At 72.0% G+C, this 55,214-nt stretch carries 54 protein-coding genes (1 of these 54 running past the window's edge); 33 read left to right on the forward strand and 21 right to left on the reverse strand.

Annotation, left to right across the window (positions count from 1 at the left end):
* From Ari01nite_RS23510 to Ari01nite_RS23520, 3 genes are all read right to left on the reverse strand, one after another.
* Positions 1 to 674 carry the 5' portion of an asparaginase gene (locus tag Ari01nite_RS23510; protein WP_438872221.1) on the reverse strand. Its footprint begins 301 nt before the window's first position, so the window shows 674 of its 975 coding nt (coding positions 1–674); it begins with the start codon at positions 672 to 674; the stop codon falls past the left edge of the window.
* Positions 675 to 912: 238 nt separating this feature from the next.
* Positions 913 to 1,371: a PNPOx family protein gene (locus Ari01nite_RS23515; RefSeq protein WP_239162949.1), complete on the reverse strand. Its 459-nt coding sequence runs from the start codon at positions 1,369 to 1,371 to the stop codon at positions 913 to 915.
* A 44-nt stretch (positions 1,372 to 1,415) separates the two neighbouring features.
* Entirely contained in the window at positions 1,416 to 2,360 is a 945-nt protein-coding gene (locus Ari01nite_RS23520; protein ID WP_203783999.1) for a class I SAM-dependent methyltransferase, read from the reverse strand.
* A 330-nt stretch (positions 2,361 to 2,690) separates the two neighbouring features.
* Between Ari01nite_RS23520 and Ari01nite_RS23525 the strand changes: the two genes are divergently transcribed.
* The 8 genes from Ari01nite_RS23525 to Ari01nite_RS23560 all read left to right on the forward strand — a co-directional run bounded on the left by Ari01nite_RS23525 (position 2,691) and on the right by Ari01nite_RS23560 (position 10,942).
* Positions 2,691 to 3,755 carry a LacI family DNA-binding transcriptional regulator gene (locus Ari01nite_RS23525; protein WP_239162950.1) on the forward strand — a complete coding sequence of 355 codons (1,065 nt, stop codon included), beginning with the start codon at positions 2,691 to 2,693 and terminating at the stop codon, positions 3,753 to 3,755.
* Positions 3,752 to 5,419 (forward strand): ribulokinase, encoded by a 1,668-nt coding sequence (gene araB / locus Ari01nite_RS23530; RefSeq protein ID WP_203784003.1) that lies wholly within the window; start codon positions 3,752 to 3,754, stop codon positions 5,417 to 5,419. The genes Ari01nite_RS23525 and araB overlap by 4 nt, the downstream gene beginning before the upstream one ends.
* Before the next feature lie 8 nt (positions 5,420 to 5,427).
* Positions 5,428 to 6,150 carry an L-ribulose-5-phosphate 4-epimerase AraD gene (gene araD / locus Ari01nite_RS23535; protein ID WP_239162951.1) on the forward strand — a complete coding sequence of 241 codons (723 nt, stop codon included), beginning with the start codon at positions 5,428 to 5,430 and terminating at the stop codon, positions 6,148 to 6,150.
* A gap of 2 nt (positions 6,151 to 6,152) precedes the next feature.
* Positions 6,153 to 7,661: an L-arabinose isomerase gene (araA, locus tag Ari01nite_RS23540; RefSeq protein WP_203784009.1), complete on the forward strand. Its 1,509-nt coding sequence runs from the start codon at positions 6,153 to 6,155 to the stop codon at positions 7,659 to 7,661.
* 66 nt (positions 7,662 to 7,727) lie between these two features.
* Positions 7,728 to 8,732, forward strand: coding sequence for a LacI family DNA-binding transcriptional regulator (locus Ari01nite_RS23545; protein ID WP_203784122.1), 1,005 nt, complete (start codon positions 7,728 to 7,730; stop codon positions 8,730 to 8,732).
* A 241-nt stretch (positions 8,733 to 8,973) separates the two neighbouring features.
* Positions 8,974 to 9,978, forward strand: a complete 1,005-nt coding sequence (locus tag Ari01nite_RS23550; RefSeq protein ID WP_203784011.1) for a 5'-3' exonuclease — start codon at positions 8,974 to 8,976, stop codon at positions 9,976 to 9,978.
* Position 9,979: 1 nt separating this feature from the next.
* On the forward strand, positions 9,980 to 10,459 hold the full coding sequence (locus Ari01nite_RS23555) for a GNAT family N-acetyltransferase (RefSeq protein ID WP_203784014.1): 480 nt from the start codon (positions 9,980 to 9,982) through the stop codon (positions 10,457 to 10,459).
* A gap of 66 nt (positions 10,460 to 10,525) precedes the next feature.
* Positions 10,526 to 10,942: a nuclear transport factor 2 family protein gene (locus Ari01nite_RS23560; protein ID WP_203784016.1), complete on the forward strand. Its 417-nt coding sequence runs from the start codon at positions 10,526 to 10,528 to the stop codon at positions 10,940 to 10,942.
* A gap of 30 nt (positions 10,943 to 10,972) precedes the next feature.
* Here the strand turns inward: Ari01nite_RS23560 and Ari01nite_RS23565 are convergent, their stop codons facing one another.
* The 3 genes from Ari01nite_RS23565 to Ari01nite_RS23575 all read right to left on the reverse strand — a co-directional run bounded on the left by Ari01nite_RS23565 (position 10,973) and on the right by Ari01nite_RS23575 (position 14,514).
* On the reverse strand, positions 10,973 to 11,662 hold the full coding sequence (locus tag Ari01nite_RS23565; RefSeq protein WP_239162952.1) for an MBL fold metallo-hydrolase: 690 nt from the start codon (positions 11,660 to 11,662) through the stop codon (positions 10,973 to 10,975).
* A 118-nt stretch (positions 11,663 to 11,780) separates the two neighbouring features.
* Positions 11,781 to 12,956, reverse strand: coding sequence for an acyl-CoA dehydrogenase family protein (locus tag Ari01nite_RS23570; RefSeq protein ID WP_203784019.1), 1,176 nt, complete (start codon positions 12,954 to 12,956; stop codon positions 11,781 to 11,783).
* Positions 12,957 to 12,993: 37 nt separating this feature from the next.
* Entirely contained in the window at positions 12,994 to 14,514 is a 1,521-nt protein-coding gene (locus Ari01nite_RS23575; RefSeq protein WP_203784020.1) for a methyl-accepting chemotaxis protein, read from the reverse strand.
* Between the two features lie 138 nt (positions 14,515 to 14,652).
* Here Ari01nite_RS23575 and Ari01nite_RS23580 point away from each other — a divergent pair, with 138 nt between their 5' ends.
* Positions 14,653 to 15,456, forward strand: coding sequence for a DUF72 domain-containing protein (locus Ari01nite_RS23580; protein WP_203784021.1), 804 nt, complete (start codon positions 14,653 to 14,655; stop codon positions 15,454 to 15,456).
* 10 nt (positions 15,457 to 15,466) lie between these two features.
* On the opposite strand, the gene Ari01nite_RS23585 is transcribed toward Ari01nite_RS23580, so the two are convergent.
* From Ari01nite_RS23585 to Ari01nite_RS23595, 3 genes are all read right to left on the reverse strand, one after another.
* Positions 15,467 to 16,336 (reverse strand): AraC family transcriptional regulator, encoded by an 870-nt coding sequence (locus Ari01nite_RS23585; protein WP_203784022.1) that lies wholly within the window; start codon positions 16,334 to 16,336, stop codon positions 15,467 to 15,469.
* 91 nt (positions 16,337 to 16,427) lie between these two features.
* Entirely contained in the window at positions 16,428 to 18,023 is a 1,596-nt protein-coding gene (locus Ari01nite_RS23590; RefSeq protein WP_239162953.1) for a purple acid phosphatase family protein, read from the reverse strand.
* A gap of 36 nt (positions 18,024 to 18,059) precedes the next feature.
* Positions 18,060 to 18,473, reverse strand: a complete 414-nt coding sequence (locus tag Ari01nite_RS23595) for a DUF1810 domain-containing protein (RefSeq protein WP_203784023.1) — start codon at positions 18,471 to 18,473, stop codon at positions 18,060 to 18,062.
* 91 nt (positions 18,474 to 18,564) lie between these two features.
* Between Ari01nite_RS23595 and Ari01nite_RS23600 the strand changes: the two genes are divergently transcribed.
* The 6 genes from Ari01nite_RS23600 to Ari01nite_RS23625 all read left to right on the forward strand — a co-directional run bounded on the left by Ari01nite_RS23600 (position 18,565) and on the right by Ari01nite_RS23625 (position 23,244).
* The gene (locus Ari01nite_RS23600) at positions 18,565 to 19,248 is read left to right on the forward strand and encodes a hypothetical protein (protein ID WP_203784025.1); all 684 of its coding nucleotides are present in this window, start codon (positions 18,565 to 18,567) and stop codon (positions 19,246 to 19,248) included.
* Between the two features lie 90 nt (positions 19,249 to 19,338).
* Complete coding sequence (locus Ari01nite_RS23605) at positions 19,339 to 19,962, forward strand: maleylpyruvate isomerase N-terminal domain-containing protein (protein WP_203784027.1); 624 nt, start codon at positions 19,339 to 19,341, stop codon at positions 19,960 to 19,962.
* Positions 19,963 to 20,052: 90 nt separating this feature from the next.
* Complete coding sequence (fliQ, locus tag Ari01nite_RS23610) at positions 20,053 to 20,322, forward strand: flagellar biosynthesis protein FliQ (RefSeq protein WP_203778449.1); 270 nt, start codon at positions 20,053 to 20,055, stop codon at positions 20,320 to 20,322.
* A 97-nt stretch (positions 20,323 to 20,419) separates the two neighbouring features.
* The gene (gene glgX / locus Ari01nite_RS23615) at positions 20,420 to 22,528 is read left to right on the forward strand and encodes a glycogen debranching protein GlgX (protein ID WP_203784030.1); all 2,109 of its coding nucleotides are present in this window, start codon (positions 20,420 to 20,422) and stop codon (positions 22,526 to 22,528) included.
* A gap of 3 nt (positions 22,529 to 22,531) precedes the next feature.
* Complete coding sequence (locus Ari01nite_RS23620; protein WP_203784031.1) at positions 22,532 to 23,041, forward strand: hypothetical protein; 510 nt, start codon at positions 22,532 to 22,534, stop codon at positions 23,039 to 23,041.
* Positions 23,038 to 23,244, forward strand: a complete 207-nt coding sequence (locus Ari01nite_RS23625) for a hypothetical protein (protein WP_203784033.1) — start codon at positions 23,038 to 23,040, stop codon at positions 23,242 to 23,244. The genes Ari01nite_RS23620 and Ari01nite_RS23625 overlap by 4 nt, the downstream gene beginning before the upstream one ends.
* Here Ari01nite_RS23625 and Ari01nite_RS23630 read toward each other — a convergent pair.
* The gene (locus tag Ari01nite_RS23630; RefSeq protein ID WP_203784035.1) at positions 23,241 to 23,663 is read right to left on the reverse strand and encodes an MmcQ/YjbR family DNA-binding protein; all 423 of its coding nucleotides are present in this window, start codon (positions 23,661 to 23,663) and stop codon (positions 23,241 to 23,243) included. The genes Ari01nite_RS23625 and Ari01nite_RS23630 overlap by 4 nt on opposite strands.
* 21 nt (positions 23,664 to 23,684) lie before the next feature.
* Between Ari01nite_RS23630 and Ari01nite_RS23635 the strand changes: the two genes are divergently transcribed.
* From Ari01nite_RS23635 to Ari01nite_RS23645, 3 genes are all read left to right on the forward strand, one after another.
* On the forward strand, positions 23,685 to 24,224 hold the full coding sequence (locus tag Ari01nite_RS23635; RefSeq protein WP_203784037.1) for a GNAT family N-acetyltransferase: 540 nt from the start codon (positions 23,685 to 23,687) through the stop codon (positions 24,222 to 24,224).
* 20 nt (positions 24,225 to 24,244) lie between these two features.
* Positions 24,245 to 25,624, forward strand: a complete 1,380-nt coding sequence (locus Ari01nite_RS23640) for an MFS transporter (protein WP_203784039.1) — start codon at positions 24,245 to 24,247, stop codon at positions 25,622 to 25,624.
* 221 nt (positions 25,625 to 25,845) lie between these two features.
* Entirely contained in the window at positions 25,846 to 26,934 is a 1,089-nt protein-coding gene (locus tag Ari01nite_RS23645) for an alpha/beta hydrolase (protein WP_203784041.1), read from the forward strand.
* A 115-nt stretch (positions 26,935 to 27,049) separates the two neighbouring features.
* Here Ari01nite_RS23645 and Ari01nite_RS23650 read toward each other — a convergent pair whose 3' ends face one another.
* The 3 genes from Ari01nite_RS23650 to Ari01nite_RS23660 form a co-directional block, all read right to left on the reverse strand.
* On the reverse strand, positions 27,050 to 27,508 hold the full coding sequence (locus Ari01nite_RS23650) for an SRPBCC domain-containing protein (protein ID WP_203784044.1): 459 nt from the start codon (positions 27,506 to 27,508) through the stop codon (positions 27,050 to 27,052).
* Entirely contained in the window at positions 27,505 to 27,831 is a 327-nt protein-coding gene (locus Ari01nite_RS23655; protein ID WP_203784046.1) for an ArsR/SmtB family transcription factor, read from the reverse strand. Before Ari01nite_RS23655 ends, Ari01nite_RS23650 begins: the two co-directional genes overlap by 4 nt.
* 241 nt (positions 27,832 to 28,072) lie before the next feature.
* Positions 28,073 to 29,641, reverse strand: coding sequence for a CocE/NonD family hydrolase (locus Ari01nite_RS23660; RefSeq protein ID WP_203784048.1), 1,569 nt, complete (start codon positions 29,639 to 29,641; stop codon positions 28,073 to 28,075).
* A gap of 152 nt (positions 29,642 to 29,793) precedes the next feature.
* On the opposite strand from Ari01nite_RS23660, the gene Ari01nite_RS23665 reads away from it, so the two are divergent.
* The 4 genes from Ari01nite_RS23665 (at position 29,794) to Ari01nite_RS23680 (ending at position 32,651) form a co-directional block, all read left to right on the forward strand.
* Complete coding sequence (locus Ari01nite_RS23665) at positions 29,794 to 30,360, forward strand: TetR/AcrR family transcriptional regulator (protein ID WP_203784049.1); 567 nt, start codon at positions 29,794 to 29,796, stop codon at positions 30,358 to 30,360.
* 83 nt (positions 30,361 to 30,443) lie between these two features.
* Entirely contained in the window at positions 30,444 to 30,887 is a 444-nt protein-coding gene (locus Ari01nite_RS23670; RefSeq protein ID WP_203784051.1) for a hypothetical protein, read from the forward strand.
* Positions 30,888 to 30,950: 63 nt separating this feature from the next.
* The gene (locus Ari01nite_RS23675) at positions 30,951 to 31,334 is read left to right on the forward strand and encodes a VOC family protein (protein WP_203784053.1); all 384 of its coding nucleotides are present in this window, start codon (positions 30,951 to 30,953) and stop codon (positions 31,332 to 31,334) included.
* Positions 31,335 to 31,736: 402 nt separating this feature from the next.
* Positions 31,737 to 32,651 (forward strand): RpnC/YadD family protein, encoded by a 915-nt coding sequence (locus Ari01nite_RS23680; protein WP_203784055.1) that lies wholly within the window; start codon positions 31,737 to 31,739, stop codon positions 32,649 to 32,651.
* A gap of 70 nt (positions 32,652 to 32,721) precedes the next feature.
* Here Ari01nite_RS23680 and Ari01nite_RS23685 read toward each other — a convergent pair whose 3' ends face one another.
* Positions 32,722 to 34,344 (reverse strand): alpha/beta fold hydrolase, encoded by a 1,623-nt coding sequence (locus Ari01nite_RS23685; protein ID WP_203784057.1) that lies wholly within the window; start codon positions 34,342 to 34,344, stop codon positions 32,722 to 32,724.
* 121 nt (positions 34,345 to 34,465) lie between these two features.
* Here Ari01nite_RS23685 and Ari01nite_RS23690 point away from each other — a divergent pair, with 121 nt between their 5' ends.
* The 4 genes from Ari01nite_RS23690 to Ari01nite_RS23705 all read left to right on the forward strand — a co-directional run bounded on the left by Ari01nite_RS23690 (position 34,466) and on the right by Ari01nite_RS23705 (position 37,337).
* A complete protein-coding gene (locus Ari01nite_RS23690; RefSeq protein ID WP_203784059.1) occupies positions 34,466 to 35,740 on the forward strand; it encodes a sensor histidine kinase in 1,275 nt (424 codons plus the stop codon).
* Positions 35,737 to 36,399, forward strand: coding sequence for a response regulator (locus tag Ari01nite_RS23695; protein WP_203784062.1), 663 nt, complete (start codon positions 35,737 to 35,739; stop codon positions 36,397 to 36,399). Before Ari01nite_RS23690 ends, Ari01nite_RS23695 begins: the two co-directional genes overlap by 4 nt.
* Before the next feature lie 30 nt (positions 36,400 to 36,429).
* Positions 36,430 to 36,933 (forward strand): toll/interleukin-1 receptor domain-containing protein, encoded by a 504-nt coding sequence (locus Ari01nite_RS23700; RefSeq protein ID WP_203784064.1) that lies wholly within the window; start codon positions 36,430 to 36,432, stop codon positions 36,931 to 36,933.
* Positions 36,934 to 37,103: 170 nt separating this feature from the next.
* Positions 37,104 to 37,337: a hypothetical protein gene (locus tag Ari01nite_RS23705; RefSeq protein WP_203784067.1), complete on the forward strand. Its 234-nt coding sequence runs from the start codon at positions 37,104 to 37,106 to the stop codon at positions 37,335 to 37,337.
* Positions 37,338 to 37,370: 33 nt separating this feature from the next.
* Here the strand turns inward: Ari01nite_RS23705 and Ari01nite_RS23710 are convergent, their stop codons facing one another.
* Entirely contained in the window at positions 37,371 to 37,793 is a 423-nt protein-coding gene (locus Ari01nite_RS23710; protein ID WP_203784069.1) for an NUDIX domain-containing protein, read from the reverse strand.
* A gap of 26 nt (positions 37,794 to 37,819) precedes the next feature.
* Between Ari01nite_RS23710 and Ari01nite_RS23715 the strand changes: the two genes are divergently transcribed.
* Positions 37,820 to 38,530, forward strand: a complete 711-nt coding sequence (locus tag Ari01nite_RS23715; protein WP_203784070.1) for a 3-keto-5-aminohexanoate cleavage protein — start codon at positions 37,820 to 37,822, stop codon at positions 38,528 to 38,530.
* Between the two features lie 36 nt (positions 38,531 to 38,566).
* On the opposite strand, the gene Ari01nite_RS23720 is transcribed toward Ari01nite_RS23715, so the two are convergent.
* From Ari01nite_RS23720 to Ari01nite_RS50950, 3 genes are all read right to left on the reverse strand, one after another.
* Entirely contained in the window at positions 38,567 to 40,411 is a 1,845-nt protein-coding gene (locus tag Ari01nite_RS23720) for a PP2C family protein-serine/threonine phosphatase (protein WP_239162954.1), read from the reverse strand.
* A gap of 136 nt (positions 40,412 to 40,547) precedes the next feature.
* Complete coding sequence (locus Ari01nite_RS23725) at positions 40,548 to 40,862, reverse strand: type II toxin-antitoxin system PemK/MazF family toxin (protein WP_203784072.1); 315 nt, start codon at positions 40,860 to 40,862, stop codon at positions 40,548 to 40,550.
* A 79-nt stretch (positions 40,863 to 40,941) separates the two neighbouring features.
* Positions 40,942 to 42,357 carry a GGDEF domain-containing protein gene (locus Ari01nite_RS50950; RefSeq protein ID WP_203784073.1) on the reverse strand — a complete coding sequence of 472 codons (1,416 nt, stop codon included), beginning with the start codon at positions 42,355 to 42,357 and terminating at the stop codon, positions 40,942 to 40,944.
* A 148-nt stretch (positions 42,358 to 42,505) separates the two neighbouring features.
* On the opposite strand from Ari01nite_RS50950, the gene gnd reads away from it, so the two are divergent.
* On the forward strand, positions 42,506 to 43,945 hold the full coding sequence (gene gnd / locus Ari01nite_RS23735; RefSeq protein ID WP_203784074.1) for an NADP-dependent phosphogluconate dehydrogenase: 1,440 nt from the start codon (positions 42,506 to 42,508) through the stop codon (positions 43,943 to 43,945).
* A gap of 95 nt (positions 43,946 to 44,040) precedes the next feature.
* Here gnd and Ari01nite_RS23740 read toward each other — a convergent pair whose 3' ends face one another.
* Both Ari01nite_RS23740 and pgm read right to left on the reverse strand, forming a co-directional pair.
* Positions 44,041 to 46,350, reverse strand: a complete 2,310-nt coding sequence (locus Ari01nite_RS23740) for a putative bifunctional diguanylate cyclase/phosphodiesterase (protein ID WP_203784076.1) — start codon at positions 46,348 to 46,350, stop codon at positions 44,041 to 44,043.
* A gap of 75 nt (positions 46,351 to 46,425) precedes the next feature.
* Complete coding sequence (gene pgm / locus Ari01nite_RS23745) at positions 46,426 to 48,069, reverse strand: phosphoglucomutase (alpha-D-glucose-1,6-bisphosphate-dependent) (RefSeq protein WP_203784078.1); 1,644 nt, start codon at positions 48,067 to 48,069, stop codon at positions 46,426 to 46,428.
* Positions 48,070 to 48,194: 125 nt separating this feature from the next.
* On the opposite strand from pgm, the gene Ari01nite_RS23750 reads away from it, so the two are divergent.
* From Ari01nite_RS23750 to yaaA, 3 genes are all read left to right on the forward strand, one after another.
* Positions 48,195 to 49,850 (forward strand): copper resistance CopC/CopD family protein, encoded by a 1,656-nt coding sequence (locus Ari01nite_RS23750; protein WP_239162955.1) that lies wholly within the window; start codon positions 48,195 to 48,197, stop codon positions 49,848 to 49,850.
* Between the two features lie 66 nt (positions 49,851 to 49,916).
* Positions 49,917 to 50,252, forward strand: coding sequence for an STAS domain-containing protein (locus Ari01nite_RS23755; protein WP_203784081.1), 336 nt, complete (start codon positions 49,917 to 49,919; stop codon positions 50,250 to 50,252).
* Positions 50,253 to 50,278: 26 nt separating this feature from the next.
* Positions 50,279 to 51,079, forward strand: coding sequence for a peroxide stress protein YaaA (yaaA, locus tag Ari01nite_RS23760; protein ID WP_203784082.1), 801 nt, complete (start codon positions 50,279 to 50,281; stop codon positions 51,077 to 51,079).
* Between the two features lie 29 nt (positions 51,080 to 51,108).
* Here the strand turns inward: yaaA and Ari01nite_RS23765 are convergent, their stop codons facing one another.
* On the reverse strand, positions 51,109 to 51,714 hold the full coding sequence (locus Ari01nite_RS23765) for an FKBP-type peptidyl-prolyl cis-trans isomerase (protein ID WP_203784083.1): 606 nt from the start codon (positions 51,712 to 51,714) through the stop codon (positions 51,109 to 51,111).
* Positions 51,715 to 51,948: 234 nt separating this feature from the next.
* Between Ari01nite_RS23765 and Ari01nite_RS23770 the strand changes: the two genes are divergently transcribed.
* Positions 51,949 to 52,878: a hypothetical protein gene (locus Ari01nite_RS23770; protein ID WP_239162956.1), complete on the forward strand. Its 930-nt coding sequence runs from the start codon at positions 51,949 to 51,951 to the stop codon at positions 52,876 to 52,878.
* A gap of 70 nt (positions 52,879 to 52,948) precedes the next feature.
* Positions 52,949 to 55,214, forward strand: a 2,266-nt coding sequence (locus tag Ari01nite_RS23775; protein ID WP_239162957.1) for an MMPL family transporter, incomplete at its 3' end; no start/stop codon positions are given.

Consider the following 55,214-nt stretch of genomic DNA (forward strand, 5'->3'; position numbering starts at 1 on the left):
AACACGGGCAGCGACGACCCGTCATCACCTAGAGTCGCCACAATCAGACCCACCCGAGGCGCCGTTCCACCCTCCGGAAGCCCCCGTCCCGCCTCCCGCCGCACCGGCCGCTGGACAATCCGGACCGTGCCCTCCGAGACATACCCGAGCGGCCCGCCATTAGCCGACGTGAACGCTCCGAGGCTGGTCGCGTGCGTCTTACGGACCCGGGCCGCGGCGTGGATCTCATCGGCCATGACAACGAGGCAGCCCAGATCCCGCGCTTGCGGACTGGCCGCTACCCGAACGGCCGCCAGGATGTTGGCCGGCCCGTCCGCCCCGGCAAGCGAGGCATTACGCATTGCACCGGTAACCACGACCGGTTGCGCTCCGTCATGCAACAGGTCGAGCAGATAGGCAGTCTCCTCGATCGTGTCCGTACCCTGCGTGACCACAACCCCGGTGACGCTGGCCGCCCGAATCAGCCGGACAAGTTCGGCAAGATCGTCAAACCCGAGCGAGGCCCCCGGCAGGTTGCGAAGGTCCCGAACATCCAGCTCGATCCCGGTCGCGTCCAGCCCAGGAACGGCACTCACCAACTGCTGTGCGGTGAGGCTGGGCATCCCGTCGGCCGCGGCGGTAGCGATCGTGCCACCCAGTCCAACCAGCAAAACTCGCGCGCTCATGGAGTCCAGTGTCTCGCCGTGTGCGGCATCCTAGGAACCTAGATCAGTGGGGTAACGCGAGTTGGCCGAGTTGACGCGACGCGACGGCGCCTGGACCTCGGGACCGGCCTGCCCCGGCGTGATGCTGAAGAGTTAGCGTCGCTGGCGGACAGCAGGCCCACAAGATCGGGGGCTCTCGCCGATTGCATATGCCGCTTTTGTAGGCGTTTGGGCAGCGGCGGTGTCACATTTTGGTGCGGTGTCCCGGTCAGCGGAGGGTCAGGCGGAATGCTCGCGCACCGTCTACCCACGCCTCGTGCAGGTCGTCGGGGTTGGGGGTGCCGTCCGGCTCGATGCTTATTTTGTTGAAGCCGGCGAAATTGTGGTTGTTGCGGGCTATCACGGCATACGCCTCGACCACCTCCGGCTCGGTGGTGAAGACCTGGACGTCGGCTACCCGGCGGGTGCCCCGGTAGCGGACCTCGACCGGCTCGCCGGAGCGGAGGTTCCGGGCCCAGCTGAACGGGGTGCCGAACAGCAGGCCGCCCTCGTGTTCGAGGTAGGCGACGGGCACCGGGTAGCGCCTTCCGGACTTGCGGCCCACCGCGTAGACCGTGATCAGGTGGCGGCCCACGGCGCGGGACAGGAGGGGTGTTCGCAACAGGGCTCGCACCACCCGGTTCACGGCGCCCTGGTAGGCCAGCGTCTGCACCCTGCGTTCTGCCATCCGCTGACGATCTCGCGGCAGCGGCAACGGGCGCAAGGTTCGCGTCACGGCCTCGACGGGGGTTTGCGCGCGCGGATCAGGAAGCGGTGGGCCAGGACCCGGAACTCGCCCCGGCGGCGGATTATCGCGTCAATGCGCCGCAGGCCCTCGTGGTAGCGGGTGACGGTGAAGTCCGGCACCTGCCACGGCACCGCGCGCAACTGGTAGACCAGCGCGCCGATGTCGCGGAACGCGAACCACGGCCACTCCTCCCGCACGTCGGTCACTGTGAAGCCGGCCGCCTTCAGTGCCTCGGCGGCCACGTCCGCGTTCCACGGGGTGCGGTAGGCGTCGGGGGCGCCCAGCAACTCGTTGACCGCGGCGCAGTCCTCGCTGCCCACCTGCTGGGTGAGCAGCCAGCCGGCGGGGCGCAGGACGCGGGCCGTTTCCGCGGCGTCGAGGCGGCCGTGCCGGTTGAGCACGACGCTGACCGATTCGTCCGCGATCGGCAGGGTGGCGTCGGGTGCGAAGACGACCTCGGCGCCCAGCGGGGACAGCCGGGCGCGGGCCACCTCCAGGTTGGGGCGCCAGCCCTCGACGGCGGTCGTCCCGGCCGGCAGCGGGGCCAACGAGGCCAGCAACTCGCCGCCGCCGGTGTCGACGTCGAGCAGACCGCCAGTGTCGACACCGAGCAGACCGCCAGTGTCAACACCGACCAGACCGCCAGTGTCGACGCCGAGCGGGCCGCCAGTGTCGACGCCGAGCGGGCCGCCAGTGTCAACACCGACCAGACCGCCAGTGTCGACGCCGAGCGGGCCACCGGTGTCGACGCCGAGCAGATCGCCGCGGTCGCGCAGCCGGCCGTAGCAGTCGCGCAGCAGGTCACGGGCCATGCCGGGATAGGACCAGGACGGCTCGGAGCCCGCCGCCCGGCCGGACTGCCAGCCGAAGTCCCAACCGGTGAGCGGCACGGCGGCTGCCTCGGCCACCAACTCCTCGAACCCGCGCATGAGCCAACATACAACGACAAGCGACGATCTCTTGCGTGCATACGAAACGGCTGAGATCGTTAACAACGCTTGCCGGTACGCCGCCTCGGTGCGCAGTGTGCGGGAAACGTCCCCGATACGCTCTGGACACCGGCGATCACCATACGAAATGCTGTCGCGGTGCGGTTTTGCCACGTCAACCCGAACGTGGACAAATGTCACGAACGGGTAACGGCGCGGTATCGGGGCCTTGACATATCGTGCACTCTCCGCGCATGTTTGCGTTCACAATTTTGCCCCGGCACGGTGACCGCGGAGGACGACCGACATGAAGGCACGAACGGCCGGCACATGAGCCCTGCCCTCCCGCCGCCGCAGCGCGGGCCGGTGATGTCCGACGTCGCCGCCCGGGCCGGTGTGTCGCATCAGACCGTCTCCCGGGTGCTCAACGGCCATCCGCACGTCTCGGCGACCACCCGCACCCGGGTGCTGGCCGCCATCGCCGAGCTCGGCTACCGGCGCAACCTGTCGGCCCGGGTGCTGGCGACCGGCCGGTCCAACGTGGTCGGCGTGGTGGCCCAGAACACGACGCTCTACGGGCCGTCGAGCATGGTGCAGGCGATCGGCGAGGCGGCGCTGGGCGCCGACCTGTCGCTCACCGTCGGTCACGTGGCGGGGTACGACGCGACCGCCGCCTCCCGGCGGATCGTCGAGCGGCTGGTCCAGCAGGGCGCCGCCGGCCTGGTCTTCATCGCGCCGGTGGACGCCGCCGCCGAGGCGATGCAACTGGTCCCGTCCGGCGTGCCGATCGTGACCGTGGACGGCCTGCCCGAGTGGCAGACCGCGAACGTGTCGGTCGATCAGTACTCCGGCGGTCTCCTCGCCACCCGGCACCTGCTGGAACAGGGCCACCGCACGGTCTGGCACGTGGCCGGCCCCGAGCAGTGGCACGGCAGCCGGGCGCGCGAGGACGGCTGGCGCGCAGCGCTGGCCGAGTACGGCGCGGTAGCGCCGCCGATGCCGCGGGCGGGCTGGTCCGCGGCATCGGGCTACCAATGCGGCCGGATGCTGGCCCGGATCCCGGACTGCACCGCGATCTTCGCGGCGAACGACCACGTCGCGCTCGGCATCATGCGCGCGATGGCCGAGCAGGGCCGCAGCATCCCCGGCGACGTGAGCCTGATCGGCTTCGACGACGTGCCCGAGGCCGGGTACTTCCACCCGGCGCTCACCACGATCCGGCAGGAGTTCGCCGAGATCGGCCGGCAGGCCCTGCGCCTGCTGCTGGACCAGCTGGACACCGGCGTCACCTCGGCCGAGTCGGCCCTGGTCGAGCCGGTCCTCATCCCCCGTGACACCGTCGCCGCTCCCCCGGCGGCCGACCCCGCACCCGACAGGCAGGAGAAAGACTCATGACCGACCACGCCCGCGCCCTGGTGGTGGGCATCGACTTCGGGACCCTGTCCGGACGGGCCGTGGTGGTCCGGGTCAGCGACGGCGCCGAGCTCGGGTCGGCCGTGCACGCGTACGCGCACGGCGTGGTCGACCGGCACCTGCCGGGCCGGCCCGGGCAGCCGCTCCCGCCGGACTGGGCACTGCAGGTGCCCTCCGACTACGTCGACGTGCTCAAGAACGCGGTGCCCGAGGCGCTGCGCGCGGCCGGCGCCGACCCCGCCGACGTGATCGGCCTGGCCACCGACTTCACCGCGTGCACCGTCCTGCCCACCACCCCGGACGGCACCCCGCTCTGCGAGCTCCCGGAATTCGCCGACCGGCCGCACGCGTACATCAAACTCTGGAAGCACCACGCCGCCCAGCCGCAGGCGGACCGCATCACCGAGGTCGCCGCGAAGCGCGGCGAGGCCTGGCTGCGCCGGTACGGCGGCCTGATCAGCTCGGAGTGGGAGTTCGCCAAGGCGCTCCAGGTGCTCGAGGAGGACCCGGAGATCTGGGCGGCCACCCGCTACTGGGTGGAGGCGGCCGACTGGATCGTCTGGCAGATGACCGGCACCTACCTGCGCAACGCCTGTACGGCCGGCTACAAGGGACAGTACGTCGACGGCAGGTACCCGTCGGAGAGCTACCTGGCCGAGCTCAACCCGGAGTTCACTGACTTCCCGGCCACCCGGCTGGACGCGCCGATCGGCGAGCTGGGCCAGTCCGCGGGCACCCTCACCGCGCAGGCGGCCGAGTGGATGGGGCTGTCCACCGACGTCGTGGTGGCGGTCGGCAACGTCGACGCGCACGTGTCGGCGCCGGCCGCGCAGGCGGTCGAGCCGGGCCGGCTGGTGGCCATCATGGGCACCTCGACATGCCACGTGATGAGCGGCGACGTGCTGCGCGAGGTGCCGGGCATGTGCGGCGTGGTCGACGGCGGCATCGTGCCGGGCCTGTGGGGCTACGAGGCCGGGCAGTCCGGCGTCGGCGACATCTTCGGCTGGTTCGTGGACAACTGCGTGCCGGCCTCCTACGCGGCGCAGGCCGAGGAGCGCGGCATCTCGGTGCACGAGCTGCTCAGCGAACTGGCCGCGAAGCAGCCGGTCGGCGGGCACGGCCTGCTGGCGCTGGACTGGCACTCCGGCAACCGGTCGCCGCTGGTCGACCACGAGCTGTCCGGCGTGATCCTGGGGCAGACCCTGGCGACCAAGCCGGAGGACGGCTACCGGGCCCTGGTGGAGTCCACCGCGTACGGCACCCGGTTGATCATTGAAACGTTCCGCAATGCGGGCGTTCCGGTCAACGAGCTGATCGTCACCGGCGGCCTGCAGAAAAACCCGCTGGTCATGCAGATCTACGCGGACGTCACCCGGATGCCGATCTCGCTGCTCGACTCCGACCAGGGGCCCGCGCTCGGCTCGGCGCTGCATGCGGCGGTGGCCGCCGGCGCCTACCCGGACATCCGGGCCGCGGCCGCGTCGATGGGCCGGGTGGTCCGCGACGCCTGGCAGCCGAACGAGAGCGACGCCGACCGCTACGACGCGCTCTACGCCGAGTACGTGACCCTGGTCGACTACCTGGGCCGGCACGGCAACGACGTGATGCGCCGGCTGCGCAAGATCCGTAGAGAGGCCCTCGCGTGAGAGACCTGATGACCGAGGTCCTGGAGGCCAACAAGCGCATCGCGTCAGCCGGGCTGGCGACCCTGACCTGGGGCAACGTCAGCGGCGTCGACCGCGGCGCCGGGGTCTACGTGATCAAGCCGTCCGGGGTGCCCTATGACCAGCTCACCGTGGAGTCGCTGGTCACCGTCGAGATCGAGAGCGGCAAGGTGGTCGGCGGCACCCTCAAGCCGTCCGTCGACAGCGAAACCCATCGGCTGCTCTACCAGGCGTTTCCCTCCATCGGTGGGATCACACACACCCATTCCACGTACGCGGTCGCGTTCGCACAGGCCGGGCGGGAGATCCCGGTGCTGGGCACCACCCACGCCGACAACTTCGACGGACCGATCCGGGTCACCCGCGATCTCACCCCCCAGGAGTGCGAACGCGACTACGAGCGCAACACCGGACTGGCCATCCTGGACACGCTCGACGGTGACGCCGACGGGGTGCCGGCCGTGCTGACCGCCGGGCACGGGCCGTTCACCTGGGGCAAGAACGCCACCAGGTCGCTGGAGGCGGCGATCGTCTGCGAGGCGGTCGCCCAGATCGCCCTGCACACGCTGGCGCTGAATCCGGCCGCGTCGCCGCCCGAGCACCTGATCCGGCGGCACTACAGCCGCAAGCACGGCCCCGACGCGTACTACGGCAACAGTGCCGACCCGCTGCGGAATACAGAAAGTAAACCGCGGAGACCGGAGGCGGGCTGACCATGAACCCGTTCCACGGCCGGGAGATCTGGTTCCTGACCGGCAGCCAGGGTCTCTACGGCGAGGACACGCTGGCGCAGGTCGCCGCGCAGTCGCAGCAGGTGGTCGCGCAACTGGACGGCGCCGCGGACATCCCGGTCCGGGTGGTGTGGCGGCCGGTGCTCACCGACGCCGCCGGTATCAAGGCCGTCATGGTGGCCGCGAACGCCGACGACCACTGCATCGGGGTGATCGCCTGGATGCACACGTTCTCGCCGGCCAAGATGTGGATCAGCGGGCTGGAGACGCTGCAGAAACCGCTGTTGCACCTGCACACCCAGGCACACCGGTCGCTGCCCTGGGGCACCATCGACATGGACTTCATGAACCTGAACCAGGCCGCGCACGGCGACCGCGAGTTCGGGTACGTGCAGACCAGGCTCGGGGTGGCCCGCACCACGGTGGCCGGGCACGCGTCCGAGCCGCGCACCGCCGAGCGGATCGGGTCCTGGGCGCGGGCCGCCATCGCGGTGGCGACCATGCGGTCGTTGCGGCTGGCCCGGTTCGGCGACAACATGCGCGACGTCGCGGTCACCGAGGGCGACAAGGTCGAGGCGGAACGGCACTTCGGGGTGTCGGTCAACACGTACGGCGTCAATGATCTTGTCAAGGTTGTCGACGCGGTGCCCGAGCCGGCCATCGACGACCTGGTGGCCGAGTACGACGAGCTCTACGCGGTGGCGCCGGCGCTGCAGGCGGGCGGCGACCGGCGGGACGACCTGCGTTACGGCGCCCGGATCGAGGCCGGGCTGCGGCAGTTCCTCGGCGACGGCGGGTTCGGCGCGTTCACCACCAACTTCGAGGACCTGGGCGGGCTCCGGCAGCTGCCCGGCCTCGCGGTGCAGCGGCTGATGGCCGACGGGTACGGGTTCGGCGGCGAGGGCGACTGGAAGACGTCGATGCTGCTGGCCACGCTCAAGGCCGCGAGCCACGGGCTGCCCGGCGGCACCTCCTTCATGGAGGACTACACCTACCACCTGGGCCCGGGCCCGCAGCGGATCCTGGGCGCGCACATGCTCGAGGTCTGCCCGTCAATCGCCGGCGACACGCCCACCCTGGAAATACACCCGCTCGGGATCGGCGGGCGCGAGGACCCGGTCCGGCTGAAGTTCTCGGCGGCGTCCGGTCCGGGTGTGGTGGTCGGCATATGTGACATGGGCGACCGGTTCCGGCTGGTGGGCAACGTGGTGAACGTAATACAGCCGGACGCCGGGCTGACCGCGCTGCCGGTGGCCTCGGCCGTGTGGGAACCGGCTCCCGACCTGCCTACGTCGGCCGAGTGCTGGCTGATGGCGGGCGGTCCGCATCACACCGTGCTGAGCACGGCACTGGACGCTTCGACGGTCGAGCAGTTCGCCGAACTGACCCGCACCGAACTGGTGCTGATCGATGCCGCGAGCACCCCGTCGTCGATCCGCCGGGAGCTCCGGTGGAACGCCGCATATCAGCTCCTCGCAGGTGGACTGCGATGAAGCGCTATCCTGCCCGCAACAGGATGCGGGGTGCGGGTGAGCGTGAAGCGCGGACGGCCGCCGGGCATGATGGACGTCGCCCGGCTCGCGGGGGTGTCACATCAGACCGTCTCGCGTGTGCTCAACGAGCACAAGAATGTGAGCGAGCAGACCCGGCTCAAGGTCCGGGCGGCGATCGCCGAGCTGGGCTACCGGCCCGACCGGGCGGCGCGGGCCCTGGTGACCGGCACCTCCCAGGTGATCGGCGTGGTGGCGCAGAACTCGTCGCTGTACGGTCCCGCGTCGATGCTGACCGCGTTCGAGGAGGCCGCCCAGGAGACCGGCTTCGCGGTGAACGTGGGCAGCGTCCGCAGCCTGGACGAGCGCTCGATCGCCGACGCCGTCGAGCGCCACCTGGACCAGCGGGTGGCCGGCCTCGTGGTGATCGCGCCGGTGGCCAGCGCCGGCCCAGCCCTCGAGCAGCTGCCCGCCGACGTCCCGCTGGTGACCATCGACGGTGACCCGGAACGCTCCAGCACGCTGGTGACGGTCGACCAGGTGGCCGGCGCCCGCGCCGCGACCAGGCACCTGCTGGACGCGGGGCACCGCACAGTGTGGCACATCTCGGGCCCGTCCGACTGGTTCGACGCGGCCGGCCGGGTGCGCGGCTGGGAGGACACGCTGACCGAGGCCGGCCTGGAGATCCCGCCGCTGCTGACCGGCGACTGGAGCGCCGCGTCGGGCTACCGCAACGGCCAGTTGCTGGCCCGCCTGCCGGACGTCACCGCGGTCTTCACGGCGAACGATCACATCGCGCTGGGCCTGCTGCGGGCGCTGAACGAGCACGGCCGCCGGGTGCCCGACGACGTGAGCATCGTGGGCTTCGACGACGTGCCGGAAGCGGCGTACTTCACGCCGCCGCTGACCACGGTGCGGCCTGACTTCGCGGCGGCCGCCACGGCCAGCCTCGACCTGCTGATGGCGCAGATCGAATCGGGCACCGGGTCGGCCGGCGCCGGGGCACGGCGGACCATCGCACCGACGCTCATCGAGCGGGACAGTGTGGGCCGCCCGGGCCCGGACCAGGCCTGACTTCCGGGAAGCCGCAAGTATTGATGGTTGCCGATGATCGGTGCCGGATTTGTCCGTTGAAACTCGGTGCGCAGCCCACTTGACACCCGCGCTGTGATCGTTAACATTCGATGAAACGCCGCCGTAACCCCACAGCAATTTTCTGCTTGTGAACGTGAACATCGTCAAGCGTTGCGGCGCGACTAGTCCCCCGCCGGGGCCATCAGGGGAGTGATGGTCCCGGCGGGTCACAAGTAGGCTCATGCGCGTGCCGGTGCTGTTGGTTCTCGACGGGAACAGCCTCCTGCACCGTGCGTACCATGCGGGCGCCGCCGAGGGACACCTGGCACCGGACGGCTCGCCCATCTGGGCCCTGCGCGGTCTCGTCGGCTATCTGGCCCGCGCCGCCGCCCATCTCCGGCCCGACGCGGTGCTGGTGGGCTTCGACTGCCCGGTCTCGTCGGCCCGGCGCACCTCGTACCCCGGATACAAGGCACACCGCCCCGACAAGCCCGCCGACCTGACCGCCCAGCTCGAGGTCGCGCCGGCGATGCTGGCCGAGGCCGGCGTCTGCACCGTGGTCCCGCCCGCCTACGAGGCCGACGACGTGCTGGCCAGCGCCGCGGCCGCCGCTCGCCGCGACGGCTGGCAGTCGGTGCTGATGACCAGCGACCGGGACGCGTTCGCCCTGATCGGACCGGACACATCGGTGCTGCGCGTGCGCAACGGCGGCTTCGACGAGGCCACCCTGATCGACGCCGACGGCCTGCCCGCCCTCTACGGCGTGCAGCCCACCCAGTACCGCGACTTCGCGGCCCTGCGCGGCGACCCGTCCGACAACCTCACCGGCATCCGCCGGTTCGGCGCCACCACGGCCCGCAAGCTGCTGTCCACCTTCGGCACCGTCGAGGCCGCCTGGCAGGCCGCCCCGGACGCCCTGCGCGCCGCCGTGGGCGACCACGCGGCCGGCTTCTTCGCCGACCCCGCGGCCCGCGAAATCGTCGCCCGCAACCGCCGGCTGATGAGCATGCGCGACGACCTCGCCCTGCCCGGCCTGGCCGCGGCCCGGCTCCCGCTCAGCTATGCCACGGTCCGGCAGGCCCTGCGCGCCCGCGGCATCAACCTGGGCCCGTCGCTGTGGGCGCTGGTGGACGGCACTCCCCCACCGGCCGAGGCCGACCAGACCCCGGAGCTGCGCCCGTGGGTCTTCCGCAGCGGCCTGAAGGCCCGCCGCGACCCCATCCCCGGCCAGCTGTCACTGTTCTGACATGCGTCTCGTCCCGCTCACCGCCGCGCACGAGGACGCGATCCTCGCCTTCGAGACGGTCAACCGCGACTACTTCGCCGCCTCGGTGCCCGACCGCGGCGACGACTACTTCGCCGCCTACCCGGACCGGCACGCCGCCCTGCTGGACTATCAGCGGGCCGGCACCGACCGCTTCCACGTCGTGATGACGGACGACGGCACGGTGGCCGGCCGGGTCAACGTCACCCTCATCGCGAACGGCGAGGCGGAACTGGGCTATCGCATCGGCCGCGACTTCGCGGGCCGGGGCGTGGCCACCGAGGCGGTCCGCCAGGTGTGCCTGCTGGCCCGCGACGAATACGGCCTGGTCCGGCTGCGGGCGGCGGCCACGATGGACAATCCCGGTTCGCGGACTGTGCTGCTGCGCAACGGCTTCGCCCTCGGCGCCGAGACCACGCTGAGCGGCCGCCCGGGACACTGGTTCGCCCGCTCGCTGCGTTAACGCCGGCCCGACTTCCGGGAAGCGATCCGGATGGCCGGGCTGACAGCGGGCCGGTACGCTCCGCGCATGTCGGTCACAGTGGGCATTTTGCGCGAGTTGGAATGCCGGCGGCTGCGCGGGCTCGTCGACGCGGACGAGAGCGTGCTGGAGGCGCTGCACGATCCGGAGTTCGTGCTGGTGCATCCCGGCGGCGGGGTGTGGTCGCGGGCGTTCTATCTGGGCGGGGTGCTGTCCGGCGAGATCGACTACCGGCGGTTCGAGCCGGACTCCGAGATCGACGTCCGGGTCGACGGCGGACTCGCGGTGGTGCGGTACCGGTCGGTCATCGACATCCAGGTGCGCGGCCAGCAGGGCGGGACGCTCGCGTGCTGGCACATGGACTGCTACCGGTACGGGCCCACCTGGCGGGTCCTCTGGTCGCAGGCCACCGAGATCCCGCCAGATTCAAACGAGCCGGGCCCGGATCACCAGGAACGTGGGTAACGTTCCGCGGTCAGCCAGGCCCGCGGGCCGTCACAGCGAGGCGGCCAGTTTCTGCAGCGCCTCCTTCGCACCGCTGGTCAATGGGTCGCCGTGGCCGGGCAGGATGGTGCGGATGTCCAGGCCGGCCAGCTTCTTGACCGACGCGGCCGCCTGCGCCCCGTCGGCGGTGAACTGGGGATTGGAGCCTTCCAGCCCGTTCTGGGTGCGCAGCGCGTCACCGGAGACGAGGGTGCCGGTGGTCGGGTCGAACACGCACACGTGGCCCAGGGTGTGCCCCGGCGTGCCGACGATCTGCAGGCCGAAGACCTCGTCGCCGTCCTTGACGGCCTTGAGCGGCTTCGGCGAGCCGATCGCGGACACGTCCGCCTCGCCGGCGTAGATCGTCGCGCCGGTGGCCAGCGGGACCACGTCGGCCAGGCCGCCGGCGTGGTCCTGGTGCTGGTGGGTGAGGATCACGTGCTTCACCGACGACCAGGTCTGGCCGGCCGCCTTGAGACCGTCCTCGATCGACGAGCCCGAGCCGGGGGTGCCCAGGTCGACCACGGCCACCTCGCTGCCGCGGACCAGCAGATAGGCGGAGACGAACGAAAGGTTGACGCGCTTCCAGTCACCGGTGTCGCCGGCCGGGGCGGCGGCACTGCTCGGCGAGATGGGCGAGGGAGTCGCGGACGGGGATTCCCCGGACGTGGAGCAGGCCGCCACCGAGTTCAGGACGGTCACCCCGAGAACACCTGACCCGGCGGTGAAGAGAAGCCGCCGGCGCGTGATGCGGAAGTCGGTCATAAGCCATTGTGCCGCGGCAACGGAGATCGCGCGGCCCGTGGCCGGGACCGGTCGATCAGAGCTGCCCGTGGTTCGGCGGGAGCATATCGGACAGGTCGTAATTGGCCAGGTGGTGGTATTTCCAGTCGACCGGGTCGTGGACGCTGTGGGTGCGGGCGTTGCGCCAGAACCGGTCCAGGTCGTATTTGGCGGCCGTCGAGCTGGTGCCGCACAGGGCGAACAACTCCGAACCCGCCTCGACCGCCACCTCGCTGCCGAACGCCTTCGCCGCGGCCACCGCCAGCGAACCGCGGGCGGCCGCCTCGGCGCCGGCCGGCACCAGGCCGACCTCCTCCAGGGTGCGGGCGGCCGCGTCCAGCAGGGCCTCGGCGGCCCGGACCCGGGTGGCCAGGCGGCCGTAGCGGTACATGACGTGCGGGTCCTCGACCGCGCTGCCGAAGCCGGTGCGGACCGCCTCGGTGGACGGGCGGGCCTTGGCGCGCAGATAGTCGCGCGCCGCGGCCAGCGCGCCGCCCGCGATGCCCACCTCGATGGCGGCGTGCACCAGCTGGGCCCGCGCGCCGAACTGCTGCGGCACCTCGTAGACGCCGGTGTAGTCGAAGGACAGCTCGACCGGGACGTCGGTGAACGTGGCCGTGCCGCTGATCGTGGCGCGCTGGCCCATCACGTCCCAGTCGGTGTCGACGGCCACGCCGTCCGCGTCGCGCGGGACGAAGGCCAGCACCACCCGGCCGTCGGCGACCGCGCTCACCGCGATCCAGGCGCTGGTCAGGGCGCCGGTCGTGTAGTACTTGACGCCGGTGAGCCGGCCCGCGTCCAGGCAGGTCCGGAGGTCCTGAGCGTGCTTGCCGCCGCGCTCGGCCAGCGCGTTGCCGATCCGGCGGCCGGCCAGCACCTCGGCGAACAGGCGTTTGCGCAGGTCGGGCGTGCCGTGCACGGCCAGCAGGTCGACCAGCAGGTAGTGCGCCTGCGGCACCTGCGCGATGGCCGGGTCGGCGGCCGCGATCAGGCGTGCCACCTCGGCCAGCGTGCGCGGCCCGAGGCCGGGACCCCCGTCACCGGCCGGCACGGTGATCGCCAGCAGGCCGGAGGAGTCCAAAAGGTCAAGAGCCTGCGTGGGTACGACGTCAGCACCGTTGCGGTCACGCTCGGCCGCACCCGGTTCGAGGGCCTCGGCCAGCCGGGCCGCGGTGGTCAGCGCTTCGTCATGGGTCTGCGGGGTGGTGGGCACGCCGCCGATCGTAGGCCCACCCCCGTACCCGGACCTTCTAGACCTTGAATTTGTTCACGATGGTGCGCAGCTCGCCGGACATCTGCGAGAGTCGATCGGCGGCCCGGGTCGCCTCGCCGATGCCGACCGTGGTGTGTTGAACGGACGACGCGACCTGGGTGATCGTGGTGGCCACCTCGCCGCCGGCGCCGGCGGCCTCGGCGACGCTGCGGCTCATCTCCTGGGTGGTGACGGTCTGTTCCTCGACGGCCGACGCGATCGTGGTCTGGAAGTCGCTGATCCGGCCGATGATCTCGCTGATCTCCTCGACCGCGGCGATCGCGCCGGTGGTGTCGGACTGGATCGCGGCTACCCGGCGGCCGATGTCCTCGGTGGCCTTCGCGGTCTCCTGCGCCAGGTCCTTGACCTCGGAGGCGACCACCGCGAATCCCTTGCCGGCCTCGCTCGCGCGGGCCGCCTCGATGGTCGCGTTGAGCGCCAGCAGGTTGGTCTGCTCGGCGATCGCGGTGATCACCTTGACCACGTTGCCGATCTCCGCGGACGAGTCGCTGAGCTTCGCGATCACCCCGGTGGTGGCGGCGGTGACCTCGACCGCCCGGGACGCGACCGCGGCGGCCTGGGTGGCGCTCTGGCTGATCTCGCGGATCGACGCGCCCATCTGCTCGGCGCCCGCCGCCACGGTCTGGATGTTGGTGGACATGGTGGCGGCCGAGCCGGCGACCGCGGCGGCCTGCCGCGCACCCTCGTCGGAGCTGGCCGAGCTCTGCCGGCCGGACGCGGTCAGCGAGTCGGCGGCCCCGGCCAGTTCGGTGGAGTGGCTGGTCAGCTCGCCGATCGTGGCCCGCAGCGTGGCCTTGGCCCGGCGCAGGCTGGCGGCCATCTGCCCGAGTTCGTCACGCTGGTCGACGTCGGCGTCCCGGGTCAGGTCACCGTCCGCGACCGCCTCCAGCACACCGGACACCCGGCGGAGCGGACCGACGATCATCCGGGCCACCAGCAGGGCCAGCACCACCGAGATCACGACGCCGGTGAGGAACACGCCGAGGATGACCGCCCTGGTCCCGTCGACCGTGTCGTCGAACTCCCGGCCGGCGAGCAGCGCCTCCTCGGCCCGCTTGATCTCGTCGGCCAGCAGAGTCTCGTAGGTCTTGCGCAGATCGCGGTTCGCGCCCATGGCGGCCTCGACAGCGCCCGGCCGGTCGTCCGGGTATCGCGCGAACTCGATGCGGAGCGCGGCGAACCAGGCGTCGGTAGCGGCCCGGATCACGTCGATGTGCGCCTGATCGGCCGGGGCGCCGAGGGCACGGGCGGTGGCCAGCAGGGCGTTCACGTCGTCCTGGCGGCCCAGCGCCTCGTCCCGGAACTTGACCTCGCCGGCGATCAGGTAACCGCGCTCGTCGTTGGCGGCGGCCTTGGCGGTGTTGGCGGCGCTGTTGAGGCTGGTGATGTACGGGACGGAGTGCTGGATCTCGCTGGCCCGGGTGTCCTGGAGCGCGGCGATGCCGGCCAGGCTCAGCATGCCGGTGACAACACTGGCCAGCACGGCCACTCCGGCCACAGTCATCACTTTCGTCGCCACGCTGCGGTTACGCGACCAATGTCCCAGTCCCATATTCGTCTTATCGGCACACCCGCCTCGTCGCCGCGTGCTGTTCACCGATTGTTCACCTTCGGCGCTCCGGTAGCGTTCCGGGACATGCGGCTGCACGTGGGATGCGCGATGTGGACCCACCCGGCGTGGCGATTCGCCGGCAGCCCCAAACTGCGCGCCTACGCGGCCTGGTGCAACGCGGTGGAGGGCAACACCACGTTCTATGCCACCCCGAGCCGCGGCACGGTCACCTCGTGGGCGCAGCAGACGCCGCCGGACTTCCGGTTCGTGCTCAAGCTGCCGCGGGCGGTCACCCACGAGACCCGGCTGACCGCCGACACCACGCCGTTCTTCCACGCCATGGAGCCGCTCGGCGAGCGCGCGCACGCGTTCTGGATCCAGCTGCCCGGTTCCTTCGGACCGGGCGACGTCGGCGAGCTCGAGGCGTTCCTGCGCCGGCTGCCCACCGGATTCCGGTACGCCGTGGAGGTGCGTCACCCGGCGTTCTTCCGCGACCCCCGGCACCTGTCCGCGGTGCTGACCGCCGCGGACGCCGAGTGGGTGCCGTTCGACACCACCGCGTTCTTCCGCTCGCCGCCGGGCAGCGACGCCGAGCGGGACGCCTGGGCCAAAAAACCGCGGATGCCACTACGCACCGAGGCACTCACCAATCACCCGATCGTGCGCTACCTGGGCCGCGACGACCCGGCCGCCACGGTGGCCGGCTGGCAGGGCTGGGTGGACATCGTGGCGGGCTGGCTGGCCGAGGGGCGCTCGCCGACGGTCTTCCTGCACACCCCGGACAACGCGGACGCGCCGGCGCTGGCCCGGCGGTTCCACGAGCAGGTACGGACCCGGGTGCCGGACCTGCCGGCGCTGGCCGGGCTCGAGCCGCTCACCCTCTTCTAGTCACTAGCTTCTAGGCACGCAGGGTGTCGGCCGGGGTGCGGCCGTACGCGAGCCGGTAGCGGGCCGCGAACCGGCTCTCGTCGGCGAAGCCCCAGCGGGCCGCGATCGCCGCGACCGTGGCGGTCGCCGGGGACGCGGTCAGCAGGTCGTGGTGGGCGTGGTCGAGGCGGACCCGGCGCAGGTAGGCCGTGGGGGTGATGTCGAGGTAGCGGCGGAAGGCCATCCGGACGGCGCGGACCGAGATGCGGGCAGCCGCGGCGATGTCGTCGGGGCCGATGTCGCGGTGCGCGTTCTCGTCGATGAAGGAGATCGCGCGGCGCAGGGCCGCCGGGTGCGCGTCGCGCCGGTCCTCGAAGGTCGGCTCCGGCACCGCGGTGTTCGGGAACGTGGCCAGCGCGGTCGCGGCCAGCAGGCGGTCCACGGTCGCGGCCAGCACCGGGTGCTCGGCGGCGGCCGCGGCCGACTCCCGGGCGTAGTCGTAGATGCTGTTCCAGAACCGGGCCGCGCGCTGCGACACCGGCCGGTAGGCGGTGAACCGGACCGGCTCGCCGGCCGCCGCGGTCACCAGCGCCGGGTCGATGACGGCGGCCACCAGGTCGGCCGCGTCCACCACCGACTCGTAGCCCTCATCCGGCTGCGCGACCAGGTAGAGGTCGCCGGGGACATAGTCGTCCACCCGGCGGACGGTCCGGCAGGTGGTGGCGCCGCTCAGCACGCGGCCGATCCCCAGCGTGCCCAGCGGGGCGCCGTCCGCCTCGAACCGCATCGAGAACCGGACCCGGTGCAGCTCGGTGCGGCCCAGCAGGTGCCGGTCGATGCGCGCGTAGTGGCCGGTACCGGTCACGGTGAGGCGGGTGCGCCCGTACAGCCGGCTGAGCATCTCCTCGGTGGCGGCGACGTCGGCGGACTCGAAGATCTTCGCTATCGGGACACCGCCCTCCGGCCTTCGGTGGCGTCTCCACCGGACCGGGTCAGGCTACGTCGTCGCTGAGGTGGTGACGGGCGTCGCCACCGGCCTTGCGGGCGATCACGACCCGGTCGATCTCGCGGCCGGACGGGGTGAGCGCGCGCACCGTCATGGTGGTGGTCTGCCCCTCGTCGGCCGGGTCGACGTCCACCGCCACAAATGAGAAGCCGGTGTAGCGGACCCGCGACCAGGTCACCTTCTCGTCCACCTTCTCCCGGCCGTCGGCCCACACGAAGGAGTCGATCTCGCCGGCGTCGCGTTCCTTTCCGGCATACGAGTCGGGAACCGCGAAGTCGTAGAGCCCGGCGCCGGCGGCACCGGCCGTCACGTACGTGGTCCCGTCGTTCTCCGGCCGCACCGTGTCACCCACCGGGGTCTTGCGCGGCTTGCCCGCGCGGATCGTGTCGGCGCGTTCGTAGATGTGGTTGTGGCCGTTGATCACCAGGTCCACCCGGTACTTGTCGAACAGCGGCACCCACAGGCTGCGCACGCCGCCCTCGGAGGCGTGGTTGACCGTGGTCGAGTACGCGCAGTGGTGGCCGAACACCACGATGAAGTCGATGTCCGGCTGGCCGCGCAGGAACTTGAGCCGCTCGTCCAGCCAGCGGGTCTGTGCTCCCCCGGTGTACCCGCGGTTGTTCGACACCTCGAAGGACACGTCGTTCGAGTCGAGCGCGACCACGCCCACGTTGCCGTAGATGAAGCTGTAGACGCCCACCGACTTGGCCGGCCCGTTGTCCGGGAAGTCCCAGCGGGCCAGCTGGCCGCCGTAGCCGTGGTGCGAGTAGAGCGCTTCCATGTCGTGGTTGCCGACGGTGGCCATCCACGGCACCGAGGCGGCGACCGGCTCGGTCTGCGCCAGGAACTGGTCCCAGGTGCGCGGGTCGTACAGGTCGGTGATCTTGCCCTGGCCGCTGGAGTCGGCGTAGCAGAGGTCGCCGGCGTGCAGGTGGAACGCCGGGTTCTGGGCGGCCACCTGCCCGTCGTTGCGCAGCGCCTGGTAACTGACGCCCTGGTCGCCGAACGCGGTGAAGGTGAACGGCGCGGCCACCCGGCGGCGGCTGGGCGCGGTGCTGAACGCGTCCACCCGGCCGAAGCTGGCCAGGTCGGACGGGTCGAAGCCGTCGTGGCCGACCGCGTAGTAGTAGGTGCGGCCGGGCTCCAGGTCGTCGACCGCGGCGTGCACGTAGTACTGGTCCAGCGGGGCGATCTTGCCGGCCAGTTCGGAGTGCAGCACCCGGACGTCGGCGCCGACCCGCTGGCCCAGGTTCCACGGCGAGTCGCCGACCCGCACGAACGGCTTGTCCACCCGGTGCGGCACCTGCCAGGCGATCCGCATCTGGGTACGCGGGTTCGAGCCCCACGCCAGGTGCCGGCCGAACGGGACGACCAGCTTGCCGGGCAGCTTCGCGCGGCGGCGCAGGACCGCCGGCGTGGCCCGGGCCTGGTCGCCGGCCAGCGTCACACCCGCCGCGGCGGCACCGGCCGCGAGCAGGGAGCGGCGGCGCAGCCCGGTCCGGCGGGACAGGATCTCGTGCTGCTCCGCCATGCTCAGCCGGGTGGCGAGCCGATCGGGCAGGCCCATGCGGGGGATGTCCATAACAAAGGACACCCTATAGGGCTTTTGTCCGGTTCGTTACTGAATCGCCAGCAGGTCGAGGGTCCGCTGGTCCGGGCCGTCGTAGAAGTGCGCGAGCACCCGGCCGAACACGTCGCCGCCGCCGGCCCGGTCGAACAGCGTCATCGAGGAGCGCAGCTTCAGGTCGTCCGGGAAGCCGAAGATGTCGGCCGCGCTCTTGTCGTGCGCCAGCAGGGCCGCGGCCGACTCGCGCAGCCGGGGGCCGAGGACCGGATGGGCCAGGTACGCGCGGGCCTCGGCCAGCCCGGAGATCGCGTAGTGCTGCGCCGTGTGGCTCGAGCCCAGGCCGGCCACCTGCGGGAAGATGAACCACATCCAGTGCGAACGCTTGGCGCCCGCGACGATTTCGGCGAGGGCGCGCTCGTACGTACCGTCCTGGGCCTCGACGAATCGCGTGAGGTCGTGGCTCATGGGCTACTCCGTTCCCCGTCGATCGGCCGATTAATCGGGAAAGGCGGGATTTGCTCCCGTTTTGCACCCGAGCTGACCCACACTTGGCCTCATGTCGGATGGTGTGCTGCAACTCTCAGTCGCTCTGATCGGTGCCGCCAGCCTAGTGGCGCTGGCGCTGCTGGTGTTTCGCATGCGGACCGGCCAGGCGCGGGCCCGGCGTCTCGCCGCCGCCCGCAAACCACAGCCGTACGCGGAACAGCCCGCCACCCCCCGGACGCCGTTCCCGGCGCCGCCGCCCCCGATCGCCGGCTCGGCGCACCCGGCGGAGCGGACCCGGTTCGGGCCGCGGCCGGCCGGGCTGCCGGAGGTCCGCCTCGCCGCGCCGGACGCTTCCGTCGTTCCCACGCCGGGGTCGCGCCCGCCGATGCCGTCCGGGCTGACCGGGGCCCGCGGGATGGCGGCGAGCGTGTATCAGCCGAGGCCGTCCGGCCTGCACCCGCACGAGGAGAAGCGGCACCCGCACGAGGAGACGCGGCACCCGCACGAGGAGACGCCGGCGCGGCACCGTCACCGGGCCGAGGAGCAGCCACCGGTCCCGGCGACCCCAGCCGGGGGCTGGCCCGGGCTGCGGGAACCGGCTGCCTGGGCGGGGCAGTCGCACGCCGAGCCGCGCGTCGAGGAGGTTTATCCGCGGCACGGCGAGCCCGTCAGCCGCCTGCGGCAGCCGGCCTATCTCGCCGACCGGCCGGTGGACCGGGGCCGGCACCGGGCCGCCGATCCGGGCGAGGCCTGACCGCCGGCCGCACGCCTGACCACCGGCCGCACAGTCGGGCAGGCGATCCGGGCGAGGCCTGACCGCACGCCGCCTGGCAGGCTGGCGGGCATGGACTTTCGCCGGAATTTCCGCTCCGCCGCCGTCGCCTACGTCGATCTGGTCTCCCGCGTGCCCGCCGGCCGCTGGGACGGGCCGGGCCTGGGCGACTGGACGCTGCGCGACCTCGTGGGCCACACCGCGAGCTCGGCGCTGCGCCAGGTGCCGGAGGTGCTCGGCGCGCCGGCCGCCGAGATCGCGGTGGGGTCGGCCGAGGCGTACTGGTCGTTCGCCCGGACGGTGCCGGCCGACGTGCTCGCCGCGCACCGGGCCGCGTCCGCCGCGGACGCCCGGCAGACCGGCGTGCGGCTGGGCGACGATCCGGCCGACGCGCTGCGGGAACTGGCCGGCCGGGCCACTCAGGCGCTGGCCGCGGTCGGCGACGACGACATCGTGACCAGCGCGGTCGGCGGCATGCGGGTGCGCGACTGGCTGCCCACCCGCACCTTCGAGCTGATCGTGCACGGCCTGGACACGGCCGCCGCGGCCGGGCTGCCGCACGAGTTCGCCCCGGCCGCCATCGCCGAGGTGGCCGGCCAGGCGGCCCGGACCGCCGCCGCGGTGGGCGACGGCGAGCTGGTGCTGCGGGCCCTGACCGGCCGGGGCGAGCTGCCCGCCCGGTTCAGCATCGTCTGACTTGAGGATTCCGGCCGGGCGAACCGAACCGCAACCGTCGGGCACCGTTGCTGCACTCCACGAGCCCGCGCGGCGCCCGAATGGACTGGCATGACCGACACGATGATTGTTGAGCTGGGCCTGCAGGCAATGACCATCGCCGCCAAGATGTCCGCGCCGATCCTGCTGACCGCCCTCGCGGTGGGCTTCGCGATCTCGCTGTTCCAATCGGTCACCCAGATCCAGGAGGCGACCCTCTCGTTCGTCCCGAAGGCCGCCGCCTGCGGCGCCGCCCTGCTGTTCTCGGGCAACTGGATGCTGCACGAGATGATCACCTACACCCAGCAGCTGTTCGAGCGCATCCCCCAACTGCTCGGCTGAGCGATATCGTGAGGAAAGGCCGGCCCGATGGGCCGGCCTTTCGTCGTTTCGCTCACCCCGGCGTTTACCGCGGGGCACCGGCGGAGAGAGGTGTCGCGTGAGAATCTGGCCCGGCAATGCCTATCCGCTCGGCGCGACCTACGACGGCGGCGGCACGAACTTCGCATTGTTCTCCGAGGTGGCCGAACGGGTCGAACTGTGCCTGTTCGACGACGACGGCACCGAGACCCGCGTCGACCTGCCCGAGCGGGAAGCCCTCGTGTGGCACGGCTACCTGCCCCGGGTGGTGCCCGGCCAGCGGTACGGCTACCGCGTGCACGGCCCCTACGACCCGGCGCGGGGGCTGCGGTGCAACCCGAACAAGCTGCTGCTCGATCCGTACGCGAAGGCCATCGACGGGCACAACGACTGGAACGAGGCACTGTTCGCGTACCGGTTCGGCGACCCCGCCTCACGCAACGAGGACGACTCCGCCGCGTACGCCCAAAAGTGTGTGGTGGTCAACCCGTTCTTCGACTGGGGCAACGACCGCCCGCTGCGCATCCCGTTCTGGGAGACGGTGATCTACGAGACCCACGTCAAGGGCGTCACCATGCGGCACCCGGACATCCCGGACGACGTCCGCGGGACGTACTCGGGCCTCGCCCACCCCGTGATGATCAGGCACTTCCAGAAGCTCGGGGTGACCGCGGTCGAGCTCATGCCGGTGCACCAGTTCGTGCACGACAGCACGCTGGTCGACCGGGGCCTCACCAACTACTGGGGTTACAACACCATCGGCTTCTTCGCGCCGCACAACGACTACGCCTCGTTCGGCGGGCACGGCGGCCAGGTGCAGGAGTTCAAGTCGATGGTCAAGGCGCTGCACCAGGCCGGCATCGAGGTGATCCTGGACGTCGTCTACAACCACACCGCCGAGGGCAACCACCTGGGCCCGACGCTGTCCTTCCGCGGCATCGACAACCCGGCCTACTACCGGCTCGTGGACGAGGACCGGCAGTACTACTACGACACCACGGGCACCGGCAACAGCCTCAACGTGCGGCACCACGAATCGCTACGGCTGATCATGGACTCGCTGCGCTACTGGGTCACCGAGATGCACGTGGACGGCTTCCGCTTCGACCTGGCCGCGGCGCTGGCCCGCGAGTTCCACGAGGTGGACCGGCTGGCCGCGTTCTTCGACCTGGTCAACCAGGACCCGGTCGTGTCGCAGGTGAAGCTGATCGCGGAGCCGTGGGACGTCGGTGACGGCGGCTACCAGGTGGGCGGTTTTCCCCCGCTCTGGACCGAATGGAACGGCAAATACCGGGATTCGGTACGCGACTTCTGGCGCGGCGAACCGGCCGGTCTGGGCGAGTTCGCGTCCCGCTTCACCGGCAGTTCCGACCTCTACGAGGTGGACGGCCGGCGCCCGCTCGCGTCGATCAACTTCGTGACCGCGCACGACGGATTCACGCTCAACGACCTGGTCTCGTACAACGACAAGCACAACGACGCGAACGGCGAGGACAACCGGGACGGCGAGAGCCACAACCGGTCCTGGAACTGCGGCACCGAGGGACCCACCGACGACGCCGACATCGTGGCCCTGCGCGAGCGGCAGAAGCGCAACTTCCTGGCCACCCTGCTGCTGTCCCAGGGCGTGCCGATGATCGCGCACGGCGACGAACTGGGCCGCACCCAGAGCGGCAACAACAACGTCTACTGCCAGGACAACGAGATCAGCTGGGTGGACTGGAAGGAGGCCCGCAACCAGGACGTGCTGACCGGGTTCACCCGCGCGCTCACCCGGCTGCGGGCCGAGCACCCGATCTTCCGGCGGCGCCGGTTCTTCACCGGCGAACTGGTCGGCGACACCAAGGTCCCGGACATCGCCTGGCTGCGCCGCGACGGCGAGCCGATGACCGAGGCCGACTGGAACACGCGCAGCGGCATGACCATGACCGTGTTCCTGAACGGGCACGGCATCCCGGAACGCGACGCGCTCGGCGAGGAGATCACCGACGACTCGTTCCTGCTGCTGTTCAACCCGCTCGGCGACCAGGTGGCGTTCACCGTGCCGCCGCGCGACTACGGCCGCACCTGGGAGATCGTGGTGAACACCGCCGACCCGCTGCTCGCCGCGCGCCGCCGCACCACCCGGGCCGGCGGCACGGTGGACGTGGCCGGGCACACCATGGTGGTGCTCCGCTGCCGATACTGAGATATGGACTCCGATGTGCGCGCCCTGGTGGCCGAGGTCGACCGGCGGCTGAAGGACGAGGGACAGCAGCCCGTCGATCTGTCCGATCCGGACTGGATGAACAAGCTCCGGGCCTGGCAACCGCCGGCCGACGGGGTGGCCGCCCTGTCCGCGCTGCTGGACGCCTACCGGTCCGGCTCCGACCAGACCCGGGCCGAGGTACGCGACCTGCTGCGCGCGCACCCTTCCTTCCGCAACCGGATACACCTGCCGCGGGACTGGACCACCGAGGCCGAGTTCCGCCGCCGGCTGCTGGCCGTGTCGGCGGCCGACCAGGGCAACGACGCCCGGGACGTGATGCTGTCGCTGCGCGACCTGGTGGCCCGGGCGGCCGCGCTCGGCATCGACCCGGCGCCGGCGCTGCGCGACGCCGCGGCCCTGTCCAGCGACGTGGACCACTACGGCATGGGTTCGATGCGGCAGCTGCTGGCCGGGTGTTTACCGGCCGGCAACCAGGGCAATTCCGCCTCATGACTTCGCAGACTGATCTCGAACGGCTCGACCAGGAGATAGCCGAGCTGGAGCCGCAGGTTACCGAGGCGCGCCGGCGGATCGGCCGGGGCGAGGACGGCCCCACCGACGGCCCGGAGCTGGCGCAGACGCTCACCGAGATCGAGCAGCAGGAGGCGATCCTGGCCCGGCTGCGCGAACGGCGCGACCAGCTGAGCGCTTCCTAACCGCCGAGACCGGCCCGCCACTGGGCGCCCCGGCGGGCCGAGGCGCGGGACAGCCACGCGTCCTGGATCACCTCGGCCAGTTCCTGGCGGCTCAGCTCGCCGATCCGGCTGGCCCGCAGCAGCACCGAGCGGTGCCCGTTGAAGTGCGCGGTGGTGAAGAACGGCGACGACTCGTCCTGCACCAGGGACTGCTTGTCGGCCTCGGACTCCACCCAGAACACGATCACGTCGGTGTACCGCTCGCCGGTCCGCGGGTCTACGGCGTCCGGGCGCGGGTTGCGGAAGAAGATGAACGACTTGCCGCCGACCTGGTACACCGGGTTGTCGGCGGTGCCGTCCACGACCGTCACGTGCGGCATGCCGGTGGCCAGTTCGTGGACGTCCTCGACCCGCGCGGGCCGGCTACCGGGATCGGGCATCGTGCCAGTCTAGGCTGCGTCATGCCCTCCGTACGGACCGTCGCGACCGCCGACCTGGACCCGGCCGGGCGGGCCGCGATCCGCCGGCTGCTCGACCTGTCGTTCGACGGCGAGTTCACCGACGACGACTGGGACCACACCCTAGGCGGCCAGCACTTCACGGTGACCGTGGGCGGCATGCTGGTGGCGCACGCCGCGGTGGTGCAGCGCCGCTTCCTGCACGACGACCGGTCCTGGCGGGGCGGGTACGTCGAGGGCGTCGCGGTACACCCGGAGTGCCGCCGGCAGGGCCTCGGCAACGCCGTCATGGCCGCCGCCGAACACGTCATCGACCGCGCCTTCGACCTGGGCGCGCTGTCCACCTCGGCGGACGGCCGCGGCCTCTATCTGCGCCGCGGCTGGCTGGTCTGGCAGGGTCCGACCGCGGTGCTGGCACCGGCCGGCCTGACCCGCACCGCCGACGACGACGGCGGCACGTTCGTCCGGATCGTGCCCGGCGGCGCCGACCTGCGCCGCACCGGCACGCTGGCCTGTGACTGGCGCGACGGCGACGTCTGGTAACCCGGGGTAGAAAGGGAACGGTGCACCGCCGCTACCTGATCCTGGCGATCTGCTGCCTCAGCCTGTTCATCGTCGGCCTCGACGCCACCATCGTGAACATCGCGCTGCCCGAGATCCGAGGCGACCTGGACGCCTCGGTCTCCGGCCTGCAGTGGGTGCTGGACTCGTACGCGCTGGTGCTGGCCAGCCTGCTGGTGCTGGGCGGCTCCACCGGCGACCGGCTGGGCCGGCGGCGCACCTTCCAGGCCGGGCTGGCCCTGTTCACCCTGGGCTCCCTGCTGTGCAGCGTGGCGGCCAGCCTGGAGTGGCTGATCGTGTTCCGGATGGTCCAGGCCGTCGGCGGCTCGATGCTCAACCCGGTCGCCATGTCGATCATCACGAACACGTTCACCGACCCGCGCGAACGCGCCCGCGCCATCGGCGTGTGGGGCAGCGTGATCGGCTTCAGCATGGCGCTGGGCCCGGTGCTCGGCGGCCTGCTGGCCGACACGCTGGGCTGGCGGGCCATCTTCTGGGTGAACATCCCGGTCCTGGTGACCGCGTTCGTGCTGGCGGCCCGCTTCGTGCCGGAGTCACGGGCCGAACACCCGCGCCGGATCGACCCGGTCGGCCAGATCCTGGTGCTGACGACGCTGGCGACGCTCACCTACGGCATCATCGAGGGTCCGCTGGCGGGCTGGACGTCGTACGAGATCATCGGTTGTTTTGCCCTGAGTGCCCTGGCCCTGACCGCCCTGCTGATCTACGAACCGCGCCGCGAGGACCCGCTGATCGACCCGCGCTTCTTCCGCAGCGTCCCGTTCAGCGGCGCCACGCTGATCGCGGTCTCGGCCTTCGCCGCGCTGGCCGGTTTCCTGTTCCTCAACACCATTTACCTGCAGGACGTACGCGGCCTGTCCGCGCTCGCGGCCGGCCTGTGGACCCTGCCGATGGCCGCCATGAACGTGCTGATGTCCCCCCTGTCCGGCCGCCTGGTGGCCGCCCGCGGCCCGCGTCTCCCCCTGGTGCTGGCCGGCGCCGGCCTGATCGCCGGCATGCTGCCGATGACCCGTCTGACCGCCGACACCCCCGGCTGGCTGCTGATCATCTGCTACCTGCTGTTCGGCTTCGGCTTCGCCATGGTCAACGCCCCGATCACCAACACCGCAGTCTCCGGCATGCCCCGAGACCAGGCCGGCGTGGCAGCCGCGATAGCGTCGACGAGCCGCCAGGTGGGCAGCGCCCTGGGCATCGCCGTGATCGGAGCCGCCGTGGCCCCGTCCGCCGGCACCGGCCACCTGGGCTGGTGGATCATCGTGGGCCTGGGCGGCGCGGTCCTGGCCTTGGGCCTGCTGACCACCGGCCGGTGGGCCCGCTCCACCACCACGCAAGTCACCCGAACAGACCCGATCCCCGCCTGATTTACCCCGCGCCATTTACCCCGCGCCCCCGCTCCCCCGCGCCCCCGGCCCCCGCCGCGTTCAGCGCCGACCCTCGACCTTGGGGAACTGCTGTCAACAAGTGACACGGGCACCACGAAGGCGGGCACCGGCGCCGGCGAAGGCGGGTGCGTGGGTAACCCGATCGCTGGGGGATCGGGCGCGGGCTAGGCGGTCGGGCGGCTAGCGGCGAAAATGGCTCGGTGACGATGAAGCGGGTTCTCGCGGTCGCGGTGGCCGGGGTGCTGCTGCTCGCCGGGCTTTATGCGGGAATTCTGCGGCACCGGTCGGAGCGGACGGTGTCGATCGGGCCCGACGGTGCCTATCCGGTGGGGCGGGCCACGCACGAACTCGCCGACCGGTCGCGCACCGATGAACTGGCGCCGCGTGGGGGCAGCCCGCGGATGCTCTCGGTCTGGCTCTGGTATCCGGCGGCCGCCCGGGCGGGCAGCGAATCGGCATACGCGCCGGGGGCGTGGCGCGGGCTGCACCGGTACGGCTGGGCGCAGACCGGGTTCGAGCGGATCCGGACCGGCACCTACGACGAGGCGCCGGTCGCCGCCGGAAAGTTCCCGATCGTCGTGCTGCTGCCGGGGCTGGGGCTGGCGGCACCGCAGTACGCGGCCGTCGCGGCGGGACTGGCCTCGCGCGGCTACCTGGTCGCCGGCGTGACGCCCACCTACAGCGCCGCCCTCACCGTGCTCGGCAGCGGCGCGGTGCGCGGGTCGGCGGCCGGATCCGACCTGGACGGGCCGCACGGGGAGCGGCTGGCCACCTTCTGGGCGGCCGATGCCCGGTTCGCCGCCGAGCGGGTCGGCGTGCTGCTCGGCGACCGGGCCGACCGGGCCCGGGTCACCTACGTGGGGCACGCGTTCGGCGGTGCCGCGGCCATCGAGGCGTGCCGCACCGACGTCCACTGCGCCGGCGCGGCCAGCCTGGACGGTGCGCCGGTCGGGCCGGCCGTCACGCTCGGGCTGCAGCACCCGCTGCTGCTGCTCGGCGCCGGTTCCGGCGGGGCGACCGCCGACCCGGCCACGCACAGCCTGTTCGCGGCCAGCGGGCCGTCGTCGTGGGCGTACACGGTCGGCGGCGCGGAACCGCTCGACTTCACCGACTACGCGGCCTACTGGCTGGCCGCACCGGTGCGCCGGTGGCTGCCGGTGACCGGCGGCGACGCCCTGCCGGTCGTACGGGATTATCTGGTCGCTTTCCTCGGCACCGCCGTGCGCGGCACCACCTGGCAGGCGCCGGAGGCCGCGGGGGTGCGCCCGGCCGCGATGCTGAGCCGGTGAGCGAGCCGCACCCGATCGGAGGTGGCCGAGCCGGTGGTGCGCAGCCGCTTCCGGGACGTACCGCGCCTGCCGGAGTGGAAGGGTTCGCACGGCGGCCGGCAGGTGCCCCGCACCGTCAGGAGATCTTGACGAGGTACGCGTCCAGGGCGCGGTACGACTCCTCGGCGCCGGTCTCCATGCCGGACTGGAGCATGCCGTCCCGGTCGGCCTGATTGTCGAAGGTGGACGTGCAGTTGACTGTGGTGCGGTCGCCGTCCTCGACGAACTCGAAGCGCTCGACCGCGATGTGGCCGGCCATCGGCTCGTACTCGAAGGTCCAGGTGAACGTGTGCGGCGCGTTGATCTCGCGGAACTCGCCGCGGAACGCGTGCTGTTCGCCGTCGGCGTGTTCGACGAAGCGCCACCTGCCGCCGACCGTGAAGTCGATCTCGACGTCCATCGGGTTGCCCCGGCCCCACCAGTGCCGCAGGTGCTCGGCCTGGGTGTGCGCCGCGAACACGACGTCGCGCGGGGCGGCGAACGTGCGGCTCATGCCGATGGTGCGGTCGGTGGGGGTGGTGACCGTGATGCTCATTGCTGCTCCCTCTGCTGGATGGTGGTCAGGTAGCCGTCGAGCGCGTCGTACCGCTCGTCCCAGTGCCGCCGGTACTGCTCGACCCAGGTCGCGAGGTCGCGCAGCGGTCCGGGGGCGAGCCGGCAGCGCCGGAACTGGGCCTGCCGGGTGCGCACGATCAGCCCGGCGGCCTCCAGCACGTTGAGGTGCTTGGAGACGGCCTGCGGGCTGATCGGGAAGCCGCCGGCCAACTCACCCGCGGTGGCCTCCCCCTCGGCCAGCCGGGCGACGATCGCCCGGCGGGTCGGGTCGGCGAGGGCGGCGAAAACGGCGTCGATGGACATGCTCTAAACCACCTGGCTTATAAACGGATAGGTTTAGAGTAGCGGGTCACCCTCCGTTTGGATAGGTCTCCAGCTCGCGGGTGTCGACGTGCAGCGGATGCAACGGCCGGCACCCGATCGGGATCGCAGGATGTCCAGGTCACCGGCGTCGCGCGGTGGATCGGCGATCGCGGCAACCGCGTCACCGTACCGGTGCATTTCCTCGCTGTACCCACCGGTGACCTGGACTTACGTCGGACCTTCAGCGGATCGGCAGATCCAGGTAGGAGCCGCCGGCGATGGTGATCGCGTCGCCGGCCTCGTTGGCGTCGTAGTACAGCGGGTCCACCGTGTCGACCACCAGCGTGAGCGAGTGCCCGGCCGGCAGGTCGTAGGACGCGGCCGAGAGGGCGAGGTCGACGCTGCGGCTGCCGGCTGCGCCGCCCAGCCAGCTCACCGGTGCGTGGGTGATCAGCTTGGCGGTCCCGAGCCGGTCCAGATCATAGAGGTACGCGACCAGGGAGCCGTCGCCGCTGGTGCCGGTGAGGTTCAGGTGCACCTTGGGGATGCCGCGGATCCGGAGCGGACTGGACGGTCGTTCGGCCGCCCACACGCCGGCCCGGCCCCGGTCCACCGCCGGCAGCCAGATCTGCGGCCGCTGCCCGGTGAACGCGGAGATCCCGTTGGTCAGCAGCACCACGCCGCCGTTCGCCACGGTGTCGCGGTCGGTGGGCACCGTCTTGGCCCAGCCGGTGCTGGGAGCGCCGCCGAGCAGGCCGGTCTGGTCCAGCGCCCGGATCGAGCCGAGGCCGTACCGGCGGTTGCCGGTGCTCAGCTCGGCCCAGTTGCCGTACGTCTCCATCCCGGCGTTGTCCGGCTGGACCAGCACCTTGCCGGGCGTGGTGCCGCCGGCGTCGCCCTTGAGGTAGCGGTCGAACCAGCCGCGCACGCTGGTCCACACCGCGTTGGGCAGGCCGACGATCCCGGTCAGCTCCGCGATGGCGTGGTCGCCGGGGCGCAGTTCGAGCCGCTTCGGGGTGGTCAGCTTGCCGTAGAAGTCGACCAGCTGGTTGGGCGGGAAGAACGAGTCGCCCCAGGCGTTCGCGATCAGCACGGCCGGCGCGTTCGCGTTGATCTGGTTGAGGTAGGTCGCGGGCGAGCGCACCCGGGCCCAGGCCTGCACCTGCTCGACGTTGCGGTTGGCCTGGAAGTCGCCGAGCTTGCCGGTGAGGTCCGGTCCCGGGTTGCCGACGATCTGCGCGGCCAGGGCCAGCAGCCCGGACGACTGCAGGTGCCGGGTCTGGTCGCTGTAGAGCGAGTACACCAGGTCGGTCCAGCCGCTGAGCATGGCGACCGCGCGGATCCGCTTGTCGGCGGCCGCGCCGAGCAGGCTGATCCCGGCCCCGTACGAGACACCGGCCGTACCGATCTTCGCGGGATCGGCCGGGGTGTTGGCGACGGTCCAGTCGAGCACCTTGGACAGGTCGGCCAGGTCCTTGGGCCCGGCCGTGTCGATCTCGCCGCCCGACGCCCACCAGCCGCGCGGCGTGTACGAGACCACCACGTACCCGTCGGCCGCCATGGCCTTGGCCTGGGCCAGGTATTCGAGGTCGTTGAGACCCCAGCTGGACGGGAAGACGACGGCCGGGTAGCTGCCGGCCGCGGCGGGCCGGACCACATTGGCCTTGAGAACGACACCGCCGTCGCCGGGGATATCGACAAATGTGACAGCCGGTGCGGCCGCCGCCGCGGCGGCCGGTGCGGGCGCCGCGGCACCCGCGACGAGGACCATCGCGAGTACGGCGAGCAGGAACGAGCGTCGGGGCACCATGAGCGCTCCTCAAGCGAGGCGGAAGTCGGGATGTGGGGTGGTGTGCGGAGCGCTCCGGTGCCGGGAGCGTAGGAAGCCGTACCGAGAATTTGAACTTCATGACATTATCGTTACTTGCCAGTAACGTTGGTCACTTCGAGGAGGTGGGCGCAGTGCTCTACGGTGCCCAACCGGCCCGCCGCCGGGACGCCCTGCGCAACCGCACGGCGATCCTGCACGCCGCCAGCGAGGTGATGACCAGCCAGCAGAAGGTCTTCGGCATGCCGGAGATCGCCCGCCGGGCCGGCATCGGCCAAGCCACGCTCTACCGCCACTTCCCCGACCGGCTGGCGCTGGCCGGCGCGGTGATCGCGTACCAGATCGAACGTCTCGAGCAGTGCGTGGCTGCCGGCCGCGACCACCCCGCCACCTTCCGGCAGGCCCTCGACGAGATCCTCCGCACCCAGATCACCATGCGACCGCTGGTGCTGCTCTCCCGCCGGCTCGACCCGCGCACCCGCGGCCGCTACCTGCGGCGCATCATCGCCGCGCTGGCCGAGCCGCTGCGGCGCGCCCAGGACGACGGCCACGTGCGGGCCGACCTGGTCCCCGACGACCTGGTGCTGCTGCTGAGCATGGTGGAGGGCGTGGTCGAGGGCGCCGAGGACGCCGACGAGGCCGCCGCGGCCGCGGGGCGCTCCATCGACCTGGCCCTGGACGGCGTCTTCCGCGCGGCCTGACGGACCCTGACTCTTGCCCAGTAGTCGCTGGACAAGGGAGACTGTCCTTCGTACTCATCCGTCAAGCACCGTAGGAGCAGCCCATGAGCGGCCACGTTCCCTCCGCACGCCCGGCGCCACCCAGCAATTTCGAGGTCATCTTCAAGGCGGCGCTGGAGGCTAATCCCCGCGAGACCCTCCAACTACTGTGCGGCGTCACCCTGCGGGACGGTGACGTGATCACCGTCGAGCCCGCTCCCTGGGCCGAGCCGGAAGAGACGCTGCGAATGAGCGGCACGAACAGCCTCCTCGAGCAGACCGGGACCGGGCGCGAGATCGCCCGCAGAAACCGCGAGGAAGGCCGCGAAGAAGGCCGCGAGGAAGGCCGCGAAGAAGGTCACGTCGACTTGATGCGGGCCGCGCTCCGAGCCGCATACGGCGACATCACCGACCTCGACGAGCTCGCCCGGCGGCTGGCCGACCGCGACCACAGCGGCAACATCGCCCGCATCGTCACCGGCGCGACACTGGACGACCTGCGCGCCTGACCATTGCCGGACTGCCGTGCCGCCGACGCGGGGCAGCGTCGCGGCGCGGACTATGGTGAGGCGATGGCATCGGTCAGGCAGGTCCAGGTCACCTTCGACTGCGCAGAACCGGAGCGCCTCGCCCGATTCTGGTGCGAGGTTCTGGGGTACGTCGTGCCGCCCTCACCGGACGGATTCGCCGGCGCGTGCGTCGATCCGAACGGCGCCGAGCCGCGGCTGTACTTCCAGCGGGTCCCCGAGGGAAAGGTCGTCAAGAACCGGGTGCACCTCGACGTACGGGTCGGCACCGGGCTGGTGGGCGAGGAGCGTCTCGCGGCGCTGGAGGCCGAGTGCGCCCGGCTGCTCCCCCTCGGCGCCCGGCGCGTGCAACTGCTACTGGCCGACGAGGACAACGAGTCGTGCCTGGTGATGCAGGACATCGAGGGCAACGAGTTCTGCCTCGACTGAGCGGCGCTACCGGATCTCGGTGAGCCGGCCGGTCCATTCGGGATCCGGCGCAGCGACCTGGCGGCACCGCGCAGGCGGGCGAGATGGTCCAAGGCCGCGGCGACGGTCGGCAGATGCTCACGCACCTGACGGGCGAAGCCGGTGTCATGCCCGTCGAGCCATTCGTGCCAGGCGTCGAGCGGGTGCAGGACGCGGGTCAGCGGCGCGGCCGGCCGGCGTCGAAGGCCTCGGCGACCAGTTGCGCCCACTGCCGGCCGGGGCGCGGTCACCCAAGATGGTACGGGCCCGTCCGCGCCGCCGGCTCGCGCAAGACCGTCGCCGCATTATTGACTCTTGCCTAGTAGGCATCAGACAATAGCGACTGTCCTTCCCGACTCCCGCCAAACACCGCAGGAGCAATCCATGAGCGGCCACGTCCCCTCCGCCCGGCCGGCGCCACCCCGCGATTTCGACGGCATCTTCAAGGCGCTGCTGAACGCTCATCCCCGCGACGCCCTACAACTACTGTGCGGCGCCACCCTGCGCGACGGTGACGTGATCACCGCCGAGCCCACCGAACAGCTACGGCAACGCAACCGCCAATGCGACAACGTATTCGCCATCCGGCACGACGACGGCACCCCCACCGACGTCTTCCAGATCGAGATCCAGCTCAAACGCACCGAGGACTTCCAAGAACGCATGGTCTCCTACTGGGCGACCCTGGCAACCAGATACCGCCGCGCCACGCACCGCATCCATCAGGTAGTCCTCTGGCCCGAGGGCTACGGATACCCGGGCCGCTTCGAACGCGACCAGGAACGCCTCGACTACCACGCCGTGAACATCCCCGACGATCTGGACCCCGACGCGCTATTGGCCAGCCCCGCCCCCGCACTCGCACTGTTCACCCGCAAACCCCCACACGACCTAGTCGAGCGCGTCACCGACCGGATCGTCACCGCCGAAAAACCTGCGGACAAACTGCTCCAGACCGAACTGGGTATGCTCGTGGGAGGCGCCCTGGCGACCCAGCTGGTAGAAGCACTGCGAAGGAGAGGCATGAACGACATCCTCGAGCAGACCGAGACCGGCCGCGAGATCGCCCGCAGAAACCGCGAAGAAGGCCGTCAAGAAGGTCGCCAAGAAGGTCGCCAAGAAGGCCGCGAAGAAGGCCGCGAAGAAGGTCACGTCGACTTGATGCGGGCCGCGCTCCGAGCCGCATACGGCGACATCACCGACCTCGACGAGCTCGCCCGGCGGCTGGCCGACCGCGACCACAGCCGGAATATCGCCCGCATCGTCGCCGGCGCGACACTGGACGACCTGCGCGCCTGACCATTGCCGGACCGCCGCGCCGCCGACGGGGGCGGCACACCTGGTGCCACCCCCGTTTTACCCGCGATGCTCAGAACGTGAAGCCGGTGGCGGGCCGGCTCAGCGTCTTCGCCGCCGGCTGCCCGTCGCCCTCGGGCACCGGGACACCGGCGCAGCCCCCGTCGATCCGGCCGGTGTCGAAGAACGAAAGCAGGTCCGCGGCGCAGGCCGGCTCGCGCAGGACCGAGCCGTGCACGTCGTCGTCCACCGTGTAGACCTTGCCGCCGACGATGGCCTGGGTCTGCAGCGTCCACTCGTACGGCGACGGGGTCTCGTACCGGTGCCCGGACAGCACCAGCGAACCGCCGCCGGGGCGGAGCCGGACCGGCTGCACCGGCAGCGGCCAGCCGGCGCACCCCGCCGAGAAGTCGTCGGCCCGGCCGGTCATCGGGTTGTCCGCGAGGCGTTTCTGGAACGCGGCCCAGGCGGCGTCGAAGCCGAGCCGGCTCGGGTCCTCGTTGCAGAAGGCGGCCCGGTTCATCGTCCGGTTCCCCTGCTCCGGCAGGTCGGCCGGCGGCTCGGACGGCGGCTCCGGATCGCCGATGACCTCCTTGACGGTCGGCGGTGCGGTAGGCCCGGTCGCGTCCCGCAACTCCGCGAGCACCTGGCCGGCGAGCGGCCAGACCGGCGCGTCCTGGGTGGCGGACACGGCGACGATCGCACCGTCGAGCGGCATGTCGAGATCGGTGAACCGGCGCGGGTTGGCGTCGTAGTCGGCGCGCAGCGCGATGATCGCGTCCCGGACCTGCTGCGGCGTGGTGCCGAAGCCGTACCGGTCGTGGCGCTCGGCGATCCAGGCCGCCATCCGCCGGGCGTTGCGCTCGGCCGCCGCCGCGCGGCCGTCCTGGAACGCGACCACGCTGAACCGCGGGATCGCCACGCTGTCCAGGAACATCCGGCCGACGTTCGCCGGGAACTGGCTCCGGTAGACCACGCCGAGCCAGGTGCCCCAGGACACCCCGACGAAGTTGAGCTTCTGGTCCCGCAGGCCGGACCGGATCCGGTCCAGGTCGCGGGCCACGTTGGCGGTGGTGAGCTCGCCGAGGAAGGCGGGATCCGACCGGCCGCACGCCGCGTTGGCGCGCGATTCGATGTCGTACCGGCGGCGCGCCGATTCCTCGGTCTCCGGGCCGGCCGGCCGCGGACCGGGATCCCCGTCCGGCGGCGGGCAGTTCAGCTTGGTGCTGTAGCCGACGCCGCGCGGGTCGAAGCCGATCAGGTCGTACCGCTGGTTGAGCCCCGCGTCGTCGTTCATGGTCAGCAGTTGGACGGGCATCAGGTAGCCGCTGCCGCCCGGACCGCCGGGGTTCATCGCGAGGCTCCCGAGCCGGTGCGCCTGGTCGACGGCCTTGAGCCGGGTGAGCGCGACGGTGATCTGCCGGCCCTGCGGGCGCTCGTAGTCGAGCGGGACGCTGACCGTGCCGCACTCGAGGCGGGCCAGCACCTCCTTGAACCGGTCCAGCCGATCCGGCGGGACCATCCGGCGCAGCGCCTCCTCGGAATAGGAACGGCAGGGCTGCCAGGCGATCGCCGCCGGCGCCCGGGCCGCGGCTGCCGCGGCGGCGGGCGTACCCGCGACCGGTGCGGCCAGCCCGGCTCCGGCGACGATCACCGCGAGGGCGGCCCGCCCGGTCACTGTTCTCTGTGGATTCATGCGGCCATCCTGTGGCCCGGGTGGCGATACCCGCGTCTGCCGGGAGAGGTATCCGGAACCGCCGATATACATCTCGCGACGGATATAACCGCGTGCCACCGGCTCGTAAGCTCACCACGTCATGGCGGAACACCTGGTGCACGAGGTCCGCTCCTGGGCTCGCCGGCCGGCGGTGCAGGACGCGGCGCTGGCGGCCGCCCTGGTGGGCGGGCACATCGCGATGAGCGACTCGTCCGACCCGAGCGCAGCGTGGTGGCTCGCGACCGCACTCTCGGCGGCCGGCGTCGCCCTGCGGCGGCGCTGGCCGTTCCCGATGCTCGGTCTTTGCTGTTTCGCCGCCGTGGTCCCGCTCGCCGCGCTCGAGCCGCTCACGATCATCCATCTGAGCGTGCCGATCCTGCTCTACACGGTCGCCGTCCGCTACGGCTGGGCGCTCTCCCTGGTGGTGCTGTCCGGCATGCTGGTGCTCGCTCTGGCGTCGAGTTCGTTCGCCGTCCGGAAGGTCGAGCTGAACCGCGTGCCGCCGCAGGCGTGGCCTGAGGACCGGCCCCGCCCGCCGTTCCCGGACGAGAGGTTCGATCCCCCACCGCTCCCGGACGACCATGCCGGCGAGCAGATCCGCGGGATCGCCTGGAACGACCTGCCCGGGCTCGCGCTGATCCTGATCTCCGCCTGGGCCATCGGATCCGGCACCCGGAGCCGGCGCGCCTACCTCGACGAACTGCGCGCCCGGGCGGCCGGCCTGGAACGCGAGCAGGAGCAGCGGGCGGTGCTGGCGGTGGCCGCCGAGCGCGGCCGGATCAGCCGGGAACTGCACGACGTGGTGGCCCACGGGCTTTCCGTGATGGTGATCCAGGCGCAGGGCGGTGCGGCCGCGCTCGACAACCGGCCCGCGGACACCCGGGCCGCCCTGGAAGCGATCGTCAAGACCGGCCGGGACTCTCTGGCCGACATGCGCCGCGTGCTCGGCACCGTCGGCGAGGTCGACGACGCCTGGCACCCGCAGCCCGGACTGGCCCGGGTGCCGTCGCTGCTCGCCCAGGTGCGGGAGGCCGGCACGCCGGTGCGGCTGACCATCGAGGGCGATCCGGTCCCGCTGCCGTCCGCGGTCGACCTCACGGCGTACCGGATCGTGCAGGAGGCGCTGACCAACACCATGAAACACGCCAGCGCCGGCGCCGGGGCGGCCATTGTGATCTCGTACGCCGGGTCGGCCGTCCACATCGACGTCAGCGACGACGGCCGGGTCGTCCGGCACGACGACGGCCGCGGCAACGGCTTGCGCGGCATGCGCGAGCGGGTCCGTCTGCTCGGCGGCAGCCTGGACACCGGTCCGGGCCCGCGAGGCGGTTTCACCGTACGGGTCACCCTGCCGATCGAGGAGCGTCGCGCATGATCAGTGTTCTGCTCGCGGACGACCAGACCCTGGTCCGCACCGGCTTCCGCATGATCCTCGAGAACGCCGAGGACATGCGGGTGGTCGGCGAGGCCGGTGACGGCGCCGAGGCCGCCCAGATCGCACTGGAGAGCCAACCGGACGTCGTCCTGATGGACGTACGGATGCCCGAGGTCGACGGCGTCGACGCGACCCGCCGCATCTGCGCCGGCGCCACCGCGACCCGGGTGCTGATCCTCACCACGTTCGACCTCGACGAGTACGTGTACGCCGCGCTCCAGGCCGGGGCGAGCGGCTTCCTGTTGAAGGACACGCTGGCGCCCGACCTGCTGTCGGCCATCCGGGTGGTGGCCCGCGGCGACGCGGTGGTGGCGCCGAGCGTGACCCGCCGGCTGCTGGACCGCTACGTCACGGCGGGCGCCGGCCCGGCTCCGGCCGCCGCGCTGGACGCGCTGACCGAGCGGGAACGCGAAGTGCTGGGCCTGCTGGCCCGCGGCCTGTCCAACGTGGAGATCGCCGGCACCCTCTACCTGTCGGAGGGCACCGTCAAGACCCACGTCAGCCGGGTGCTGACCAAACTGGGCCTGCGCGACCGGGTGCAGGCCGTCGTCTACGCCTACGAGTGCGGCGTGGTCCGCGCCGGCGCAGTGGATCGCTGAGGTCGACCGTCCGATCGATATGGTCGACGGGTGAGCGGCCACGTCTTCGTCAGCTACAGCCGGGAAGATCGCGCCTACGTCGACCGAATGGCCGCCCACCTGAGCGCGGCCGGCGTCGAAGTCTGGTTCGACCACCGGATGTTGGCGGGCGACCGCTTCGACGACGTCCTGGCCCAGCAGATCGAAACGGCCGCGGCTGTCATTGCGATCCTCACGCCGACTTCGGTGAAGTCGGACTGGGTCCGGCGCGAGTTGCACCACTCGGTCGCCCACCACGTCCCACTCCGCCCGTTGATGCTCCGACAGTGTGACTTGCCACTGATACTTGCCGGCATTCACTACGAGGAGGTGATCTCCGGTGCGATGCCGAGCGAAGACCTCGTGCGAACCTCGCCGTGCTGGTCGGCACGTCGAGCCGGTCAACGGCCGGCGGGACCGGAACCGGAACCGCCGAACAGACGACGAACCCGGGGTCTGACGATGCCGCACCGGCGAAACGCCGACCCGGTCCCGGGTACGGACGGGCGGGCGTAAGCTCGCCGCAGTCGTATCGGGACGAGGGCACCGAGCTCGTTCGCCTCGCCGGTACGCACTTCCGAAGGTCGACGGCAGGCCGCACGGACCTCGCTGCTGTCGACGTGGGACTCGGCGGCCTCCCTCGCCTGGCGCTACTGACTCTGCCGTACGTCGCAAGCATCGACTTCGTGCGAGCCGGGGAAGTCAGCCCGCAGGCGTTGCTGGAGGAGATCGCGCGACCCAGCCCTCGGTTGCAGCACTTCTGGGAACGCTCCAGTCGCTACGGCTATCCCTACGCGGAGGTCGCAGACCCTTTCGATCGGTCGGTTGGCTCTTTCTTCAACAACATGGTCCGGCTTGACTCCACGCAGGCGATCGACGGCGAGCCGGGTCTGATCGTCGCGACTGGCCGGCGGCACTGAGCCGAAACCTCGCGAACGCGGCGGTCTGCCTCGTCAACGAGCCGGTGCCGCAGCGCTGAAGAGGGCGAACGTCTCGGCGAACTGGGAGTGCACAGGCGCCGGCAATGTGTCCGCGGTGAACCAGCCCAACTCGTCGAACTTGTGCGGCTCGCCGATCCGGGCCGCGGCCGGGTCGAGCCGCACCGCGAAGACCACCGCCACCCAGTGCGACGGCGGGTCGGCGCGCAGCACGTTGCGCACGCCCAGCAGGTCGATCGCGAGCGGCGGGGTCGCGTACTCCTCCAGCACCTCGCGGGTCACCGCGGTCTCGAACGTCTCGCCGAACTCCAGCGCGCCGGCGCCCACGTCCCAGGCGCCCGGTTCGTCGCGGGCGCCGGCCGAGCGCCGGGCCAGCAGGATCCGCCCGGCACCGTCGTGACAGACAAAAACACAGGACACCGAGGGCGTACGGGTCATGCTGACGATCATGGCACAGTGGCCGGATGAGGATCCGGCGCATCAAGGCATGCCTCAACGGCGGCCGCCCGTTCCCCGCCACGCCGGCCGACCTGGCCGCGGAGGCCGCAGCCGCGGTGCGGGCCGGTGCCGAGGCAGTCCACGTGCACCCGCGCGACCCGGACGGCCGGGAGTCCCTCGCCGCCGCGGACATCGGCGCGGCGCTCACCGCGATCCGGGCGGTCTGCCCCGGCGTCCCGGCCGGCGTCTCCACCGGCATCTGGATGACCGGCGGTGACCCGCGGCGCCGCATCGCGCTGATCAGGGAGTGGAGCGTGCTGCCGGATTTCGCATCGGTCAACGTGCGCGAGCCGGGCTTCGCCGATCTCGTACGCCTGCTGGCCGCGGCCGGGGTAGCCGTGGAGGCCGGCGTCTGGGCCTCCGCCGAGGCCACCGCGCTGGCCGGCCTGCCGGTGCGGCGCGCGCTGATCGAGGTGCTCGACACCCCGGCCGCCGAGGCGGTGACCGCGGCCGACGCGATCCTGGCCGCGCTGGACGCGGCCGGCCACGACGGTGAGCGGCTGCTGCACGGCGAGGAGGCGGCCTGCTGGCCGCTGATCACCCACGCCGGCCGGCTCGGCCTGCCCACCCGGATCGGCCTGGAGGACACCACGGTCCTGCCCGACGGCACCCCGGCCCCTGGCAACGAGGCCCTGGTCGAGCACGCCCTGCGGATCTGGACCTACGCCGCCCGCTAGACAGCGTCCACGAGGGGCCGCCTGGCCGTCGTGCCGTCAGTTTGCGTTTGCGGTCAGGTACCGCCGCAGGTCGCGGGTTTCGCCGGTGACCGGGCGGGCGGCCAGGATACAAGTGTCGTCGTCCGGGTTGGTCTGGCGCAGCCGGGCCAGCAGCTGGGCCAGCGGCTGCTCCGGGCTGACCCGGACCGCGTCGTCGACCGCGCGGATCACCTGGGCCAGGCCGTCGTCGGGGCCGCGGCGCCGGTGCTCGACCAGGCCGTCGGTGTAGAGCAGCAGCACGTCGCCGGCGTGGAAGCCGATCCGGGCCGTCGGGTAGGTGGCGTCCTCGACCACGCCCAGCATCGGGCCGGAGGGGCAGGTCAGCGGCTCGGTGCGACCGGACCGGCTGAGCAGCGGCGGCGGGTGGCCGGCCTGGGCCCAGACGATTTCCTGGCGGGCCGGGTCGAACCGGGCTACCACCGCGGTGGCGGCCAGTTCGGGGCTGTCCCGCTCTAGGTCGCAGGTCAGCCGGTTGAGGTGGGCGAGCAGCGCGCCCGGGTCGCCGGTGGTCACCGACAGCGCCCGCAGCGCGTGCCGCAGCTGGGCCATCGTGGTGGCGGCCGGGATGCCGTGGCCGGCCACGTCGCCGACGGCCAGCAGCACCGAGCCGTCGCGCAGCTGGGACGCCTGGTACCAGTCGCCGCCGACCAGGTTCTCCTGTCCGGCCGGCAGGTAGCGCAGCGCCACCTTGAGGCCGGGCAGCTCGAGCGGGCCCTCCGGGATGGGCAGGATGATCCGTTGCAGGCTGGCGGCCAGCTCGTGCTCGTCGGCGAGGCGCCGCTCGACCTCGGCCAGCCGGCGGGCGCCGTTTTCCCGCTCGGTGACGTCCTGCACTATGCCGTACAGCCGCAGCGGGAGGCCGGCCGCGTCGCGGACCGCGTCGGCGACCGTGCGCAGGTGCTTGATCCGGCCGCCGATGCGGACCCGGGTGGTGACGTCGATCCGTTCGGCGTTCTCGAACGCGGCCAGCGCGGCCTGCCGCAGCGGCTCGTCGTCGGGCAGGTTGAGCGCCTCGGACTCCTCCCGGGAGAGCGGGCCGAGCCGCGGGTCCCGCTCGTAGATCCGGTACAGCTGGTTGGACCAGTAGATGTCGCCGGTGACCAGGTCCCACTCGCCCCAGCCGAGGTTGCCGAGGCGTTCCGTACCGGCCACCCGCTCGCTCTCCCGGCCGGCGTTGTCGTGCCGGGCCCACTGCACCAGCAGGCCCTGGCCGAGCCGGTGCGCGCGGACCCGGTACATGCCGTCGCCGTGCCGGAACGGCCCGATCGCGGCCGGGCAGCCGGTGTCGAGAACGTCCTGGTAGATGGCCCAGCGGCCGCTGACCTCGCCGTCCGGCGACTGCCGGCTGGCCCGTTCGCCGATCAGCTGGGTGCCGCGCCGGCCGTCCGACGTCCGCGCGTCCGGGCTGGCCGCCTGCCAGACCAGGTCGGTGAGCCGGCCGGACTCGTCGCGCTCGGCGGTGAGGAAGCCGCACATGCCGGGCGTCACGTCGAGGATGCGCTGCACGGTGGCGATCCACGGCCCGATGTCCGGGTCGGGCACCGTCGCCGGGGCGGCAAGGGCCGCGTCCACCAGCTGGGTCACGGTCAGGACCGGCTCGTTGGCGGCCGGTGCCTCGGAGACGTCCAGCAGCCGGATCACCCCGTGCGCCACCTCGAGCACCTCGCGGCGCCGGTCGGCGGCCATCCGCAGCAGGTGCCGGTGCGCCTCGGCCACCCGGCACCGGGCCCGGCCGGCCAGCAGCGCCGCGGCCCGGTCGATCAGTTGCCGCCCCGCCTCGCCGTTCGCCGGTACGACGGCCGGACGGAGCCTGTTCAACGCTTCCGCGTACGCCCGACTCACCGCGTGCCTCCTTGGCTCCACCCCGTACCGATCCGGACTCCTGCATACGTCAGCCGCGCGGGCGTCTGCATCAGCCGTTCATCCGGGGGCCCTCGCCACCTGCGGCTTTACCGGCCGCACTTCACCCGAACGGGGATCAGAGTTCGAAGAGTTCGCGGACCGCGTCGGCCAGACGGACCATGCTCGCGCCGGTGACCATCCCGATCCGTTCGGCGCCGGTCGAGGCCGGCAGCCGCCGCATCCGGTTGACCACCACCACGCCGGTGATCGGGTCCTGCTCGGTGAGCGCGACGGCGTACGGCGGCAGCTCGGTGGCGCCGCGCTGGCGGACGATGGGTGCGCAGAACGGTGCCGCGTTCTTGCGTTCGTTGTAGCTGTCGGCGGACAGGACGAGCACCCGGTAGCGGAGGTCGGTGCGGCTGCCGATGGTCCAGATCTCGCCGCGCCTCATCGGGGCACAGCTCCGGAGGGCGTCCCGCTCGGCATGGCGAAGAGCCTACCGCCGCACGGATCATCGGCCGCGGCAGGCCCTAGTCGAGCTGCGTCGCCAGCGTGGCGCGGTGCTGCTCCTTGGCCCGGTACATGGCCTGGTCGGCGCGCGAGATCAGCTCGTCCGCGCCCTGGCCGCCGGCCGAGATCACGGCGCCCACGCTGCTGCCCACCGTGACCAGCTCGCCGGCCAGCACGAACGGCTCGGCCAGGGCCTTCTCGACGTGCCCGGCGAGGCGCAGGGCCGCCGACTCGGGTGCGTCGTCCTCGCAGAGCAGCAGGAACTCGTCGCCGCCGTAGCGGGCCAGGGTGTCGCCGGCCCGCAGCCCGGTGCGGACCCGCTCGGCGACCGCGACCAGCAGCTGGTCGCCGGTCTCGTGCCCGAGCCGGTCGTTGACCTGCTTGAAGCCGTTCAGGTCGCAGAACAGCAGCACCACCGACGGGCGGCCACCGGCGCGCTCACGGTCGAGCGCGGCCGACAGCCGGGTCAGCAGTTCGGCCCGGTTGGGCAGGCCGGTGAGCGGATCGTGGGTGGCCTGGTGGCGCAGCCGCAGCTCGGCGCGTTCCCGCTGGCGGGCGAGCCGGCCCACCCGGATCAGCACCAGCGTGGTGGCCAGCAGGCTGCCGATCAGCAGGAGCGGGCCGTCCACCCCGTGCCCGGTCATCTGCCGCAGGCCGGCGGCCGCCGGGTTGAGCACCAGGGCGAGCCCCAGGAAGATCAGCCGGCCGGTGGTGAGGCGGTCCACCGGCGCCGCGGTCGGCCGCATCAACTCGGCCGACGAGGGATGCAGAACCGAGAGACCCAGGATGCCGTACGCCGCCATGAACGCGAGCTCGATGCCGCCGGACTCCCCCGTGACCAGCTCCCCCGACGTCCGGGCCAGCACCACGTTGCCGGCCAACGCGAGGGACAGCGCCACCAGCAGCAGGCCCAGGGTGGGCAGCCGGCCGCCGGCGAACCACAGCCGCAGCAGCGCGCCCAGCACGCCGCTGAGCGCCAGGATGCCGAGCAGGATCGTCATCCGCGGACCGGTCTCGGCGCGTACCGCCTCCATGGCGGGGTAGAGAAGGATCGTCCAGACCAGGCCGCCCACCGCCATGGCGGCGACGCCGAAGTCGAGCATGCCGCCGATGTCGTTGCGGCCGCGGCGCAGCACCAGGGCGATCGCGGCGGCGAGCAGCCCGGCGTGCCCGCCGGAGACCATCAGCGGCACCGTGGCCAGCTGGTCCGGCCCGCCGAAGGTGGCCACCACGTTGCTCAGGGTCAGCACCACCAGCGCGCCGAGCAGCAGCCACCAGGGCAGCCACGGACCGCGGCGCAGGACGCCGACCACCGGCGGGATGGCCAGGGCACAGCAGATGATGAACGTGTAGCCGCGCGCCTCGAGCGGCAGCACCGGATGCAGCACCAGAAGCAGGACGAGGACAGCGAGGTAGCCGCGTCGCCCGATTTCCATACCGGTCGCGATCGACGGCGCGGCGCCCGGCTTGAGAATTTCCGTCCGGCGCTCACCAGATGGTCACCGGATGGGCCGGATCGAACCGGGATCCAGGCGATCCCGTAAGAATGAGCGCGTGGCAAGCAGCTAGGGAAGGACGTCAATGATGTCGGAAAAGGCACAGATCGGGGTTACCGGTCTGGCGGTGATGGGGCGCAACCTGGCGCGCAACTTCGCCCGGCACGGGCACACGGTGGCCCTGCACAACCGCACGTACGGCCGTACCAAGGAGCTCGTGGACGAGTTCGGGCACGAGGGCAGGTTCATCCCGTCGGAGAGCGCGGAGGACTTCGTCGCGAGCCTGGAGCGCCCGCGCCGCGTGGTGATCATGGTCAAGGCGGGTGCGCCCACCGACGCCGTGATCGACGAGTTCGCTCCGCTGCTCGAGACCGGCGACATGCTGATCGACGCCGGCAACGCGCACTACCTGGACACCCGCCGCCGGGAGGCGGCCCTGCGCGAGCGCGGCCTGCACTTCGTGGGCGCCGGCGTGTCCGGCGGTGAGGAGGGTGCCCTGCACGGGCCGAGCATCATGCCCGGCGGGCCGCGGGAGTCGTACGACGCGCTCGGCCCGCTCCTCGAGGACATCGCCGCGAAGGTCGACGGCGAGCCGTGCTGCGTGCACGTGGGCCCGGACGGCGCCGGTCACTTCGTGAAGATGGTGCACAACGGCATCGAGTACGCGGACATGCAGCTCATCGCCGAGGCGTACGACCTCCTGCGGCAGGTCGGCGGGCACCAGCCGGCGGAGATCGCACAGATCTTCGGGAGCTGGAACTCCGGGCGGCTCGGCTCGTACCTGATCGAGATCACCGCCGAGGTGCTCAAGCAGGTCGACGCCGCGAGCGGCAAGCCGTTCGTGGACGTGGTGCTCGACCAGGCCGAGCAGAAGGGCACCGGCCGGTGGACCGTGCAGGCCGCGCTCGACCTGGGTGTCCCGGTCAGCGGCATCGCCGAGTCGGTGTTCGCCCGGGCCCTGTCCGGCGGCGCCGCCGAGCGCAAGGCGGCGGCCGACGCCGGCCTGCCGGGTCCGTCGGTCACGGCCGGGGCGCACTCCGGTGACCTCACGGCCGACGTCGAGCAGGCGCTGTTCGCCTCCAAGATCGTCGCGTACGCGCAGGGCTTCCAGCAGATCCAGGCGGCCAGCAAGGAGTACGGCTGGTCGATCGACCCGGGTGCGATGGCAAAGATCTGGCGGGACGGCTGCATCATCCGGGCCAAGTTCCTCGACCACATCAAGCAGGCCTACGACAAGGCGCCCGAACTGGCCACGCTGCTGGTGGACGACTACTTCCTGTCCGCCGTGAGCGGCGCGCAGGACGCCTGGCGGCGGGTGGTGGCGACCGCGGCCCAGCAGGGCATCCCGGCGCCCGGCTTCGCGTCGGCACTGGCCTACTACGACGGTTTGCGGGCGGCGCGCCTGCCGGCCGCGCTGATCCAGGGCCAGCGTGACTTCTTCGGCGCGCACACCTACCGCCGCGTGGACAAGCCCGGCTCGTTCCACACCCTGTGGGCCGCCGACGGCCGCCCCGAGGTAGAGGTCTGAGTAACTGGCGTCGCTCCGCTCCGCGGCAATCGCCTTGTAACCGCTGAGATGGCAGGCGGTTTCCCGCCTGCCATCTCACCGGCGGCGATTGCTAGTTAACGTGCGTGGACGGGGCCTACGGCCATCAGCAGGCCGGCCTCGTCGGCGCGCAGCGGCTTGGCCATGTAGAAGCCCTGGCCGAGCCGGTAGCCCATGGCCCGCAGCCGGTCCAGCTGGGCCTCGCTCTCGATGCCCTCGGCCACCGCGGACAGCTGGAGGTACTCGGCCAGCTGGGCGACCGCGGCGGCCACCGCGAGCCGGCCCCGGTCCTCGCCGTCGGCGATGCCGTCGACGAACGACTTGTCCAGCTTGAGGACGTCGACCGGGAACGCGCGCAGCAGGCTCAGCGACGACTGGCCGGTGCCGAAGTCGTCCAGCGCCAGCCGGACACCCATCTCATGCAGCGCGTGCAGGGTCTCGCGGACCTGCCGGCCGTCCAGCACCGACGACTCGGTCACCTCGAGCACCAGGTTGCGCGGCAGCAGGCCGGTCTCGCTGAGCACGGCCGCCACCTCGTCGACGAAGCCGGGCTCGCGCAGCTGGCGGACCGCCACGTTCACGTTGACCGCCCGGATCGCGCCGTCGCCGTGCTCGGCCTGCCAGCGGGCCAGCTGCTCGCAGGCAGCACGCAGCACCCAGGAGCCGAGCGGCACGATCAGCCCGGAACGCTCGGCGACCGGGATGAAATCGCCCGGCGAGACGAACCCGCGCACCGGGTGCTGCCAGCGGACCAGCGCCTCGGCGCCGTGCAGCCGGCCGGTGACGATGTCGAACACCGGCTGGTAGAGCAGGAACAGCTCGTTCCGGATGATCGCGTTGTGCAGCTCGCTGCCGAGCCGGGCGTGGTTCATCACGTCCTGCCGCATCTCGGGCAGGAACCGCTGCCAGGACGCCTTGCCGGACTCCTTGGCCGCGTACATCGCGATGTCGGCGTTGCGCAGCATCTCGTCGGCGCTGTCGCCGGCGCCGGCCACCGCCACCCCGATGCTGGCGTGCGCGAGCAGCTGGTGCTCGCCGACCCGGAACGGCTCGGCGAGGGCCTGCAGGATGCGCATCGCCGCGTCCTCGGCCACGGCCAGGTCGTCGGAGTCGACCAGCACCGCGAATTCGTCGCCGCCGAGCCGGGCCGGCAGCTCCTGGACCGCGCTGTGCAGCCGCAGCCGCTGGGCCACCTGGTAGAGCAGCTGGTCGCCGAGGGCCGGGCCCATGGTGTCGTTGATCATCTTGAAGTCGTCGATGTCGATCAGCAGCACGGTGGCCGGCCGGTACGCGCTGAGCCGCTCGGTCACCGCGGCGCCGAACCGGGTGCGGTTGGCCAGCCCGGTCAGCGGGTCGGTCATGGCCAGCCGCTCGAGTTCGGCCTGCTGGGTGCGGATGCCGTCCAGCAGCTGCTTGTTCTCGCGCAGGCCGAGCAGCTGGCGGACCACCACGCAGGCCACGATCAGCACGGCGCCGATGATCACGGTCTGCTCGCGGCCGCCCATCTCGCGGGCCGCGATGCCGATGACCAGGCCGGCCGTGACGGTGACCGCGACGAACGGCAGCAGCTCCCAGAGCGACCGGCGCGGGCGCCGGGCGGTGGCCGCGGCCTCGGGCGCGGCCAGGACCGCGCGCTGGCGCCGGGCCGCGGCGGTGAACGAGAGCGCCACCAGGGGCTGGCCCAGCACCGAGATGATCAGCCGGGACGTGTCGTCGCCGGCGATCAGCAGCACCGCGATGGTCACCGCGACGATCGGCGAGACGGCCAGCAGGCGCAGCGCCAGCGAGTCGACCGGGCCGCCGGTCACGCCGATCGCCTTGCCGACCACGACCAGGGCGAGCAGGCCGGCCACGCCGATGATGGCGGCCGCGATGCGGGTGGTGAGGTCGGTGCCGGGCGGTGCGAAGCTGAGCACCACGTACCAGAAGACCAGGGCGCCGGCGATCGCCACGGTGACCGCGTCGAGCAGCGCCCGGATCCAGCCCAGCGCCGAGCGGTGGCCCATCGGCACCCGGCCGAACGCCATCATGGCCCAGACCGTGCCGAGCAGGTTGGGCACGGCCACCGCCAGCGACATCCCGGCGTCGTTGTTGGCCAGGGCGAGCGAGCAGCAGGCGCCGATCAGCAGCAGGACCGCGGCCTGCGACACCTGCCGCCAGAACGCGCGCAGCGAGCGGGCCAGCCGGACCGTGGCGCCGAGCCGGTGCGCAGCGAACGCGGCGGCCGCGATCGCCGGCGGCCCGAACAGATAGCCGTGGGTGACGTCACCGGGGTGCCGGACCAGCAGCCAGACGCAGACCGCGGCCACGGAACAGGCGGCGACCAGCAGCGGCACGAGCCCGCCGCCCGCGCGCCTGCCGGCACCGCGCACCACCGGTTCTGTCATGCGCCCATGGCTCCCCGCGTCAGTGTGTCTGCGGGGATACCAGTCGGCCGTGGCCCGGACGACTTGAGCGAAAGGTCAGCCGCGCAGCGCCGCCGCCACCACCGACCGGGCCTCCTGCTGGATCCGGGCCAGCGCCTCGGGGCCGTGGAACGACTCGGCGTAGATCTTGTAGACGTCCTCGGTGCCGGACGGCCGGGCCGCGAACCAGCCCGACTCCGTGGTGACCTTGAGCCCGCCGATCGCGGCGCCGTTGCCGGGCGCGCTGGTCAGCACCCCGGTGATCGGCTCGCCGTCCAGCTCGGTGGCGGTCACCTGCTCCGGCGACAGCTTGCCGAGGACCGCCTTCTCCTCGCGGGTGGCCGGCGCGTCGATCCGGGCGTACGCGGGCTCGCCGAACCGGGCGGTGAGGTCGCGGTAGTGCTCGCTCGGGGTGCGGCCGGTGACCGCGATGATCTCCGAGGCCAGCAGGTCGAGCAGGATGCCGTCCTTGTCGGTGCTCCAGGCCGAGCCGTCCCGGCGCAGGAACGAGGCGCCCGCGCTCTCCTCACCGCCGAAGCCGATCGCGCCGGACAGCAGGCCCGGCACGAACCACTTGAAGCCGACCGGCACCTCGTCGAGCCGGCGGCCCAGGTCGGCGGCCACCCGGTCGATCATCGAGGAGGACACCAGGGTCTTGCCGATCGCGGCGCCGGCCGGCCAGCCGTCGCGCTGCCGGAACAGGTACGAGATGGCCACGGCCAGGTAGTGGTTGGGGTTCATCAGGCCGCCGTCCGGGGTCACGATGCCGTGCCGGTCGGCGTCCGCGTCGTTGCCGGTGGCCAGCTGGAATCGGTCCTTGGACTTGATCAAGGCCGCCATCGCGTACGGGGAGGAGCAGTCCATCCGGATCTTGCCGTCCCAGTCCAGCGTCATGAAGCCGAACGTCGGGTCCACGTGCGGGTTCACCACGGTCAGGTCGAGCCCGTACCGCTCGGCGATCGCGCCCCAGTAGGCCACGCTGGCCCCGCCGAGCGGGTCGGCGCCGATCCGCACCCCGGCCTCGCGGACCGCGTCCAGGTCGAGCACCGCGGGCAGGTCGGACACGTACTCGTCGAGGAAGTCGTAGCCGGACACCGCCGAGCTCCGCCGGGCCCGCTCGGCCGGCACCCGGCGTACCTCCTTGAGACCGGCCGCGATCAGCGCGTTCGCCCGGTCCTGAATCCACTTGGTGGCGTCCGTGTCGGCTGGGCCGCCGTTGGGCGGGTTGTACTTGAAACCGCCGTCGTCGGGCGGGTTGTGCGACGGCGTCACCACCACGCCGTCGGCCAGGCCCGAGTCACGATCTTTGTTGTACGCGAGGATGGCCCGGGACAGCGCCGGGGTCGGGGTGTACCCGTCCCGGCTGTCGATCAGCGTGGTCACGTCGTTGGCGGCGAACACCTCGAGCGCGGTGACCATCGCCGGCTCGCTGAGCGCGTGCGTGTCCCGGCCCAGGAACAGCGGCCCGTCGGTGCCCTGCGCCTTACGGTATTCGACGATGGCCTGGCTGGTGGCCGCGATGTGGTCCTCGTTGAACGCGGTGCGCAGGCTGGACCCGCGGTGCCCGGAGGTGCCGAACGCGACCCGCTGCCCGACCTCGGCCGGGTCCGGGTGTTCGGTGTAGTAGCGGGCGACCACCCTCGGCACGTCGATGAGGTCCCGTGGCTCGGCGGGTGTCCCGGCGCGCGGATCAACGGACATGGCGGCCTCCTTCGGTGCAGGTACCCTGCCTCGGAGCCTATCGACACCGGGCGTGGCGGACACCCGGGCGGTAACGGCTTGTCCACTAGTTGAACCTTTCCGTGACGGGATCCGAACCAATGTTCGTGAGGTGTCTGCGCGTCCTGGTGCCGCTGCTGTTCGTGCTGGGGCTGCTGGTCCTCCCGGCTGCCCCGGCCAGCGCCCACGCGTCGCTGCTCGGTTCGGTCCCGGCTCCGGGCAGCATCATCGGCACCTCACCCAGTGAGATCGTGGTGACGTTCAGCGAGGGCGTCACCCCGGTCTCCGGCCGGGTCCAGGTGCTCGACCCGGAGGGCGAACGGATCTCCGGCACCGCCCGGGCCGAGGGATCGGTGCTGCGCATCCCGGTCCGCAAGGCCGGCCAGCCGCTCGGCACGTACCTGGTCAGCTATCGGGTGATCTCGGCCGACAGCCATCCGGTGGGCGGTGCCCTGACCTTCTCGGTGGGCGCGCCGTCGGCCCGGCCGCCGGTGCCTGCGGCTGCCGACGGCGAGCACCGGTCGGTTGCGCTGGCCAATCCGGTCACCCGATTTCTGGGGTACGCGGGGCTCACGCTCGCGGTCGGACCGGCGTTGTTCCTGGCCCTGCTCTGGCCGCGGACCCGCTCCCGGACCGGCGCCATCCGGATGGTGTACGCGGGTCTCGGCCTGATCGGCGTGGCCACCCTCGGCTCGCTGTGGACCCAGGCACCGGCCAGCACCGGCGCACCGCTGTGGGACGTGGCGCCCGCCGAACTCGGTGAGGTCGTCGCCAGCCCGTACGGCCTCGCCCACCTGGCCCGGCTCGCCGTGCTGGGGCTGCTCGCCGGCCTGTTGCCGCCGCTGCTGCGCGGTGCCGCCGGGCGGCCCCGCGGTCTCGCGGTGATCGGGCTGGCCGTGGCCGGCACGGTGACCTGGCCGCTGACCGGTCACGCCGCGGCGGCACCGCTCACCGCCGCGATCGTCGCGTCCGACGTGGTGCACATCGCGGCCATGTCGGTGTGGCTGGGCGGGCTCGTCACGCTGACCGTCTTCCTGCTGCGGCGCACCCACCCGCGGGTGCTCGGCGTGCTGCTGCCGCACTGGTCGCGGTGGGCCGCGCTGTCGGTGGTGTGGCTGGTGGCCGGCGGCGCGGTGCAGTCGGTGGTGCAGGTCGGCTCGATCGGCGCGCTCTGGGAGAACAACTACGGCCGGCTGGTGCTGGCCAAGGTGGCGATCCTGGCCGCCGTGCTGGCCGTCGCGGCGTACGCCCGCTCGCTGGTCAACCGCCGGCAGGTGCCGGAGGGCGGCGCCGGCCGGATCCGCGCCACGGTCGGCCTCGAGGTGCTCGCCACCGCCGTGATCCTCGGCCTGAGCGCGGTGCTGGTGCAGGTCAACCCGGCCCGCAGCGCGACCGTCGACCAGGGCGCGGTGCGCGAGGACGGGGTGTCGCAGACGCTGACCGGCCCGCTGTTCACGCTGCAGTTCAACATCTTCCCGGTCGACGTCGGCGACAACAACACGATCCACACGTTCCTCTACACGCCGGCCGGCGCGCCGCAGCCGGCCGTGGAGTGGAGCGTCTCGTCCAAGTTGCTCGACCAGGACATCGAACCGATCACCGCGCCGCTGCTGCCGCTCATCCCGCGGCACCACGCGGTCGGCGCGATCAGCTTCCCGCTGGCCGGCACGTACGAGGTCAGCTTCACGGCCCGGATCAGCGACATCGACCGGGCCACCGTGAAAACCACCGTGACGGTGCCGGCCGGCACCGCGCGGAGGTGACTTCCGGTCACGTTCTGGGCAGAGAGAGGTAGCCCCGCCTGCACTCCGCCCCGGAGGTGACTGATCGTGCATGTGTCCGTGGTCGGCAACCCCGAGGATCCGGTGGTGGTGACCGTCCGGGGCAACCTGGACGTGGACAGCGCCACCGTCCTGACCACCGCGCTCGAGCAGGTCCTCGACGCGCCCGGGCCGCGCGTCGTGATCGACCTGTCCGGCGTCGAGTTCTGCGACTCCACCGGATTGAGCGCATTCGTGCTCGGCCACCGGCGCGCCGTCGCCGGTGGCGGGTGGCTGCGCCTGGCCGCACCGTCGGGGTTCCTGGCCGGCCTGCTCGAGACGGTGGGCCTCACCCCGCGCATCCCCTGCTATCCCACCGTGCCGGAGGCCCTGTCCGCGCCCTGACCTGGGTGGCGGCTAAGGTTCCGGTCGTGCTGATCCTGCTGCCGCCGTCCGAGGGCAAGACCCCGCCCGCTGCCGGGGAGCCGGTCGACCCGGCCGGGCTCTGGCTGCCCGCGCTGGCGCCGGCCCGCCGGCGGGTGCTCACCCGGCTGGTCGCGCTGTGCCGGCGCACCAGCGCGCGCTCGGTGGCGGAGTCGCTGCGGGTGCTCGGGCTCAGCGACGGCCAGCGGGACGAGATCGCGCGCAACGCCGTGCTGGCGTCGGCACCGGCCGGGCCCGCCGGGTCGGTCTACACCGGGGTGGTGTACGAGGCGCTCGACGCCGCGACGCTGACGCCGGTGGCCCGCGACTGGCTGGACCGCAGCGCGGTGGTGTTCTCGGGGCTGTGGGGCGTGGTGCGGCTGACCGACCCGATCCCGGCGTACCGCTGCCCGGTCGGGGTCACCCTGCCTCCTCCGGTCGGCGGCCTCACCGCGTACTGGAAAAAGGCCTTGAAGCCGGCGCTGGACCGCGCGGCGAAAGACACGCCGGTCCTGGATCTGCGCTCGGGCGCCTACGCGGCGATGTGGACGCCGGCCGGAAGCCGCGCGGCGACGGTGCGCGTGCTGCACGAACGGACGGTCGGCGGGGTCACGCAGCGGTCGGTGGTGAGCCATTTCAACAAGGCCACCAAGGGCCGGATCGTGCGCGCGCTGGCCGAGGCGGCGGCCGAGCCCCGCACGATCGACGAGGTGGTGACCGCGCTGCGCGACCTCAAGTACACCGTCGAGGAGCAGCCGGCACCGGCCGGCCGCCCCCGGCAGCTGGATGTCGTGGTCGCCGAGCTCTGAAACCTATTGGGCCGCCTTACTGGGCCGCCTTACTGGGCGGCGAGGATGTCGACCACGAAGCGCAGGTCGCCGCGCTCGGGGCCGTATGCCAGATCCTGCGGCACGTCGAGCTGGATGCGGCTGCCCACCTTCTGCCCGACGATGCCCTGGTCCCAGCCCTTGATGACGGCGCCCACGCCGATCTGGGTGGAGAACGGCTCGCCGCGGCCCCAGGACGAGTCCATCAGCTCACCGGTCTTGTAGGAGATCAGCTTGTAGTTCGCGGTGACGGTCTGGCCCTGCTTGACCTCGGGACCGGTGCCCGGCACCAGCGGCGTGACCACCAGCTTGGTCAGCGTGCCCTTGCCGGCGGCCACCTCGGGCTCCTTGGCCAGCGCGGGCGGCGTCTCGACCGCACCCGGCTGCGCGGGGCCCGGCGCGGCGGCCGACGGCTCGGAGGCGGCGGCGGGCGCGGACTGCGCAGCACCGGGAGCGGCACCGGCGGTCGGCGTTTTGTCGGAATTATCGTTCTTGACCACGAAGAAGACCACGGCCAGGATGACCACGATCGCAACCCCGGTCAGCGCGCCGGCGAGCGACTGCGTCCGGCGCTTGGCCGACTCTGCGGTGCTGGGTCGCGCGGTCTGGGTGCTCATTTGTCGTCGACTCTCCTGTAGCGGGTTCGGCGGAAACTTCCGACACCGTACTCGTCCCCCGGACGAACCTCGCGGGAAACCTCCGCCGAACCGCCGATGCGGGTGATCGACCATCCGGTTCGTCACGCAAATCGTTCTTCACCGTCACTGATCGAAATGAGATCGTTTACCGGCTCAACATGAACAGGTCTTCACGGCCGGGCGGGGCCGTGCGCACGACCAGGGGAGGGTCGATTGCAGTCGACCGGAAATGGTCGCCTACCCGCGCGCCGCCGGAGCCGCCGGACCACACAGGGTCTCCGCCGCGCCGGTGGCCAACCCGCGGCCGGGTCCAGCGACCGGAGCCGCTGGAACGACATCTACACGTCCGGCGCGGTCATCCTGGCCGGCGTGATCGTGGTGATCGGCTTCGGCTTCGTGGCGAGCCGGGCCATCAACGGCGACGACGACGCGGGCCAGCTGCCCGAGCCACCACCGCCGGCGGCGCTGGGCAACGCGACCACGCCGCCGGCCGACCAGGGTGCCATCGAACTGGGCAGCCCGACGCCGACGCCCTCGTCGTCGCCGACGCCCTCCCCCAGCAAGTCGACGAGCCGTCCGGCCCCGCCGCCGGACCAGGGCGCGATCCGGATCGAGACCGGCTCGGTGCCGTCGACCGTGACCCTGAGCAGCCAGGGCACCCGGGACTGGGTGCACTGGGGACAGGAGGGCACGTTCGCGCTCGAACGGGACCGCGACGGCGGGTTCGCGATCCTGGAGGGCACACCCAGCGCGCCGCGCTTCCGGCACGCGCTGAGCCCGCAACGCTTCGCCTGGACCGGTGGGGACCCGGTGGCCAGCAGCGACGGCACCACGACCGGCATCCGCACCTGCGGCGCCGGCAACGGCTTCACCATCACGGCGCCGGCCGGCACACAGACCCGGACGCTGCGGCTGTACGTGGGCGTGGTGTCCGGCCGCGGCCGGCTCGAGGCCAGCCTCACCGCCGGAAACGCGTCCCGCTCGGTCACGCTGGAACAACGCGACGGTGACTTCCGCTCGGCGCTCTACACGCTGACCTACCGGGCGCCGAAGACCGCAAAGCTCCAACTGAAGTGGGTTACCCAGGCGGCATTTGGGGACGGGTGCGGTGGGGTCGCACTCGAGGCCGCCACACTTCGCTAGTTACACGGGAAAAGGGGACAAACAGTTGTTCGCGGGCTGGGGATCGTGGGTTGCCCGCTTCCGGTGGCCGGTGCTGACCGTCGCGCTCGTCGCGGTGATCGGGGCCGGCGCCTGGGGGCTGGGTGTGTTCGGGCAGCTGACCGAGGGTGGCTACAACGACCCGGGCAGCGAGTCCACCCAGGCCGGCGAGGTGGTGCAGGACCGGTTCGGCGCGCAGGGCGGCGACCTGGTGGTCATCTGGACGCCGACCACCGGCAAGATCGATGACGTCGTGCTGACCAACCGGGTCAGGGACGTGCTGAACGGGCTGCCCGACGAGGCGGTCAACGGTGTCACGTCGTACTGGGACCGGCAGGCGCCGGACTACGCGGCGGCCGACAAGTCGAGCGCGATCGCGCTGGTCACGCTGGCCGGCGACGACGACGCCGGCAAGCTCGAGTCGTACCGGGCGATCGACGACCGGTTCGCGGTCGAGGGCGCGCGGGTGCAACTGGCCGGCGGCACGGTGCTGGCCGACGCGTCGTCCAGCCGCTCCACCCGCGACCTCGCGATGGCCGAGCTGATCTCGCTGCCGATCACCCTGATCCTGCTGATCCTGCTGTTCGGCTCGCTGGTGGCCGCGTCGCTGCCGGTGCTGGTCGGCGGCGCCGCGGTGGCCGGCTCGCTCGGCATCCTGCACCTGATCGCGGCGAACCACGAGGTCAACTCGTTCGCGGTGAACGTGGCCAGCCTGCTCGGCCTGGGCATGGCGATCGACTACGGCCTGTTCATGGTGGGCCGGTTCCGGGAGGAGCAGGCCGAGGGGCGTACGGCCGCCGAGGCCGTGTCCCGCACGGTCGGCACCGCCGGCCGGACCGTGGCCTTCTCCGCCACCCTGCTGATGATCGCGCTGGGCGGCCTGCTGCTGTTCCCGCAGGGCTTCCTCAACTCGCTCGCGTACGGCGGCCTGGCCGCGGTGTTCCTGGCCGCGCTGCTCTCGCTCACCCTGCTGCCGGCCATGCTCGCGGTGCTCGGCCCGAACGTCGACAAGCTCCCGGTGCGGCTGCCCCGCCGCAAGGCCGGCGTGCCCGGCCGCGGCTGGGAGAGGCTGGCCGGCTTCGTCCTGCGCCGCCCGCTCGCGGTGGCCCTGCCGATCCTGGCCGGCCTGCTGCTGCTCGCCGCGCCGGTCAGCGGCGTGCACTTCGGCGAGGCCGACGAGCGGATCCTGCCGGCGAGCGACCCAGCCCGGCAGGCGATCGAGACCCTGAAGGCCGACTACCCCCAGTTCACCGGCAACGGCGTCGACATCGTGCTGCGCGGCGACGGCGACCCGGCCGGCTTCGCCGTGGCGCTGCGCCAACTGCCCGGCATCGACGAGATCAGCCCCGCCCGCAAGAACCAGGACGTCACGGTCTTCACCGCCACGCTGACCACCAAGGACGCGTTCAGCGAGCAGGCCCGCGAGGTGGTCGACGCGATCCGCGGCCTGGAGGTGCCCGACGGCACCGAGTTGCTGGTGGGCGGCACCACCGCCCGCAACGTCGACAGCCTCACGGCCACCGCCGACCGCCTGCCCCTGATGATCGGCATGCTGGTCGGCGCCACCCTGCTCCTGATGTTCCTGGCCTTCGGCTCGGTGCTGCTGCCGATCAAGGCGGTGCTGATGAGCGCGCTCAGCCTCAGCGCCACGTTCGGCATCCTGGTCTGGATCTTCCAGGACGGCCATTTCGCCGACCTGCTCAATGTCACGCCGGCCCCCTTGGAAATCGGCATCGTGGTGCTGATGGCCGCCGTGGTGTTCGGCCTGTCCACCGACTACGAGGTCTTCCTGCTGTCCCGGATGGTCGAGGCAAGAACGAGAGGCGCCTCCACCACCGAGGCGGTGACCACCGGCCTGGCCCGCACCGGCCGGGTGATCAGCGCCGCCGCGTTGCTGCTCATCGTGGTGACCGGCGCCTTCGCCCTGTCCGCGGTCACCACCATGCGCTTCGTCGGCGTAGGCATGATCATCGCCCTGGTCCTGGACGCCACCGTGGTCCGGATGCTGCTGGTACCGGCCGTACTGCGCCTCCTGGGCGACGCGGCCTGGTGGGCCCCCGCGCCGCTGCGGCGGCTTCAGCAGCGGGCCGGGCTTTCCGAGTACGAGGTGAAGCAGCCGGCCGCCGAACCCGACGACACCGAGGTGCTGACCGGCGTGGTCGGTTACAAGCGCCTGGGCGTCGACGTGCCGCTGGCGCTCCCGTCCGGAAAGCCGTCGTTCGCGCTGCCGACGGCGGCAGTTCCCGGCCTTGCGCTCGGCGCTGCCCTCGACCGGGCTTCCGGCCCCACTTCCGGTCTCGCTTCCAGCCCCGCCCCCG

It is taken from the genome of Paractinoplanes rishiriensis, from assembly GCF_016862375.1.
GTDB classification, from domain to species: domain Bacteria; phylum Actinomycetota; class Actinomycetes; order Mycobacteriales; family Micromonosporaceae; genus Actinoplanes; species Actinoplanes rishiriensis.

Coding starts and splice junctions, on each gene's coding strand:
- Ari01nite_RS23515 (WP_239162949.1), bottom strand. CDS start 1,371: ATGGCAGAACGCAGGGTGCAGACGCTGGCCTACCAGGGCGCCGTGAAC.
- Ari01nite_RS23520 (WP_203783999.1), bottom strand. CDS start 2,360: ATGCGCGGGTTCGAGGAGTTGGTGGCCGAGGCAGCCGCCGTGCCGCTC.
- Ari01nite_RS23525 (WP_239162950.1), top strand. CDS start 2,691: ATGAGCCCTGCCCTCCCGCCGCCGCAGCGCGGGCCGGTGATGTCCGAC.
- araB (WP_203784003.1), top strand. CDS start 3,752: ATGACCGACCACGCCCGCGCCCTGGTGGTGGGCATCGACTTCGGGACC.
- araD (WP_239162951.1), top strand. CDS start 5,428: ATGACCGAGGTCCTGGAGGCCAACAAGCGCATCGCGTCAGCCGGGCTG.
- araA (WP_203784009.1), top strand. CDS start 6,153: ATGAACCCGTTCCACGGCCGGGAGATCTGGTTCCTGACCGGCAGCCAG.
- Ari01nite_RS23545 (WP_203784122.1), top strand. CDS start 7,728: ATGATGGACGTCGCCCGGCTCGCGGGGGTGTCACATCAGACCGTCTCG.
- Ari01nite_RS23550 (WP_203784011.1), top strand. CDS start 8,974: ATGCGCGTGCCGGTGCTGTTGGTTCTCGACGGGAACAGCCTCCTGCAC.
- Ari01nite_RS23555 (WP_203784014.1), top strand. CDS start 9,980: ATGCGTCTCGTCCCGCTCACCGCCGCGCACGAGGACGCGATCCTCGCC.
- Ari01nite_RS23560 (WP_203784016.1), top strand. CDS start 10,526: ATGTCGGTCACAGTGGGCATTTTGCGCGAGTTGGAATGCCGGCGGCTG.
- Ari01nite_RS23580 (WP_203784021.1), top strand. CDS start 14,653: ATGCGGCTGCACGTGGGATGCGCGATGTGGACCCACCCGGCGTGGCGA.
- Ari01nite_RS23585 (WP_203784022.1), bottom strand. CDS start 16,336: ATGCTCAGCCGGCTGTACGGGCGCACCCGCCTCACCGTGACCGGTACC.
- Ari01nite_RS23590 (WP_239162953.1), bottom strand. CDS start 18,023: ATGGACATCCCCCGCATGGGCCTGCCCGATCGGCTCGCCACCCGGCTG.
- Ari01nite_RS23595 (WP_203784023.1), bottom strand. CDS start 18,473: ATGAGCCACGACCTCACGCGATTCGTCGAGGCCCAGGACGGTACGTAC.
- Ari01nite_RS23600 (WP_203784025.1), top strand. CDS start 18,565: ATGTCGGATGGTGTGCTGCAACTCTCAGTCGCTCTGATCGGTGCCGCC.
- Ari01nite_RS23605 (WP_203784027.1), top strand. CDS start 19,339: ATGGACTTTCGCCGGAATTTCCGCTCCGCCGCCGTCGCCTACGTCGAT.
- fliQ (WP_203778449.1), top strand. CDS start 20,053: ATGACCGACACGATGATTGTTGAGCTGGGCCTGCAGGCAATGACCATC.
- Ari01nite_RS23620 (WP_203784031.1), top strand. CDS start 22,532: ATGGACTCCGATGTGCGCGCCCTGGTGGCCGAGGTCGACCGGCGGCTG.
- Ari01nite_RS23625 (WP_203784033.1), top strand. CDS start 23,038: ATGACTTCGCAGACTGATCTCGAACGGCTCGACCAGGAGATAGCCGAG.
- Ari01nite_RS23630 (WP_203784035.1), bottom strand. CDS start 23,663: ATGCCCGATCCCGGTAGCCGGCCCGCGCGGGTCGAGGACGTCCACGAA.
- Ari01nite_RS23635 (WP_203784037.1), top strand. CDS start 23,685: ATGCCCTCCGTACGGACCGTCGCGACCGCCGACCTGGACCCGGCCGGG.
- Ari01nite_RS23650 (WP_203784044.1), bottom strand. CDS start 27,508: ATGAGCATCACGGTCACCACCCCCACCGACCGCACCATCGGCATGAGC.
- Ari01nite_RS23655 (WP_203784046.1), bottom strand. CDS start 27,831: ATGTCCATCGACGCCGTTTTCGCCGCCCTCGCCGACCCGACCCGCCGG.
- Ari01nite_RS23660 (WP_203784048.1), bottom strand. CDS start 29,641: ATGGTGCCCCGACGCTCGTTCCTGCTCGCCGTACTCGCGATGGTCCTC.
- Ari01nite_RS23670 (WP_203784051.1), top strand. CDS start 30,444: ATGAGCGGCCACGTTCCCTCCGCACGCCCGGCGCCACCCAGCAATTTC.
- Ari01nite_RS23675 (WP_203784053.1), top strand. CDS start 30,951: ATGGCATCGGTCAGGCAGGTCCAGGTCACCTTCGACTGCGCAGAACCG.
- Ari01nite_RS23680 (WP_203784055.1), top strand. CDS start 31,737: ATGAGCGGCCACGTCCCCTCCGCCCGGCCGGCGCCACCCCGCGATTTC.
- Ari01nite_RS23685 (WP_203784057.1), bottom strand. CDS start 34,344: ATGAATCCACAGAGAACAGTGACCGGGCGGGCCGCCCTCGCGGTGATC.
- Ari01nite_RS23690 (WP_203784059.1), top strand. CDS start 34,466: ATGGCGGAACACCTGGTGCACGAGGTCCGCTCCTGGGCTCGCCGGCCG.
- Ari01nite_RS23695 (WP_203784062.1), top strand. CDS start 35,737: ATGATCAGTGTTCTGCTCGCGGACGACCAGACCCTGGTCCGCACCGGC.
- Ari01nite_RS23710 (WP_203784069.1), bottom strand. CDS start 37,793: ATGACCCGTACGCCCTCGGTGTCCTGTGTTTTTGTCTGTCACGACGGT.
- Ari01nite_RS23715 (WP_203784070.1), top strand. CDS start 37,820: ATGAGGATCCGGCGCATCAAGGCATGCCTCAACGGCGGCCGCCCGTTC.
- Ari01nite_RS23725 (WP_203784072.1), bottom strand. CDS start 40,862: ATGAGGCGCGGCGAGATCTGGACCATCGGCAGCCGCACCGACCTCCGC.
- Ari01nite_RS50950 (WP_203784073.1), bottom strand. CDS start 42,357: ATGGAAATCGGGCGACGCGGCTACCTCGCTGTCCTCGTCCTGCTTCTG.
- gnd (WP_203784074.1), top strand. CDS start 42,506: ATGTCGGAAAAGGCACAGATCGGGGTTACCGGTCTGGCGGTGATGGGG.
- Ari01nite_RS23740 (WP_203784076.1), bottom strand. CDS start 46,350: ATGACAGAACCGGTGGTGCGCGGTGCCGGCAGGCGCGCGGGCGGCGGG.
- pgm (WP_203784078.1), bottom strand. CDS start 48,069: ATGTCCGTTGATCCGCGCGCCGGGACACCCGCCGAGCCACGGGACCTC.
- Ari01nite_RS23765 (WP_203784083.1), bottom strand. CDS start 51,714: ATGAGCACCCAGACCGCGCGACCCAGCACCGCAGAGTCGGCCAAGCGC.